Below are 57,671 nucleotides of genomic sequence, written 5' to 3'. Positions count from 1 at the left end.
AAGCCTGCAAAAGTCTTGCGCTTTTCATGGTATCAATCTTGAATTTAGACCAGTAGCTAGACCTGAGTACGGTGGTCATATTGAGCGATTGATTGGCACTATGATGAAGCGTGTGCATGAATTGCCCGGCACCACCTTCTCTAATATTAAAGAAAAGGACGAATACAACTCTGAAAAGCATGCCAGTTTGACCTTGCATGAGTTTGAAAGATGGTTCCTTACCTATGTCACGATGGATTATCACGAAAGCATACACTCAAGTATTGAGCGCAGCCCTAAAGAGCAATGGCGCATAGGTATATTTGGTGATGGCTTTGAGAGTGGTGTTGGGTTGCCGTCAATTCCATCAGACCCTCATACACTGGTGCTGGATTTTATGCCTAGTGTTGAGCGTACTATTCAAAGAAATGGCGCAACAATAGATGGCTTGCAGTATTACGATGCTTGTTTAAACAACTTCATTAATCATACTGATGATAATGGCAATAAGACCAAATTTATCTTTAGACAAGATCCAAGGGATATTACTAGAGTATGGTTTTATGACCCTGAGTTACTACAATACTTTCCTGTGCCACTAGCAAATCAAGTTCTGCCACCAATTAGCCTTTGGGAGTACAGGAGTATTTATAGGCAAGTTAAACAGGAGTCAGGAACCGTTAACGAGGCGCTGATATATCAAGCATTACAAGACATGCAAACCCTAGTTGACGAGTCTAAAAGTGCAACTAAAAAGATGCGTAGAAGTGAGCAGCGTAAAAAAGCTCATACTAAATCGCAGGTAATGTATGACAAGTTGAAATCAGATGAAGATAAAGAGGTAGATATATTAGATACCTTGCCAGAATCGACTAGGATTTTAAACAAAAAGGCGGTAGAGGCAAGCCTTGATGAGTCTGATAAGAATGAGAATGAGAATGAGAATGAGAATGAGAATGACGATGACGATGACCTATACTTTGAGGATATTGACTAATGAGCGAACCTTTATACACCCACATCCATGAGAAATTTAGGCATATCGCTCATCTACCCGATAAAGAGAGAGTTAACTTTATTCACTCTCCGAGGTGGGTAGGTTACCACACTGCTAATCAGGTTATTGATGTGATGCAGGGGCTCATGAACCATGTAAAGCAGCATCGTATGCCAAACCTACTCCTTATTGGGGATTCCAACAACGGCAAAACCACAATCATAAATCGTTTTTATGACAAGTTCGGAGAGAATTATACGGTTGATGAAACATTAGTCATTCCTATAATCAAGATACAAGCGCCGCCAACTGCCAGTGAAAAGGATCTGTATATCTCTATTATTGAGGCGTTTCAGCTACCCTACAGGCCAACCGATGCGGCCAATAAATTAAGATACCAAGTCGTCAATGCCTTTAGACACACCAATGTCAAAATGCTCATTATCGATGAGGTTCATTCAATGCTCACGGGTACTGCTAGACAGCAACGAGCCATCATGAATGTCATCAAATTCTTATGCAATGAGTTGCTAATGCCTATCGTGCTTTGTGGCACTAAAGACGCTATTCGTATTCTACACACAGACCCGCAACACGCTAGTCGCTTTGATGTGGCTGAACTGTCTCTATGGCGCAATGACAAAGAGTTTAAACGTCTGGTTGGTAGTTTTGAGAAGATTTTACCGCTTAAAAAGCCCTCTAAACTTATTGAGACTGAAAAAGTTAATCTGATATATAGCATTAGCACGGGCAACCTTGGCGATGTTAAACGCTTAATCAATGATTGTGCTATTAGCGCCATCGAATCAGGTGAAGAAGAAATCACTGTTGAAAATATTAGGGGTAAGTCATGCCTAAAACCTACCAAAGGGCTACGCAAAATTATTGGGTAAAACCACTGACTTTTGCAACACCTTTTCTATATGGCGAGAGCTTAACGTCTTGGCTGGTACGCGCCGCACTCGAGCATGGGAGTAGTCCTTTGAGCTTTACTTACTACTACTGGCCCCAGTATCGAATATGGACGTATGACGCTGATAAAGGCTTTAATCATTTTGACGAGCAAATAACTTCTGATATAGCGGTGCTAACAGGTCATAACGTCGATACTTTTGATGATCAGATATTAATAGACTTCTCTGAGGATACGTCTATTAAGTCGGATAATAAGACACCTTTGCTATGGACAAAGCCACTATCAAAAAGAAACCGATACTCAAGACTGGGCTACCCCTACTGTCCTGACTGTATGAGCGACGATAAAGAGGCTTACCTTAAATTGCAGTGGCGCTTTACGTGGTCTGTCTGCTGCACGAAGCACAAGACATTCTTACAGGTAGATTGCGCTCACTGTAATCAGCCTTACCAGCCCCAGATGTTAAGTCCAGAGCAGCGGTATATCAATCGCTGTCATTCTTGTTTGGGCAAGATGGACAAGGCAATTTTGGATATAACACCTAGCGAGGCGCTTAACGATTTCCAACAGCTTGCTGATCAGGCTTTTTTGAGTAAGCAAGGCGTAGTTTTAGGGCAAGTTGTCAGTATGGCTCAGTGGTTTGAGTACCTGCTATTTTTAATTAATTTAGTCAGGCGAGGTCTGCAAAACCCTAACTATATGTTTGGCAAGCTATTAACCGCACTAGAGCTTGATACTAGTGATTTATCGCTACCTAAAACAGCACTCAGGTTTGATTATTTACCGATAGAGGAACGCACTGCATTACTTGAATGCGCCTATCACCTATTGCAAATTGACGGTGATGAGTGGATCAAAGCTTGTACAGTTCTTAATATCACCCAAAACAGCTTCCAGTGGTCAAAATACACAGTTATCCCTAAAGCTTTCACTCAAGTTTATGATCAACTACCTCTGATGCCATCGCGTCGCCACAAAGCACAGTCAGAGAATACGCAGCCTACCTCACCTAAAGCGGTGATGGCGGCTTGGAATAGGCTTAAGCGCAAGATGCAGATGAGGGAGAGTTATGACAAGCACATTAAAAAAGACGCTTAATCGTTGCGACTCTTGTGCTAACAAGAACGTTAAGATAAAAAGACGCTATAAAGGCGATACCTATTGTGATAATTGTTATCGGATATGGTTCATCAAAAAGCCTTGTAGTCAGTGCGGTGAGATAAACCGTCTGCATAAAAAAGAGGACTTTGCCGTCTGTAGTAGTTGTCGTATGAATCAGCCGTGTACTCGTTGTGGCGGCGCAGCGGTTAAAGATGGTGCTAATACGGAATACGGGCGTGTGTGTCAGGTATGCTATCAGAACCATTTTAAGGCTAAAAAAGAGTGTTTCGAGTGTGGTAAGTTTAAAAGAAATATCAGTCGATATTCAAAGCTATCTCACGATCATGCAGTATGCATAAGATGCTATCAAGGTCATGTCATGCAAACCTGCCCCCTGTGTTATAGATACAGAGAGCTTGTCGATAGCGATAAAGGGCCGATGTGTCAAAAGTGTCATGACTTTGGTGAGATACCTTGTGAGAGTTGTCATAAACTTATGCCCGCTGGTATGGGTAAAAAGTGCAATGACTGTTACTGGTCACAAAGACTTAAGCATGAGGCGAAACTTAATAGCTACTTATTGTCCACAGCCCTAATGAGACAAGCTTATATCGACTTTACTGAGTGGTTTATGGTCAATAAAGGTAGCATGACTGCTACCCTTAAACATAATAACTTTATCGACTTCTTTGTTCGCTGCGATGAGCTATGGGGCAAGATACCCAGCTATGAGTCGCTGGTGAATGAGTTTAAGCCAAACGGACTACGTGAGCATCTAACGGTGCTACGGTGGCTGATAAAGACCAAGCAGGTTGTGGTAGATCTTAAAGTTAAAGCTCAGATTGCCGAAGAAGAGCGGATTATTAATCTGCTGGCTAAATTTGATGGCAAAGCGCCTTGCTGCATCAGTAAGTACCATCAACATTTAGAGCAAAAACTGCTGAATGGTAAAACCTCGTTTAAATCGATCAGGTTGGCCCTGCAGCCTGCGGTAGACCTATGTACTCAATATGTCATTGAGGCCTCAAATACGCCCAATCAGGAGCAAATAGAGGGGTATTTACTCGTTAAGCATGGTCAGTACAGCGCGCTATATGGTTTTGTGATGTTTTTGAATAGAGAGTATGGTTTGGATATGGTTTGTGCTAAGCCTTCTAAAGATGCTGTTTTAAAGGCAAATCGAGGTGAGATTGAACAACAATTAATGTTGCTCTATAACCAAACTAAGCCATTGTCGGACAAGGATCAGTTGATATGGTTGCAGCTTTGCATGGCTTATTTTCATAAGGTTAATATCAAGCTAAGCATTTTAAAAACATTGTCGGTTGAACAATGTGACGATGATGAAATGATCAAGTTAATCTTTGCTCATAAAGAGTATTGGTTGCCGAAAATATAAATGATACGTTAAGCTAAATATTGCAAAATCGATTGCATCGTCCTAGCTTCTAACAAGGGTCTTTAGGCGGAATACAATCATTTAGTAACACCTACTAGCCCAGATGGACAGTCGCAGCATGGATGGGAGTTTGAGATGATTAATCGCCTACAAATAGAAAAGCCCCTCTATATGAGGGGCTTTTCTATTTGTAGGCGAACTAGTTAAGCGGCTTGTTGCTGCTTATAAGTGGTCTTTTCAAAACTAACAGCTAAAAGTTCTCGCGTATTGTAACCTTTGTCGCTCATTTCTGTTAGTGCGTTCATAACAGCGCTACGTAGAGCTCCGTCCAATGCCGCTACAACTTTAGGGTCAGCTTTTTTAACGCTATTGAAGTTTTGCATGGTTAATTCCTTAGTTTTAGATTTGATTAAATTGTTTTGAACTCAAGCCATTGACGGCCTAGTAAGTTCATCTCAAAACCAATCTCTTTTAGAAGACTCTTATTTGAATCACTGTCAATTGCTTGGATGGTTTTTTGTGAAATATCATCACGAGCATAGATTTTAGTGACGCCATACTTAGTCGTTTGGTTGATTTGCAGCATGTTAGCTAGTACGCTTAAGAATATTTCATAATATTTTTTGTTGTACATCTCATCTTCTAAATTTGATACATGTGGTGCATGGTATATATCCATGATTTTACACATCGATGAGGAACCTAATTTAGAAAAAACAATATGTACAATGGCATCTGTTTCACCAGTGTCATTATTGACTACTGCCATGTACGTATCTTTATTGTGACGTTTAGTCAGAACACCATAGTTCTTCTGACTTATAATGATTTCGAAAAGAGAGCTGCTTAACTGAATTAAACTATCACTGTTTTTTTCTAACTCTTCTATCCAAGCTGATTGAACTGCACTTATTTTATGTGCATTTAATTCCTGTAGATCGTAAGACTGCATTATAAATTCCATGGTTCACGACTATAGTATAACTGATAGAATTTATTACAATGTAATGAATTCTAATCTTAAACACTATAATTCATATAATATTAACTTGCGTAATTAATAGTTAAACATTTTTTTTATTAAATAATTCAGGGTAGCTAGAATAGCATGCTAATGTCAGGTTTTGTGAAATGCTCTATACATAGATGAATTTAGGTCATTGGAAGTATCATATTTTTGATCTTTAGGCCTTTAGGCTTTCTACCATAAGAGAATTTAAACCTATTTGATGTAATAAATGTAGCATATACTAACTTCTCGTTTAGACACATTTGACGTTTTGGTATTAATACCGCTACATCACTATTGGGTAAAAAACTTTCTACAGATACATACGCATAGGTATGACTTCCTGCTCCATTCGTTGATATATAAAGCGTCTCTTCAGGATATATCTTATCTTTAGGTACAAGGTTCTTGTCAACAAACCCGCCATAACTAGAAGATTGCCATTTAGAGGGTCTAATGTACGGAATTAAATCTGAGGTGGAGCGCGTTGGCTGTACAACTACGTTATTTGAGCTTACGCCGTTATAAACTTTAAAGAGGTTGGTTAAGGTGTTTTCAGTATCAAGCGCAATCAATCTAGCTCCTAGCTTTGAGGATTGATCAATGTTTTCCAAAATACCATCATTATCTTTAAAAGAGATTGAGTTGATGTACGGCGGCATACTATAGATATCAGGTATTAACAAGTCGGACAGCGTTCTATTCGCCTGCCTACCGTAAGAAAACTTAAACTTATTTGCGGTAAGTGCTGTACAGTAAAACAGAAGTTGTTTAATGGTCATTGGAGATTTAGGCAAAAGATAAAACAAATCCCTTCCTGAATAATACTCAGAATCATGAGCAAAACTACACATAACAGAACCACCACCTGCAACAGATATCGTCATTCTTGGGTTTGGATCAATCTCACTCACTCTCTTTACAAAAGCGGTCACTCCGTTGTTTCTGCTGCTACGGCCAACATATCTTATTGCGTCAGGGTGACTTCTATCAACCTGATCAAGCTTATTAAGATCTAAATTCACCCCATACTTAACATCGAAAAGATCACTTACTTTTACAAGGTTCATAAGTTATTTTCCAGTTTAAATGCATAGTACTGTCTAACCGTTTTTTCAAAGTCAGATTCAGATAGTAACGTGTAATCTGTTTTTAAAAATGCTTCTGCAAGCCATTCATCTTCGGCGCAAACTACCTTATTGATACTAAACTGCGGGATATCTTCTCTGTTTATAAACGCTGACAACCAGTACTCTTGGAGTCCGTTCTCGCCATACCATTCGTTGTTAATGTCGGTTCTACCAAAATTACTGGTTTTAACAAAACCATCGTTGCGCCAATAACCAAACCATGTTGTTTTTCGAGGTGGATGTGGTCTGTGCGCAGTAATAACAATGCCGACGGTAACAACTGAGGTTTTGCTATTAGAAAAAAGATCTTCTGGTAATGAGACAACTGCCTCTAATGTATGATTCTCCAAAAGCTTTTTTTTGTTTTGGTAACTAATACCTTTATCAACGGTAACGATGTTCGTTGGAACTAAAGCGATCACCGTACCTCCCTTTGTAACCGCATCTAAACAAGAGAAAATAAAGTCAAACTCTTCAACGTCATCTTTATCAGACTTAAAAGGTGGGTTTAATAAACCTACATCGATAATATTGTGATTAGGTGTGATCTTTTTAAGCTCATCTGGAACCACATCAAAGGAGCTTCCCCATCTGATATTACTTCTCCCGTCAGAGTGTACTATCATATTAGAAGCGAGTAGTGAATATATGTCCTCGTCATACTCAATGCCGTAAATCTGATCTTCTCTTATCTTGTCTATTTTCTGCTGATTATCGCCAGCGTCCTCTACCATTTCACCCATTGCAGCTATTAAAAAACCCCCTGTTCCTGCCGCGTTATCAAGGACAATAGTGTCTTGATTTACACCAGCCATTTTAACGAATAATTTTGCTATATGAATAGGTGTTAATACAATACCTAAACCTTTATCGGTATTAGCGTATCTTAAGAATTCGATATAAAACTGACTCAAAGTATCTACATACTTATATTTTTCTAAGAAATAATATACATTGTCTCTAATTGAGGTAATAGTTTCTATTAAAGCCCAAAGGCCCTGTCTAATCTTAACTGTTTCTTTTTTTGTCTTACCAGCACCAGCGTCAACTAATTTCTCAATAGTAATCTCTTTTTCTTCAGTAAAGGACTTACTGGTTTTCAAAAAACTAAATGAGCTAAGCACTGTATCGCTATTTCTGTCCTTTTTCTTATCTATTCTCAACTGGCTTGATATAGAGATGATAAGAGTGCTTATTAAAGCGCTCGACGATGCGTGAGTATGAAATGATATTCTGAATGATTCGTCTTGTAAGGCAATCAGAACACCGCTAATAAGCAGTGCCCGTTTAGACTCCTTGATTTTTAACTTATGTAGATCTGAATTTAATCTTTTTGCATAGGAGAGCAGGGTTTCGTAATCTCTATTAAAAGAGATGTCCGATTTCAATACTACATCCACATAATTCTCATAAGTTAGAAGCTCCGATGATTTTATTTCGCTATACTGATCTGTTCCTCTCAACTGCATGTAAGAACTTATTTTATAGTTATCAGTGTTTCCACTTAAAGCGATAGCAATAACATCAAATTCTTTAGAGACAAAAGAGGAGTACCACAAAACACCGTCCACAGCGTAATTAACAGGCATATCTCCATTTCTGCTCTCATGAAATTCTGGATCTGCCTTGCATTCAATTAAAAAAACGAGATTAGCGTGTTTTTGTGAGCGAATTATAAAATCTGGAATGCCGTTTTTATTACCTTTTTTGCTAGCATGTTCGAGTTGTTTCTTTAGAAGCTTATTTTTAGTTTTGTCTCTAAACTCAACAATCACTTCATCGTTATTGGTGTAGCCCTTAGACTCAATCAAATCTTTAAATAACCAGTCAGCTTGTACCTCTGAATCATTAAAACCCATATTCAACCCTATTTATTCAAGATAACAAAATAAGTTATTTTATAAGCCGTATGGTGTTATATGTATGCAGACGCACCAAAGACACTAAACCTAAAATAAGATCCAGTATAGTCAATCTGGTGTAGATTTACTACAATCTAACAGAAAAGCAGTCTATTTTTTAACTTACAATTGAGCGTGATTTAACTTCTTATTATCTGCAACTAACTGTCAGGTTGCTAGTAGTGAAAAACCCTCTACCGTAACGCTTCACATGCGATACCGTCCTTGTCGCGGTCTAAACGCTTATATCCTGCTTTCTTTGCGTTGAAATAAGCCTGAGCTTCTGCTTGGCTTCCAAAATCAGCACATACCACACCTCCCGCACTTGCGGGGATAGCAGTAAGTAACATGATAGATGAGACAGCAAAAACAATAATATTTTTCATAACTCAGTCCTTTAAGATTAACGGGTTTTTAAATTTCACCCTTACTGTCAAACCAGATCAAAGGCGTATACTCCAAACAACTACCTAATAATGGCTTTTACTTTAGACGCCATTATCAAGCCTCTCTTGATACTCATCACATACTCTCAAACCTGCTTTAATAGCCTCACCAAGGTCAGCACCCTCCTTGACACTGTAGGGCACGTTTGGGCTCATATTGGCTTGATTTAGAGCATCTACGGCTGATTTATTGAGCGGTGTTCCAATATACGATTCATCAGTAAAACCTTTGGGAGCAAAATATACTTCACGCCCAAATTCTGGGTGAGAGGTACATGAAATCTCACCATAGGGCACAGTGAATGGATAAGGTGTTGCGTACTCAGTAGGCCACAATGCTTCGTTTACACCGATGTAACCTGCACCGTAGTATTCATCGTATTCTGGTGTTGTAGGGGCACAAGCTGTTATCAACAATAAAGTCAAACTTGCTGTTAATTTAATCATCCGAAGCATCCTTTTTCAGATTATCTATAGCTGTCCTAACCCAATTAACATCCTCACCGTTGGTGTGTTTAAAGTATTTAATGATGCCATATTTAGATATTGCGCTTACATCAGGCAGACGACCATTACCCCTAAATAACTGACCTAAAAATTGTCTTATAACTTTTTCTGTAAAAGCATCTTGATCTATTACTTTTATAACAACACCGCTAGTTTGGATGCCCTCTTTCTTACAATCAAATAGATAAAAAAGTCCAAGGTTGGTGATCAGGCGCATGGCAAATATCATCTCCACTTTAGATTTATGCTGTTTATTGTGCATGGCGCGCACTGTCTCACCAATAAATACCTTATCTTCATAAAGATTCACGCAGTCTATGACTACAGGAACATAACCTAAAGTGGACTTAAGATTTTGAGCGTAGCGTAATAGGCGCTCAAAGTTATTCTCTAGTGAGTGAATTGCACCACTATCCACTAAAGCTTTAAACCTACCAATGTCGCCATTAGCATTGCCGTCCTCCCCATCAGCGTAAGCGTCAGGCTCGTTTTGGGGCAACCATGTAACCTTTAAGTTACAGCTAGCTATAGCCTCGTCCAAAGTTAAATTTGCGCTTTCTACAAGCTTCCTTATCTTACCTATTAGCTCTATTCTATGGCTGACTACAGCAGTGGTTATATTGTTAGCATCTCTTTCGGCTTCTAGTATTATCTCATCAGACTCAATGGTGTTATAGATCGGTCTAATTCTTGATGTTTGAGGTGTGGTGCCATCGCCGTATGTAGCAGAATTAGGCTTGTCTATCCTATACTCTATGGCATCTCCCATTGGCATAGACATGCCTAAAATTTCGGTACAAAGCACGGTCTGATCATCAATCTTCAAACCTACTATTTTGAGTTGAATGCCTTGCTTGTGATAAGGTTCGGCCTTTAGGGAATGGTACTGCTTGTCATTATTAAGCATTCTCCTATTAAGCCCCCAAACCACTCCTTTAGTATGAGCGTCTGTTTTTAAGTAGTATAAAAATACAGCGTCGGCAATTACGCATCGATCAGGTATGGTGATCAGATCACCGCAATTATCATTTATGTTCAACCTCTCTTCGACTTCCTGCTTATGCCAACTAATCAGAACTTTATTAATCTCTTTTGATACCCCATAGTGCGCAACAAAGAACAACACTGATGGGATGATTATTTTAACGGTATCTGTCTGTACGACGAGGTTGGAATTAGAGTCTGTTTTGATGTCATCAACTGGATAGCTATCAGGCTTAAGGATATATTCATCCTTGTCCTTTGAGATACCAAAATGGTTGGTATATATGACGTTTGGGCGTTCTCTTTGCTTATCATCATAAGCATCTAACGTGGTATATAATGTTTCAAATTCATACTTTTCTTCGCACTTCCCTTCTACCCAAATAGATCCTATGGGCAACTTCAAAATTGATTTAATTGATACTCCGACTACAACTTGTTTATTGGTAGTAGAGTTTAAAAAGTACACTTGAACCGTTTTGCGTCTGCGATGATAGTATATTTTTCCATACCACAGTACGATGTACTCAGTCTTTGGGTTATAGTAACTTCCTAGACATATCTCAAAGTATCTTTCAATATCTACCATACCCATGTATTTAACTTTTTTGCCATTAGCCTTAAATAATGTATTAAACATAATCCACCCCCAGCCTGCTTGATCTAGGCAGCGTGCTAGCTATTTTTTTGTGGGATATGTTAACAGAGAATCTAAGGCTGAAGATAGATTTTTGACATCTATTCTTGGAATTTGACATTAATTGTTGGAATTGACAAAAGCACTGGCATAAGTGAGCGCTTTACTGATATCAAAAGCCGCTGTCTGCCATTGATCAGGTAAGTGATTAACAAGCGGATAACGCTGCAAGTTCGCCACAACAGCAATCACTGCCAATAGCCCCATGCTCAGCTCAGGCAGCTGATAGAAATTGAGCAGATACACTATACCGCCCAGCGCCGCCATGCTACTTAGTAATCGATAGACAAAATTAGGCATGATTAAAGTCATGGTTATTTGTAGCAAAATAAATAACCAAATTTTAGACAGGTCTGACAGTGCGCTACTAAATAAGGCAAATAATAAATACAACTGACCTGCGCCACTAATCGCAAAAGCCAAGCTACTCCAAAAGGTATTGTGTCGCGTTTTACTATGCGTGAAGACGACAAAAGCGACCGCACTTAACGCAATACCAATAATTAACTGCAATCCTACGTGCTCAAAAATGCCGATTTGAGTCAGCAGTAGCGTTAAAAATCCTACTAAAAATACACTAGATACCACGCCACTAAAACCAAAAAACAAATGAATAAACCACGGTGTATTATCAGGCTGATTGTCAGTGTTAGTAGTATCAATTTTGGCAGTACCAGTTTTACCAGTGGTGCTATCATTTGCTGTTGGTGCTAGAAGCCCAAGCTGTTGCAACTTCGCACGCGCTTGATGTGGGTCATGGTTATTCATAATCACCTCGCGCTATCAACTGAGCCTCATTATCCTTGTTGGCAAGACCGCGCAACCAAAGCACCGCAATTGAACTGGTTGCAATCAGTAGCACGGCTAACATTAAGTAAGAAAATGCATTATCGCCTTGCAATAGCCATTCTCCTGCCCAAAACATCATCACCGCAATCACAGAGCCACATAAATAAGTGAGCATGAGCACATCTAACTGGTGTTTATAAAAGCGCCACAACATAAACCCGCACCAGCTTGCCCATAATAATAAGCTGCCGATAGTGATTGGCGCAGTGATAGTGTTTACATCGGCATTGATAAAGATATAAGTAATGGCAAGGTAGGTAATCAAATACGTGCTGAGCAGCCCAACGACATACGTGCTCCAATGCAACTTTGTTTTAGAGGTATATGGCGCAGTTTTTGGCGTGCTATTAGAGGGGCTGTCAATAGTTGCTAGCCATAGATTTAACGCGATAAAGTTAATAAGGGCAAGAACGGCAATTTGGATACTGTCTTGATAGAAATAGTTGTCAGCGATAAAAGTCGGTGCATTCAGATACAGAAAAATATCTAGGTAAGAAACAATAAAAGCATTCACCAGTCCCAGCCATAATAGCCAAAGCGCGGGCAAGCGCGCAATAATGACCCATGGAGTAATCAGCAACGCCCAAGCAAAAAATAGCTGCCACGTATCTGCGCCAGTCTGATATACCTGCCCAAATAGCGCCAATAAGCTGCCGGTAATAATACTGGCAACCAGAAGTAATAATTGCTGGATAAGTTTGAACTTTTGGACAAATACAAGATAAGCATAGGCAATGATGGTGATGACCAATGCGCCTTCAACTAAGGCGAACTTGCCCATCTTTCCCATATGCAGCCAGTTATAGGCGATAAAGAATACCAGTGACAGTACCAGCGCGACCACGCCAACAATAAGTGCGGCAGTATCAAAGAATACTCGCCATGAACGATTTGAGGGATAAACTTCTAGCGCGAGTGCAGCGCTTTCAGCGTACTCTATAGGGAGTTGCCCTTGCTGAATTAGACTTTCAATGGTACGCCGAGATTTGCTCATCGCGCCCTCTCATTAACCATTATTTATTAAGTGTCGATGATGACTTATCTTAGCTGTTTTTATTGGGCATGGCTGTATCAAGGGTGTATTAAAGTAATTAATGCTGGTCAATATCAATAAAACTCAATGCGACTTAATACATGCTCTTGCACAAAGTAGGCACACACGTATGCGCTTGGCCAAGCAAATACAAACGCTAGTCCCCATGAGTGAATGAGCGTCATCAAGAATCCCTCATGAATCCCCGTTTTTACGATGATTAAAGCCGCAGAGATAATGAGTGACATCATCATTGCCATCAGTCCAGTGAATATCAGGCGATAATAGCGTTGGCGGGTGCGAATTTTAAAAGTTCGGGTGTCAGTCATGGTTTACTCAGTGCAACATTATGATAATTAGTATTATAGTAACTAGCATTATAGTAATTAGGATTATGGTTAATCATCATATCGCGTGTTCAGCCATTGGTAAAATGGTTATTATCACGGCTAAGGTCACAAGATAACGATAAATATAAAAGCTAAAAGGAAATCACATGCCAGCACAGCAACCAGCATCACATAAGACGTTAGGCATCATCGGCGGTATGAGCTGGGAGAGTACCCAAAGCTATTATCGGCTGATTAACCAAGGTATCAAAGAGAGATTGGGTGGACTACATTCAGCGGAGTTATTGATTCATAGTATTGATTTGGAACCTATTGCTACCTTGCAAGCCCAAGGCGAATGGGAAGAGTTGGGCGATATTATGGCAAGTAGCGGCAAACGCTTGCAAGCGGGCGGGGCAGATGGAATTTTAATCGCTACTAACACCATGCATAAAGTCGCAGAACAGGTACAAGCTGCCACGAATTTACCGCTGATTCATATTGCTGATGTGGCTGCACAAGCCATTAATAAGCAAGGTCTAAAAAAAGTTGCCTTACTGGGTACGCAATTCACCATGACTGAGGACTTTTATAAACAGCGTTTGATTGATGCGGGCTTGCAAGTGCTAATACCGGATACTGAAGCACGAAAAGAAGTGCATCGTATTATTTATGAGGAGTTGTGCCAAGGACAATTGCTGGATAGTTCTCGCCAATATTATCAGCAAGTGATTAAGGAGTTAGCGGCACAAGGAAGCGAGGGCGTGATATTAGGCTGTACCGAAATTGGACTATTAATTAGCCAAGCAGACAGCCCAATTCCGGTCTTTGATACCACGGCTATTCACGCGGCAGCAGCGGTAGAATTTTTATTAGGTAGTACAGAATTTAGCTCAAAGTAAAACTAAGCAAATAAAGCTAGGCAAATAAAACTAGGTTCGTTACTTGTGATAGTAGGCGAGTATTCTGAACTATTTACTCGCCACACTGATGAGCGAAAGCTGCCTTATTAACTCTGTACTAAGCGTACATATAAAACTTACGCCGTTACCGTTTATTCTTTCTTATCAGACGGCGTTTACGAAATCGTCTTTGAAGTCTTCGATGCAACCTTGTAAGACGGCGCAATGGTAATCGCTTCCATACAGTCGTTGGCACAATATCACGAAACGACGCACTGGTGCTTGTCTGCGCACGAAACTCTTCAGATCGTTGCGCCGCCTCTTCTGCGGGCATGTTCTTACCCTTACGCCAGCCGCCGTACCAATATAGCCCTATTCCCATCAAAGCAGTTGCTACCATGCCTGCTGGGAACGACAGCCAAATCGCATCGTCTCCAAGCATGGGATAAAGCCCAAAAGCAAAGCCAAGACGCACTGGATACATTGAAATTATCATGACGATCAGCGGCCAAATCACATAGCCATTTGCCCGCATGGTGCCAAACAGCACTTGTGCTACTCCAAAAAAGATAAAGCCCCAGGTCGCCACTAACTGAATATGACGCCCAATCGGCACTGCTTCACTGTCACTGCCGAGGAAAAAGCCCAGAACGGTTTCATCAAAAATAGTCAGCACCACGATAATAAATCCAGTTAATACCAGATTAAAAATAAGCCCCCAGCGTGTGATACCGGCAATTCTATGCCATTGGTTGGCACCAATATTCTGTGCCACCATTGCACTCGCTGCAGCACTTAGCGCCATCGCCGGCATCTGAACGTACGTCCAAAGCTGCTGGGTTGCGCTATAAGCGGCTGTCGTCTGAACCCCCTCGCGGTTAATCAGCGATAGCATCGCCAAAGCCGCTGAAGAGATGACAATCATCTGTAGACCCATCGGCAAGCCTTTTGAGAACATCGACTTCATGATTTCTGGGTTTACACGCAAAAAGCGTAGTTCTGGTAACTTAAGTGCCAGCACCGAGCCACGTAAATACATGGTGACGAGCATACCAATAAGCGCTAACGTATTTGCGATAGCTGTTGCGAAAGCCGCGCCAAATATACCCCATTCGGGAAACGGTCCTAGACCCAAAATCAGCGTTGGGGTCAAAATCAGGTCAATAACAACCGATATAATGATAAACCAAAGCGGCGTTGTCGAATCACCCGTACCGCGCAGCGCCATCATGATCAACGTAAAGGTCAGCGTGGTGGGCATCGCAATAAAAATCATGCGCAGATAAGTTAGCGCAAGGTCTGTAGCGCTTGCTGGCGTACCAAGCAAATCAAGTAGTGTCGGGGCAAACAGCCACCCGAAAGCCGCCACTATGATACTTATCGGAATAATACTACCCAGCGCCGTTCCCATGGTTTTCTTGACCATGATGTCGTTGCGGCTACCCATCGCCTGACCAATCAAAATAGTAGACGCCATACCGAAACCAAACACAAATGAGATCAGTATAAACATCAAAATGTTGCCATTGGCGGTCGCTGCTAACGCTTCCTCACCTAAAAATCGACCGACCCAGACGGCATTAATTGAACCATTTAATGATTGTAATGCCGATGACCCAAGAGTTGGCAAGGCAAATAACAGCATTGTTTTAGGGATCGACCCTGTGGTGAGGTCACGCCGTTTACCAGTGGAAATACCTGTATCACTCAATATCTTTCCTTTTGCGCCATTTAAACGGTTGACCTCAGTGATTGTAGAAAAGCGCCCTACAAAAGAGATAAAACCGTTCACTTTGGATTGATTAGATGAAAGCATTTATTATAAATGACCGAGTTCCTGTCCTTTGAATTAGAAATGTAATCAGACAATGCTAAATCTATGCGCCACTAAATCTATACACCTAAGCCAGACAATTTATAACGCCTGTACCAAACGCTCTAACAGCTCAAGCGTACTTTCCTGTTTGACCAATGCCACACCTTGACCTGCCCAAAGCGACTGATATTCAGCATCTTTACGCTGCACAGCTTCAGCACGCATGGTTTTGGTCATCGCATTAAGCTGTGGATAAGGCGGTAAAGTAGCGCCATTATCAAAAGCTGTAAAATCGCGCAGATAGTCATTAACCAAGGCACGGGCAGGCTTTCCTGAAAACAGTCGTGTCAATCGCGTTTCAGCGCTTCGTTTACCGTGACTGGCATCAAGCAATGCCTGTTTATAACGGTCATTAATAGCACATTTATCTGTGGTCAAAAATGCCGTGCCAACCTGCGCCAATTGCGCGCCAGCAGTTTGTACTACCTTAATATCTTGTCCGGTCATAATACCGCCCGCTGCTATCAATGGAATATCGGTGTAAGCACGCGTTTGACCAATCAACGTCAATAAACCTAATGGGTCAGCAATCCCTTGCGCTAGCCAGCCACCACGATGACCGCCAGCTTCCATTCCTTGCAAACAGACTGCATCTGCGCCAACTTCCGCCCACGCTTGCGCCTCTAAAGGATGATTTGCCGTGCCAATTACGCACGTGCCGAGCTGCTGTAAGCGTTGCACCTGTTCAGCGCTAATAATGCCAAAGGTAAAGCTGGCAACCGGCACTGGATTGTCATACAGCACTTGCAACTGCTCAGCAAAATTTTGTGCGGGTTGTTTCGGCAAGTCTATATCGAGATTTTTCTGTTGATAATACTGGCTTAGCCATTTAGGAACGGCACTGTCGAAAGTAGTACAGTCGTGCTCAGACAACACCATTAGATTAATCATAAAAGGTTGATGAGTAAGGGTTCTCATCGTATTAATTTGCTGATGTAAAGCGTCGGGCGTTGTCATGCCAGCACCCAATGAGCCAAGCCCGCCAAAGTTACTGACCGTTGCTGCCAGCTCAGGTGTGGTAGCACCAGCCATTGGTGCTTGAATAATGGGATAGGTCAGTTTAAGGGTTTGTAATAAGGTCATCGTTTACGTCCTTTTTTTATTATTCATATGGGTGGTGTGCACTTTACTCTAGCAGCGCCTACGAAGCTCGGCAATGGCTATTATTGCTGAAGCATAAAATGCGTGTGTGCTAAAATTGCACTTTTAAATCAGTTCTCACCAGCGATTACTAGGAAAGGTTTTATGAGATTAGCGCGTACTGGCATTGCAGCCTTGCTTACCCTGTCTATCGTCGGCTGTACCACGCCTAATACGCTCACGGTCGCTACCACCCAACATCTGGTGCAGCATGAGCGCTTTAAATCCAGCCTGCAAACCAAAGCCTTTACCCTAGCATCGGGTGAACAACTCACGTATTTAGAAGGCGGTAATCTAGCTGGCGAGCCGTTATTATTGATACATGGTTTTGGTGGTAATAAAGACAACTTTACCCGCATTGCCGCGCGTCTCGGCGATTATCATCTCATTATTCCTGACTTGCTTGGCTTTGGTCAGTCGAGTAAACCGCTAGATGCTGACTATCGTGCTGATGCTCAAGCGCAGCGTTTGCATGAGCTGATGCAAGCCAAAGGCATGACAGATGCGCTGCATATCGGCGGCAACTCAATGGGCGGCAGTATTAGTGTTGCCTATGCCGCGCTGTATCCCAAGCAAGTCAAAAGCTTATGGTTACTGGACAGTGCAGGCTTTTGGTCAGCGGGTCTACATGAAGAATTTGTCAATGCGACGGCTGACAACAATCCGCTGGTGATCGCCGATACCAAATCCTTCTTCACACTCTATAAATTGGTGATGTATAAGCCGCCTTATATTCCCAAAACGGTAAAAGCGGTCTTTGCTCAAGAAAATATCGCTAATCGCAATTTGCATACCAAAATCATTGAGCAAATCGTAGAAGACAATGTGGAAGCGCGCGCCCAAATCGTCGCCCAGCATCGTATTCCAACCTTAGTAGTATGGGGCGAAAAGGACAAGATACTCAAACCTGAAACTGCAACATTAATGGCGGAATTAATGCCACACGCGCAGGTGATTATGATGCCCAATGTTGGTCATGTCCCGATGTTAGAAGCGGTGAAAGGAACAGCGAACGATTATAAAAAATTTCGGGCGGGGATTGGGAGTGAGTAGTATTTAAGTAAAAATTTTTATTCTAAAATAAAAAAGAAACATCAGAATATCTGACGTTTCTTTTTTTAATCTTAATGTTATAAGCCAATATCACCGCCAGCTATTTTAATTAATATTAAGAGGTTAGTTTAACTGCAATGAGCCTTTAGCAGTCATCAGTAGCTCAACCACATCATCGCCACTGATAACGGCAAAACGCTTATCAATGGCGGATTCTTCAATACCGTTATGTTTCATACAAGCCCCGCACACCAGCACATTTCCGCCTTTTTCGATAAAAGCTTCTAGCAATTCACCTGCAGGCTCAAACGGCGCGCCGATATCGATATGATCTATAGCACTGGGCAGCGCTAAATGCACTGCGTCCACCATTAATATAACCGATGCGGAATGCCCTTTTTTGAGCGCGACACCTGCCATGGTAAACGCTAGCGTGATCTTATTGGGGTTACTCTCGTTATCAAATAATGTACCGACATAATCAGTTGTGTTAGCCATGTTATTCTCCTTATCAGACTAGGTTTAAACAATAGATATAGTTGAGCATGATACTCATTAATATCCTAGCATTTATTATACCTATTCATATAATGTCTTGTTATGGAATAGTAGCGATAAGGTTACTGACAGGTTTTGACTATGTTGCTAAGTACAATTTGGCTGTATAAAATCTCTTTAGCCAGCTTCAACCCATCGGTGGCCACGGTCTATCTTTATCGCTCTCAATCCATTCAGCGACATAGCCAGTCGGTGGCAATTCCCAATCCGATTGACCTAGTGCTGCCATGACCCGCGCCGTCTCAATCACTTTGCCGCCTTCTGTCACGCCAGTTCGCAGTAATGCTGATGAGCACGGTTTACCTTTTACCCACATCGACTGTTCCACGTATATCCAGCGCGTATCAAATCCGACGATATGCGTTTTCATGGTAACTTTGTCAAAAGCACGAATCCGCTTGCGATATTGAATGGTACTGCCAGCGACCACCAAGCCCCAACGCTGCTTTAACAGCTGTGTCCCAAGTCCGCTTCGAACCGCAAAGTCCGTGCGCCCCAAGTCATAAAGGGTCAGCACCCGTCCATTATTCATCTCTAAAAAGTTATCAATATCTGATAAATGGCAGCGTAAGGTAATTTCACTGACCGCATTAACAGCAAGCGTATTGCCTTTTTTAGCTTGAATGGCAGCGTGGGCAATGGTTGTGGCATAACGAAGAAAAGGATACATAAGCGCACTCTTATTAGGCGTAAAATTGGCAATGATGAATAATAATGAACGGTTTGCATGGACAATCTGAAACTGAATTAATCAAATCGGGTTAACCTTATTAAGCAAGCGCTTTAAAAAAGCTGATTGCCGTTTTCGGTAACCATTCCAAATTAAATTTACGGTTTTGATAATCTAAAAAGCCAATATGTCCGCCATGGCGCGTATTCAATAAGGTGACGCTACTCGACACATCACCGGGCGTTGCCACTGCACCTAAAAATGGGTCATCTTTGGCACTGATTACTAAGGTCGGCTTGGCGATATGAATCAGATGCGGTAGGGCAGACGCTTTGTAATAATAGTCGTTTTTGGAGCGATAGCCGTGGCGCGGAGCGGTAAAGATATTATCAAATTCACTAATTAAACTTGTCGCTTTGATGGCTTTAATTTCATCTTCTGAGAGGTTATTATCAATGGCTTTTTGGATAATCGGGTGCAGCAGATACGGGGTATAAATACGCCGACCCACGAAACGCTCCATTGCTAGTGATGAGGACAATAAATCAACTGGCGCTGAGACCACAACCGCCGCCGCGCAAACGGCTTTTTCATTATACTCGCTCATGTATTTCGCCAGCGCATTGCCACCAAGCGACACGCCAACGCCATAAATCGTACTGTATTTGCGCGCCAAATATTGCAGCGCATGCTCAAGCTCAACCGTATCGCCCGCATCATAAAACACCGAGCCTTTCACTGGAATACCGCCACAACTGCGAAAATGAGCAACCACAAAATGCCAACCTTGTGCATGCGCGGCATAGGCAAGCGTGCGCGCATAATGGCTATTACTACTGCCTTCCATCCCATGAAACAAGACCACCAGCGGCTTATGATACTTATCATCGGACAAGACAATATCATTGGTATCATAAAAATCATAAGCGACTTCGCTTTCATTTAGCGAGTCTTTTACCAGTTCGCGTCGATAAAGAGGGACATCAGGAGCGATAAACTTGGGCAAAATCGTTTGTAAATGCGCGTTCGCAAGCCAAAAAGGTGGCTTAAATTCAGTATAAGTAAAGGTAGTCATAACAGGGTATCAAATTGTATTAAGGTGTTAGAAATGGGAGTAAGTTAGCCAATTAACAAGCATTGGATACATTTAAACGTTATTAGTCATTGCTGCTATTATCTATGGATGATAAGTTTCACGTGAAACGTAATTTTAATGTTTAAAGACCTAAACAGAATTAGTTACTCCTCAGCTGACAAGACTTTACCCGCCATTGCCAATTCAGTTTTCAATAGCTCAATATCGCGTTCAGCGATAGTAACGGTCAATAATACTTGCTTATCATAAGCCACGTTATCAATTGTCCCTTTTAAACGCTCAACTATATAGCGGCACTGCGCTTCAGTCGCGAACTCTGCTTGAATATTTACTTGGGTCATTGGTACATAAGGGCATAAAATCATCTGATCAACTGCCGCTTGTGCAGAACCGGCATACGCCCGTGTCAGTCCACCTGCACCCAATTTAATGCCACCAAAGTAGCGAACCACAATGATAATAATATTACCAATCGATTTGTGTTGCAGCACATTTAATATCGGGCGACCTGCCGTGCCGTTTGGCTCACCATCATCATCAAAGCCCGCGCTGGTGGTATTATTTGGGTCGCCAACGATATATGCCCAGCACCAATGGCGTGCATCAGCATATTGCGCGTGCAGTTGTTCCACGTGAAACATGGCTTGCTCTCTTGAGGTAACAGAATAGGCATAAGCAATGAATGCTGACTTTTTAATCTCAAGACGGGCGCTAACGGGCTGTTGTAAGGTTTGATAACTCATAGGTCATTTAGGGTCTAGTAATTTATTTAGAATCTAGTAATTCGTTTAGGGTCTAGGTGGAATATGCTAAACTTATAGCCATATCACTGCTTGCCATATTGGACGCAGTGCCCACCGTATTCTCCACTATAGCAATTGATGGTAGCAAATAGCATGCGTTTAGATAAATTTATTAGTAAAGCCACTGAACTGTCACGTAAAGAAGCCAAAAAAATCCTGCACGCGGGCGAAGTCACCGTTAATGATAGCGTGACCAAAGACGTCGGCTTGCACGTTGATATTGAAAATGATGACATTGTTTGGGCAGGCGAGCCGCTATCGGTCGCCACCGGCAATCGTTATATTTTATTGCATAAGCCAGAAGGCTTTGAATGTACCTTAAAAGTAAAAGAGCATCCAATCGTTACCGAACTGATTGCCGTGCCTGAGCTTGGTAACTTACGTATCGCCGGTCGTTTGGACGTCGATACCACAGGCGCACTGTTAATCAGTGATGATGGCAAATGGTTACATCGCGTCACCAGCCCTAAGCATGAACACGCCAAAATCTATGAGCTGACGTTAGCAGATGCGATGGATGAAGCGGCACAAGCCAACGCGGTTGCCGAAGTTGCTCAAGGTATCTTACTAGAAGGCGACCATGAAGAAACCAAGCCTGCCGTATTAGAATTTATTGATGAGACCCATGCTCGTTTAACGTTAGAGCAAGGCAAATACCATCAAGTCAAACGGATGATGGGTTATTTTGGCAACCGTGTTACTGAGCTGCATCGAGCTAGTGTTGGTCATATTACTTTAGACGGTTTGGAAAAGGGCGACAGTCGCTTTTTAACCCCAGAAGAAGTGGCGAAGTTTTAGTCATTTAGATATTAAGAACACGCCAAGCTAATGCAGTGCGTTTAATATCAAAAATTAGTATAAAGTTGTTATAAAAATAGCGGTAGCCATTTTCTAATTTGAATAATGGCTACCGTTATTTTTTTGTCTATTGATTTTGCTTATTGATAACGTTGGTCTTAATTTATTAACGTTTTAGAAATTGGCTCTGTTGCCTGTCTCTTAAACTTAAGTAGCAGTTTTGCAAAATTAACGCCTTATCCCGACCGACCATTTCATGATGTGATACAGTCCTTCTCACTATATTAATCTACTTTTTTACATATTATTCTGAAAATAAAGCTCAAATTTTTTAGAAGAGTATAAAAATGATAGGACTGTTGTTGTGAAATTATCTTTATCGAATTCTTCTGTATTAAATCTGCCTATATTAAAAGCTGCCAGTATCATTAGCGCCATCTTGTTTGCGACCACTGCCTGTGCGCAGTCGCCGCAAGCAATGAATATGAGTAAAACTCAAAGCGTTCAAAATAATGCGGTAGCAGCTAAAGTCAGTGCCAGCGTTGATAGTAAGTTGCGCCAAGTATTGACCCAAGCTGGTATCAAAGCGCAAATTACCTCTATTGCAGCATCCAATTTACCAAATATGTATCAAGTCAATTTGGTTGGGCAGCCACCGCTACACATCAGCGCCGATGGCAAATATGTGATTCAAGGTAACTTGCAAAAGAACCCAAGTAAGCACCAAGTGACTAAAATACCCGCACGTAGTACCAGCGCGCAAATCGGTATGCCAGTGAGCACCGTAGTTAAATCTGACATGCTTGCCAATATGAGTGCGCTCAAAAATATGAGCGAAAAAACGCCGTTTTTCTATACCGCTATTCCGGGGGTGATTTGGGGGGCAACGCTTGAGGGTGTACCATTTTTAATATCGGATGACGCGCAATATGTGACTGATGGCGAAATATCAGTCATTGAAAACGGTCAATTTACCGGACTCGATACCAATTTTGAAAAACGCAAAAATCAATCGGTATTTAAAAGTTTAGATGAGTCGCAGCTGATTACTTATCCCGCAACCAGCCCAGAAAAAGCAGTTATTTATGTGGCAACGGATGTCAATTGTCCTTATTGCCGTATGCTGCACAAGCAAATGAGCGCGCTGAATAAAAAGGGCGTGACCGTCAAGACGATTGGCTATCCCATCTATGAGCAGTCACCTGAGCAAATGCGCGGTATCTGGTGTCAAACCAGTGATGCCAGCCGTCGTAACGCTTTAGATAAGGCGATGCTCAGCGGACAAATGACCCCAGCACCGGCAAGCTGTAAAGCCAATCCTGTCACCCCGAACCGCGAAAAAGCAGCTGGTCTTGCCGTGGTTGCGACTCCAGCCATATTCCGTGATGATGGTGTGTTATTTCAAGCCAGTTTTGAGAGTCCAGAATTTTTAGAGTTTCTAGGTATTCAGTAGTTTTTAGGGCTGCAATAGGTATTTGATAGACCAGTCTTAATCCTAGGCTAAACGTAAACCGCCGCATCAATTCTTATTGATGCGGCGGTTTTTTAATGGCTGCTAACTAATAATTCATAGCAGGGTTTAAGACAAAGGCTTTTAGCAAAAAATTTAAGGCAAAATCACATCGACGATTTTCCAATCGATTAATCCTTGGCGCTGCATCTCAATGGTAAGCGGGTAACCTTTAACTTGTCCACTAATGGTAAAACAATTGATACCACAATAGCTAAGCGTTGGCTTGGCACTGTCCGTACCTTTAGCAACGTGTTGTTCTAGTTCATCCGCTTGCTTGGTCATCATATTTTGAATCTGATTTTTCACCACTGCCTTGACATCACCGCGCTGGACAATCATATCGCGAATCAGGATTTTTAAATCAATTTGATTACTGGCGATTGCCCACGCGGCGGCAAGCTCTTTGGTCGCGGTATTGGCTTGCCCTTGGGTATCGATTAATTGTTCTATATTTTCTGGCGTGATGGCACCGACAACCGCTTGGTTAATAAACTCATTAGCGGCTTCGGTTAGCGCGTCCCCGCCCAATTCCGCGACAAGTGGATACTGCCCCATGGTGGTGGCAAAGTTATCCGTCAGCTGTTTATTAATACTCGGACGCAGCTGTTCATAGTCAATTGCCGCTGCAATGGTTGCGCCATCTTTGGCATCATAAGCGTTTTTTAGCTGATAGGCACGGTAGTAGGGCGAGCCTCCAATGATAATAACTGCGATAACGAACAATAATAAGAGTAGTGTGAACAGCTTTTTCATAAATATGGATACTCTAAAAGGTACTCTGACCAAAAGTTGCAAGCGGCTATCTGCCGATGATAAAGCGATAAATAGTAGCACGACTATCAGCATTATAGTTATGAAAAACAGGTAGGAAAATGTGACGACAGCTTGCTATTTATATCCGTCAATATAAGTCATGCTCCGAAAGTATTAGAGACTACAAATCAAGTGACAGTTAATAAAAAGGGCGCAAACTCGTTTTACCGTTCAATATTGATAATCGCCTATGCAATTTACACAACAACAAGCTTGATAAATCAGTCTGCCATCTCCATTAATAGCGCAAACTTTTATTAATTGATGTGGTTAAACAGCATTGTGCCATATTGGCTTGCAACCGCTTGTTATGTGTCCCCTTTTTAGTGCCTCATTTATGCCGTTTCACGTGAAACATTAGGGTACTAGTTAAAGGCAATAACTGACAAGTTTCCAAGCAGGCAGGGCTGTGAAAACGATAGGAGAGCCCATGAGTAAGCGCGATTTTTATGAGATATTAGGCGTCAGTAAAACTGCCGATAGCAAAGAGATTAAACGATCTTATCGCAAGCTGGCGATGAAATATCATCCCGATCGTAACTCAGATGACCCAAAAGCGGACGAGAAGTTTAAAGAAGCGTCGATGGCATATGAAGTGCTTAGCGATGCCAATAAGCGTTCGGCATACGATCGCATGGGTCACGCCGCCTTTGAAAACGGCATGGGCGGTGGCGGTGGTGGTGGCAATTTCCAAGATATCTTTGGTGATGTGTTCGGAAGTTTTGGCGATATCTTTGGACAATCGCGCGGTGGCGGTAGTTCGCGCTCACGCCGCGGCTCTGACTTGCGCTACGTGATCGAGCTTACTTTAGAAGAAGCCGTGCGCGGCTGCAAAAAAGAAATCAGCTTTACTGCGCCAGCCCCTTGCGGCACGTGTGATGGTAAAGGCGCTAAAAATGCCTCAGATGTGGTTACTTGTCAGATGTGTCATGGACATGGGCAAGTGCGCATGCAGCAAGGCTTTTTTCAAGTACAACAAGCCTGCCCGCAATGTGGCGGCAGCGGTCAACAAATCAAAAATCCATGTTCTGATTGTCATGGTAAAGGTGTTAAAGACCGGTCACGTAATTTGGAAGTCTCTATCCCAGCGGGTGTCGATGACGGCGACCGCGTTCGCTTAGCAGGTGAAGGCGAAGCAGGTGGCGCAGGCGTGCAAAATGGCGATTTATACGTTGAAGTACGGGTCAAAAAGCACAACGTCTTTAACCGCCAAGGTGCCGACCTCTATATGGATGTACCCGTTAGCATTACGGATGCGGCACTTGGTAAAGAAGTAGAAATTCCAACCCTTGATGGCAAAGTTAAAATCAAAATTGCCGAAGGCACGCAAAGCGGCAAATTGCTACGTGTGCGTGGACGCGGTGTCACGCCTGTCCGTGCTTCAATGAAAGGCGATTTAATATGTCGGGTGGTTATTGAAACGCCAGTTGATTTGACCCGTGAACAAAAAGACTTGCTACGTCAGTTCCAAGATACGCTCGATGGCGACAGCAACCATCAGCAATCGCCACACAAAAAATCTTTCTTTAAGAAAATTGGCGATTTATTCGATTAATCATCACTAATGAATAATAGCGATTTTTTAGCGCCACTATAATCATAATATCAAGCCCAATGGTTTCACGTGAAACGATTGGGCTTTTTTATACCCTTCACTAAGATGAAAATAAGCGCACGCTTTGCTAAAGGTCAAAAAATAAATTCATGCTATGATATTACAACCTTTTAACAACCATTATCAGCACAAAAAATAAAAATATAGGGCAAAAATATGAACCAACAAGTAGAGAATCTATTAGAACTGCAAACTATTAAAGTCGGTGTTATCGGCGCTGGTGGGCGTATGGGGCGCATGCTGATTGAAGCCGTACAAGACAATCCACAAACCAGATTAAGCGCCGCAATTGAGCGTCAAGGCTCGAGCCTTGTTGGCGCGGATGCTGGCGAGGTGGCAGCGATAGGACGTATTGATGTGTCAATCGTTGATGACTTAGTTAGTGTTATTGATGATATTGATGTATTAATCGACTTTAGCTTGCCAGAAGCCACGCAACAAAATATGCAAATCTGTGCTGAGCACAACGTTGCCATGGTTATTGGTACAACTGGTTTTAACGAACAGCAAGTAGCGGCATTGGCAGCCGCTAGTCAAAAAACTGCTATTGTCTATGCTGGCAATTATTCAACAGGCGTTAATTTATCATTAAAATTACTTGAAATGGCAGCCAAAGCCTTCGGTACTGAAGCTGATGTTGAAGTGATTGAAGCACATCATAAGCATAAAATTGATGCCCCATCCGGCACCGCTTATATGATGGCAGAAGCCGTTGCCAAAGGACGCGGGCAAGACCTTAAAGACGTAGCAGTATACGGGCGTGAAGGGCAAACCGGAGCGCGTGAAACTGGCACCATCGGTATTCATGCCATTCGCGGCGGTGAAATCGTCGGCGACCATACGGTGATGTTTATCGCTGATGGGGAAGTCGTTGAAATTACCCACCGCGCGCGCGTGCGCATGACCTTTGCCGCTGGTGCTGTACGTGCCGCTACTTGGATCGTGCAGCAACCTGTTGGGCAATATGACATGCAAGATGTGCTTGGATTAAATGATTAGGTTGCTCTAAAGCATATTTGGTTATTTACGATAAGGAGCTGATCATGGGCACTAGAAAATCCCCTGCTTTCCTAGCGGATACGGTATCTCATGCACGTTGGCTAATAATAAGCCTGACTCTATTTTCCATTATTGCTCAAGCAGCGCCTTATAACATCTATGTGATTGCCACTTATGGTGGTGGTGCCCTGTTACCGACTATTCGCCAGCAGCTGAACGCCAGCCCTGATGGTGGGACGGTCACCACTTACCAAGATAAACTGGTACTAAATACCACAGCGACCAATTATCAAGCTGTTCAACAGTTGCTCACGCGCATTGACACCCAACCACAAGCGTTAGTAATCGCTGTACGCGTAGGTAATAATAGCAATAGCCAAGCCAATATTCGCCAAGGTCAGGTGATTATTACCAACCGAGGTATTCAAGGCAATGGCATCATCAATCAAAGTCGTAATGAGCAGCAAAGCAATAGTCTATATCAAGTACAAACGCTGTCAGGTAGCGCCGCGAGTATCAGTACTAGCACGCTTTGGTCATTGACCCACAATTTCACTGCTCACTATTACCCGTCAACCAATCGACCATCAGGACAAATTATTATTCAGCAGCAGCTATTATTGCCAACGACCCAAGGTATTGCCGTCACACCAAGACTGTTAACAAATGGACAGGTCGAAGTAAGATTATCTCAAGTTGACGAAAAATTTGTATCGTCAACATCACCTTATTATCAAAAAAATAACGGTAAGAATATCGTTCAAGGGCAGCGCTTACAGGCGCAGCGTTTAGACACGACTGTCATTGTACCGCGTGGACAATGGGTTACGGTCGGACATATAACGCAAAATCAGCGTTCAAGCTATAATAATGATAGTGTCATGGCTGGTAGCACAATGAACCGCAATAACAGCACACCGATACAGTTATTGGTTCAATAATTTGATAGTAATAGAAAATTTTTAATATAAAAAAGCGCGGCACTGCAAATAACAGTACCGCGCTTTTTGATGAGCATAAATTTATTTGAAATTAATCCACATAAACCACGTCTAATGGTGGAAAGCCATTAAACTCAACAGAAGAGTAAGAGTTGGTATACGCGCCAGTGGTGAGCCAATAAATTTTATCGCCAATCTCAAGGTCTAATGGCAACTGATAACCCGTTTCTTCATACATAATATCTGCTGAATCACAGGTTGGACCTGCCAATACTACCGTGCCTTGGCTGGTCGACGTTTCCATTTTAGGCGTATAAATGGGGTATTTAATCGCCTCACCCAAGGTTTCAATCAAGCCTTGGAATAGTCCAACATCGGTATACACCCAGCGCTTTAAATCAGTCTGCGACTTACGCGATATGAGTACCACGTCACTAACCAGCACCCCTGAACCGCCCACTAATGAGCGACCGGGTTCTAGAATAATCTCTGGCATGTCATCGGCATCATAATCATCAGTCAGATAACGTTTTACTTCTTCGGCATATACTTGAATTGGATTAACTTCGCTCAGATAATTAGCGGGAAAGCCGCCACCCAAATTAATCATTTGTAGCTTAATCTGCTCTTCATTTAGCATCCAATCAAACATATATTTTACTTTAGCAAGCGCATCATCCCATGCTGCCACGTCGCGTTGCTGACTGCCCACATGGAAAGAAATGCCATACGGTACCAGCCCTAAATCACGCGCCTGAATCAATAAATCAATTGCCATATTTGGATGACAGCCAAACTTACGTGACAATGGCCACTCAGCCGTATCCGAGCCTTCTACTAAAATGCGTACGAAAATGTTAGAACCGGGTGCAAACTCCGCAATATTCTTCAAATCCGCTTCAGAATCAGTGGCGTACAAGCGAACGCCTTTATCATACGCGTACTTAACATCTTTGGCTTTTTTGATGGTATTCCCATAAGAGATACGCTCAGCCGTCACCCCGCAATCAAGCACGCGATCAAGCTCATACACTGAGGCGCAATCAAAGTTGGAGCCCAACTCAGCAAGTAGGTTTATCACCTCTACCGCAGGGCTGGCTTTCATGGCATAGTGAATTTTGGCAGTCGGAAACAAACTGACCATCTCATTGAATTTGATTTTAATACGGTTAAGATCAACCACTAAAAAAGGAGTTTCACGACCTTCGGCAGCTTTAGTGAATTTCTGCCAACCGGCAGGGTCAAAATATTGGTCAATTTTGATCATGGTCATGATAGGAAACCTTTTATATCAATAATAAATGAGCGGTACACAAGATAAGAAATAGCATCAGCTTTCAATTAAACTGGAGTGGCTTGCGCTTCTTTAACTTTTCTATCGTGATCTAGCTGCTGTTTGTCGCGCACTTTTAATACTTTACGAACTTTATCACGCGCACGAGTTTGTTTAAGATGGGATAAATAATCTACAAAAATAACCCCATTTAAGTGATCCATCTCATGCTGAATACAGACGGCAAGTAAGCCTTCCGCTTCCATATCAATGGCGTCACCATTCTCATCTAAAGCCTCAATGCGAACTTTATTAGGGCGCTCGACTTTGTCATAGACGTCAGGAACTGATAGACAGCCTTCTTCATACGGTTGTTTTTCTGTTACTAAGGGTGTGATTTTAGGATTGATAAACACCATCGGTGCGTCTTTGTTTTCAGACAAATCCATAACAATCAGCTGCACATGCTTGTCCACTTGCGTGGCAGCAAGACCAATCCCTTGCGCGTCATACATGGTCTCAATCATATCAGCAGCTAACGTCTTAATATCAGCAGTGATGGTTTTGATAGGCGCAGCAATGGTGCGTAGACGCGAATCGGGATAGCTTAATATCGGGAGTAGTGCCATGCAGCTCACCTCAGGAATACGGATAGAATAGGCGGATTATTATAAGTTATATGGGGATAAAAGTAACGGTTATCAATGACTTTCCCTGTTTGTCTCTGTAACTGATACTACTATTAGCAGTTGATAATTATCTTCTGTAATTATGATCATTAAGTAATTTTCAAGAATATGCTTACTTATTCCCAAAAATTATAGCGCATAAAAAGAGACCTTATATATATAAGGTCTCTTTTTTATCTATCGTCAATTGTCTTTATAAAAATAAGCTGGCGTCTATTATAAACGACGTTTACTCATAATCATCTCATAGATAAACAATACGATAATAGCACCAATAACTGAGAAGATAAGTCCTGTAAAGCCGCCGTCAGCATCAATACCGACCAATCCTGCCATAAAGCCACCTAGCAACGCGCCTACGATACCTAATACAATGGTCAAAACCCAACCCATTGGATCGCTACCAGGCTTAATCGCACGAGCCAATAAACCAGCAACCAGACCTACAATAATCATCCAAATAAAGCCCATGAGTGTTCTCCTAAATTTATCAAAAGTTATTTATATTTTTATAAAAAATGAGCAACTGCTTATTTAATGAAGCTATTGTAAGCAATAATGTTGCGAAAAAATAAGCGCAAAATGTTATCTGTGTAGGCGCTATGTGAGGAAAATAGAGAAATTGCTATTATGGAGAGTGTTTAGGTAAATGGCAGGTTAATAAAGTAGGTTCAACGATAACAAAAGCAAATTGTCATATAGGGTTTAACAATAAAAAGGTATAAAAAAGCGCTACTCTCAAATAGAGAATAGCGCTAGTTTTAGTTTTGACGATTGAATTGATAACAATATAAAAAGTAGTGGCATTCAATAATATCCTGACTTTAGATAAATCCTTAAACGGCAGCAGGTACTAATGCCATAAGCAAGCGCTGGTGGATATTTTCAAAACCACCATTAGACATGATGATAATCGCGTCACCTGCTTGTGCGTGCACTTTAAGATACTCAATAATAGCATCGACACTTGGCATGACTTGTTGTGGATTTATAATTGAGCTTGCTGTTGCGCTGGCATCTCGATTGTCGGTATCCAAAGTAGTGGCGCGTTCAATGACGTCTTGCAAGCCCCACTCAAGCCCTGCTGGTTCATACCACAATGTATGGTCTGCCAGTGCTGCTGACGCCGCCAAACTGTCTTGATGAATGCCCATTTTCATGGTATTGCTGCGTGGCTCAATCACTGCCCATAGGCGTCTGCCTGCCAGCTTCTTTTTTGCGCCATCTAAAGTCGTGGTAATGGCAGTCGGATGATGGGCAAAATCATCAAAAACAAGGATATCATTGACGTCACCAATCAGCTCCATACGTCGTTTAATACCGGCAAATGCGGATAGCGCTGTACAAGCCGTCTCAATACTGACGCCAATATTATAAGCCGCTGCCACTGCTACGAGGGCATTATTGACGTTATGTGTGCCACTCATCGACCAATCGACCGTCGCACTTGTCCCTTTATTATCAGAAAAATGGATATTAAATTGACTGCCATCTTCGTTAATCAACTCTGCCTGCCAGTTACTGCCTATTGATTCAGGTGCCTTATTGTTTATGCTATCAATGCCATTAGACAATGTATTATCTGTAATTGCGGTACGCCAAACTGGTGTCCACACACCTTTTGCCAGTGTCTCTTCTAAGCTTGCGGTTGCTGCTGGCATGATAATTTTACCCGTACTTGGAATCATGCGCACCATATGGTGAAACTGAGTTTGAATGGCATTTAAATCGGCAAAAATATCGGCATGGTCAAATTCAAGATTATTTAAAATAGCGGTGCGCGGACGATAATGGACAAACTTTGAACGCTTATCAAAAAATGCTGAATCGTATTCGTCGGCTTCTATGACAAAGTAGCCTAACTTTTCCTTGCCTGAGTCTTTATCGTTGCCTATTTCTTTCTTATTAATCGTAGCCGCACCCAAATAACTGCTATGGGCGAAAACTTGCTGCAAACGCGTATCAGTCGTATCGACTAACGGCACACCACCAATCAGAAACCCAGCATCGATACCCGCATACTGTAGTATCCACGCCAGCATTGTTGTGGTCGTTGTTTTGCCGTGGGTGCCCGCGACGGCGAGAACGTGGCGCGACTGGAGCACCTCTTCTGATAAAAACTGTGGTCCTGAGGTATAGCGCATGCCTTCATCTAGCATGTATTCAATAACCTCCATGCCGCGCTTCATAGCATTACCAACGACAACCAAATCTGGTGCTGGCTGGAGATGTTGCGGCAAATAGCCTTCGTTAATCGTCACGCCTGCCGTCTCAAGTTGGGTTGACATCGGCGGATATACGTTGGCATCAGAGCCCGTCACCGTATGCCCAAGCTCACGTGCCAGCAGCGCCAGCGAACCCATAAATGTGCCACAAATACCAAGAATATGAATATGCATAGACGTTCCGCGCTAGATAAGAGAAGGGAAAAAGTTAAAAATAAGTGCCAGTTATTGTAAAGTAAAGGCAGATAGATAACCAATAAAAAACGCCTGAGAATTAGGCGTTAATAAGGTAGCATGAGCTGAACCATCGTTTTATTTACGCGATAGCGTGTAGTCAGCATTCGGTTTTTTATGCTCATCCAACATGATTAAATGGTTGTTTTCAATACGGTACATTTCGATATTTTTATCGTTATAAGCCACAATGATGGTGTTGTCGTCTTGACGATATACGCCTGACTCTATCAGCGGTGCGGTGGGTGTCACAGGATTCTCGTAAATACTGGTCTTTACCACCGAACCATCAGACAGTAAATTTAGGGTCATATTAATCCCATCACAAAAATCGCAAGGCAACATGCCTTTATAATCGCCGATTAAGGTGGCTTGTAAGGTACTCTCTATACGGGGCTCTGATATCATAGGTGTCCGCTGTACGCCAACACCGGCATCCGTTTTAGCAGCGCTCATTAAAGATTGCCCATTAGCTGATGTTGCTGTATTGGCATCATTGTCAGCAGTATCATTTGCCGAGGGCTGCGGTAGATTGGCGTACTGCTCACTTGCTGCATCATTCTTTATGGAAAGATTGATGCTTTGGGTAGCAGATTGCGTATCCATAGGCACAGAGGAGGCAGCAGAGCCACTGTCACAGCCGGTCAGGAATACGCTTAACACAGTAAGCAAACATAATGAGCGTTTACTAAAAGTGAGTGTATATAAGAAGGATTTACATAAAGGAAAGGCTAAATCGCGCCCATATCCCTCACGTTGCGACGATAAAGGAGAGCCTAAGCGTGACTGTAATAGCGCAGAATATCTCATCATACTAACCACAAATAACCTTATTGTTACAATAACGGCACTTAAGCTGTCTATATCATTATGATAAGGCACATTATTGAAGCGTATCCATCGCTAAAGGACGTCTAACAATGTTATCGCCTCTACTCAAGTGATCGTTATTTTTTACCAATTCCCTATTGTTAGCCTTACTCAGCATGTGGTTATACCATATATATCAGAGCAAACACTGTTCAATGTCATAAAATAAGGGCAATAAAAGCCTATAAGATAACAAAGGTTAATCGGTAGACTGTAAGCTTTTTGTTATTATTATGGCATTAGCATGACACAGGTATGCAAAGAACTCACTACGAGGATAAGTCAATTAGTGCTTAAAGAAGAAATACTGGAGGAAAGGAAAAACAAGTCACTAAAAGCGCTCTTAAAATAGTTTAAGCTAAGATAGTCTAAGACAAAACGGCTAAAAATATTTTAATAGACCTGGTTGTGAAAGCAAGTATTTTTAATAGCGCGCTGATATTTGCGGACGTAAGATACGCCAAAGTAGCAATCCATGCACCAGTAATAGCACGCTAAAAAATATTAACGACTGCTCAGGAATACTCATTCCTAAAAAACGCCATTCAACTGACGCACATTCGCCAGAGCCTGCCAGCACTTCATTAAGCACCTGCTGCATTGGTAAGGTATCTAACCAGTAATCCAAACCCGGACCACATGACGGCACTTGATCAGCAGGTAAATGCTGCAGCCATACGTGCCGCGCTGCCACCCCAGTTGCCCAGACAATCCCTAACAAACTACCAAGCCATAAGCCTAATTTTATCAAAGTAGATTTAGGATGCCACAATGCCGCTATCAAGGCAAAACCGCCCATAACCATCAGCCCAATACGCTGGAAAATACAGAGCGGACAAGGGGTAAAGCCCATATAGCGCTGTAAAAATAACAGTGCAAAACTCATCCCAAGTACAGACATGAATACCAAAAACAGTTGTAAATAACGATAAGTGGTCAAGCGTTGCATCGGGCAATTACTCTTATAAATGGGTTTGGCAGAATATTGGGAGATTAAAAATCGAGTTTTACTGTTAAAGGCATCATAAGCAATCTGGTTTACAGATAACAGACTGATTGAATTATGACGCCTAAATATGTATGACTATGAGCTAACCATTAACGATACTGCTGTAAAAAATCCATAAAATTTTCGGTTTCAGCCGCTTCAAGCTCTGCTTGCTGCAAGATGGATTTTTCTACCAAGACTTCATACTTTGCCTGAGTATTTGGGCTCAGCGTTTGCTGCAATAATGTATCACGGTGCTGCTGAGCTAAGGTGAAGCCAAGCTGCCACAAGCTGCCTAAGCGTTCACTGTCTGCATTCACTTGCGCTGAAATGGTCGATTCTGAGTGACCAGCTTTGCCTTGCATCAATGCCACCGCCGCCCGATAATCATTACCACCATAATGGGCATCAAGCATGGCTGCTAATGGTTGCATGTTGCTTAAATGGTCTAACATCCAACCCTCTAGTGGTTGCTCAACCCCATTATTTAAAATATGTAAACCATCAACGCGCCCTTCATTAACCACACGCTCAAGATTGATTGCCAGCTCTTCTTCCTCTACAGGCAACAAATCCGGAGAGTCATTAAGCAGACAATAAAGCGCCATCACCTCTAAAAAACACGAGCTTGATAGACGAATACCTACATCACTATAGGGGTCTAAATCAATGGCGCGAAATTCGACATAGGCAATACCGCGGCGCTCTAATGCCTCAGTTGGCGTTTCACCACTGGCAGCGATTTGTTTAGGTCGAATCGGGCTGTAATATTCATTTTCTATTTGTAAAATGTGGTCATTAATTTGAATCGGGTTACCAGACTCGTCATTTAAGCCCAGCTTTTGAAAGCTCTCATGCGGTGTCTGAATGGCGCGGCGCAGACCGGCAACATATTCTGGCAGGTTGTTATAACGGATATCCAGTTGCTCTTGCACGCTATTGGTATAGCCCAGTTTACCCATACGTAGGCTAGTAGCCGCAGGCTTATAATAAGTGGCATCGTTGAGCAATTCTAAATCATGCTCGCGACCTGCAAGGAAGCACGGACAAACGCTTGGGCTTGCTCCCAATAGATACAGCACCAAACTGGTTAGGCGTTTAAAATTACGAATCAGCCCTAAATATTTGGCGTTTTTAAAGTCGGATAGGGTTTGCTCAGTTTGCGCTTGTTGCTTGGCTGTTAGATGGGTCTGCCATGCGGCAAACAAAGTATCGCCAAACGATAAATTGTAGTGTAAGCCTGCAATAGTTTGCATCCGGCGACCATAACGAATACCTAAACCACTGCGGTATAAGGTTTTAAGCTTGCCCGTATTTGAGCTGCCATAATCAGCGAGTGGAATGTCTGCATCATCAGATGACAGCATACAGGGCATAGATAAAGGCCACATCAGCTCGTCTTCAGGCAAGCCCTTATACACCAGTACATGCAGCTGACGCAACATATTAAGCGTTTCTTTCGGCGACGCTTTAGGCTCAGTAATCAGCTCAAGCAGACTTTCTGAATAGTCGGTGGTAATAAAGGGGTGGGTTAATTTTGAACCTAATTTTTCTGGATGCGGTGTTTGTGCCAAATAACCATCAGGTCGCACACGCAGCCCTTCTTTTTCGATACCGCGCAGCATCCCTACTAAAAGTTGACTGTCAAACCATTTTGGAATGGTAAAATTGGCAAAGGTTGGGGCGAAATTACTCATAATAGTCATCTATTGTTATTCATTATGGCAGAGCAAAAAATGGATAAATTTGCTCAGAAGTGACTGAAACCTAGAGTCAGTAATGCTGTCAGTTTAGCCCAAAGCCCATTTAAAAACTATGTGCAATTACAAAACCAGTAACCTTCTAAGTCTAAGCTTAGCAAGCCTCGCCCAGATACATTCGGGTACGGACTTTGTAAAGAGCAAAACAGTGTTGAACATAAAAAAAGCATTTATCGGTTGGATAAATGCTTTTTCATCGAAGGTTGCGCTAGCATAAGAGCAAAGGCACCATTATTACTACAGTATGTTATGAAAAATCAAGCTCAGTCTCAAAGCTTTTTAGATTATGGCGCGCCATCGCTAAGTTAGACTTTTGACGATCCAGCACCAAATATAAAAATAAATTATGGTTACGTACTAAGGGACGCAATAAGTGATATTGATTACTAAGTGTGATTAGAATATCTTCAATATTGTCATCGAGTCCCAATGCGTGCGCAACTTTACGTTTGGCACGAATGACTTCAGTATTCCCAGCCGCTGCAAGCTCTAAATCAATTCCTGTACCATCTGTTGCCATTGCTAAGCCTGATTCACTATCCACCAGTGCTGCGGCAATAAAACCATCAATATCCCCAAGCGCTTCAAGATTCAACTTCGCCATATTATTATCCTTTGAGTAGGTTTGTATAAAGTACGTACACAGTAAAGAGTTTGAAAGCGGTGAGATAAGTATAATGGTGAGATGGACAAAAGCGATGATGCTATTGCCCTTATAAATATTGTGTCAACAGACAATCAATAAAAATACTGTTAAGTAGCCTATATTGTAAAATACACTTTGTCTTTAATAAACATTAGTTTGTAATAAAGTATGTTTATCACACAAAATATATAAACTTAAACAATAATACAATCTATAAGCGATTAAAGGAGAGGTTGTAGGGTTAAACGGTACAAATGAAAAATAAAGCTTACATAGGTTCAATTAATGTAGTGCTGCCTCAATAGCTAGCACTAGCACAATAAGGGTCTACTATCAGTCGTTATTTAAATCGAAAACGATGAACCACAACCGCACGTGGTCGTAGCATTAGGATTGGTGACGATAAAGCGCGCCCCTTCTAAGCCTTCTGTGTAATCAACGGTTGAACCTTGCAAGTATTGATAGCTGAGAGAGTCAACAACCAAGGTCACATCTTCATTATCAAAATTAGCATCATCTTCATTGAGCTCATTGGCAAAATTAAAGCCATAAGAGAAGCCTGAACAGCCGCCACCCGTGACATAGACACGCAGCATAAGATTGCTATCGCCTTCTTCTTCACGCAAACGACGTACCTTTTGCGCGGCGCTATCGGTCAGGTTTAATACGGTCGGATCTACAGGCTGGCTGGCACTGGGGTTGTACTGGTTGGTTGCGGTGCTCATAGTTACCTCAATGGCTAAAATCGGATATTTTGGTTGTTATTGTTGGGAAAATAGGATCACTACTGCTCAACAATATTCATCATAAGGCTAAATTCACTGTTAAATAATGCCCTTTAATAAAGCAGAAACACCTTACTACTATAAAGGGTAATGGTGCTTATGTGATTGATGTCAATAGTGTTTTACTAGTATACCATAATTGGGGTTATGATTGATTTGTCAAGTGCTTCGAGACCCTCTAAAGATAATGATGTGCGTATCTTAAATAAATAAAGACCACTTTCAGATTCCTACTACTGATAGATGGAATTGTGTCTTCTTAAGCATCATTAATCGCTTAATTATGAAATACTTATTTAATTGTTTGCCTATCTGTTGGGCGTTTGAAATAATAGCGCGCAGTTGGCATGCGTAGTGCGTGCTTTGCTTAGCTTTTTATTAGTGTTAATTATTAGTGTTAATTATTAGTGTTAATGATACTTTTTACAAAACTCTTGAGATGAAACAACCCTATGATCGAATTTAAAGACGTTGGTGTTCGCCGTGATGGTCGTGAATTATTTTCTGGAGCCAGCTTTCAGCTGCATCCGGGTCACAAAGTGGGCTTGACGGGCAACAACGGTACCGGAAAATCAACCTTATTTGCCCTGTTGTTAACGCGCATGGGCAAAGGCGATACGGAAGTAAGCGTCGATCGTGGGGAGGTGAATATTCCCGACAGCTGGCATGTGGCGCATATGGCGCAGGAAGTGGGCGCAAGCACGCAAACGGCGATTGATTATGTGTTAAGCGGCGATGAGCAGTGGTATAAAATTAATGCCGCGCTGAACGATTTAAGCAGTGTTAGCGATGACCAAATCGGTGTTTTGCATCAGCAATTCGATGAAATTGACGGCTATCGTACGCCAACCAAAGCGGCACAGATTATGGCAGGCTTGGGCTTTAATACTGGGCAACATGAATTGCCGGTTGAAGGTTTCTCTGGTGGCTGGCGTATGCGCTTAAACTTGGCTAAGACCTTGATGAGCCGCGCCGATTTGATGTTACTTGATGAGCCAACCAACCATTTGGATTTGGATGCGATTTTATGGCTTGAGACGTGGATTAACGCCTTTATGGGTCTCGTCATTGTTATTTCGCATGACCAAGCATTTTTGGACAATACCGTTGGGCATATTTTGCACGTTGAACAGCAAAAAATCACCCTTTATACCGGTAATTATCAGCAATTTATTCGCACCCGTCATGAGCGTATGGCGCAGCAGCAACAAGCGTTTGAAAAACAAGAAGCGACCAAGGCGCATTTGGACGACTTTATTCGCCGTTTCCGTGCCAAAGCCAGTAAAGCTAAGCAAGCGCAAAGCCGTATCCGCCAGCTTGAGCGCATGAGTGAGCTGTCACCGATGATGGCGGACAACCCGTTCTCGTTCCAGTTTTATGAGCCGGCAAATATGAGCAGCCCACTCATTGAGTTGACCAAAGCTGATATTGGATATACCGATACGCCAATGTTGTATAACGCTGACATTCAAGTGACACCCGATACCCGTATTGGTCTGCTTGGAATGAATGGCGCGGGTAAATCAACCTTAATTAAAGCCCTAGTTGGCGAGCTCAAAGTATTGTCAGGCAGCTACCGCGCCTCTGATACCTTGAAATTAGGCTACTTTAACCAGCATCAAATGGACAGTCTTGATGCTTCTGCGACGCCACTTGAGATGATGCGCCGCTTAGCCGGTAATACCTCAGATGCAGCGTTACGCTCATTTTTGGGCAGTTTTGACTTTCGCGGCGAGCGTATCGACACTCCAAGTGAGTTGTTCTCTGGTGGCGAGCGCGCCCGTTTAACTTTAGCGTTAATCGTCTGGCAGCGTCCCAATGTACTGGTGCTTGATGAGCCAACCAACCATTTAGACCTACAAATGCGCCAAGCCTTAACCATGGCATTGCAAGGCTTTGAAGGCGCAGTAGTATTGGTATCGCATGACCGTGAGCTGATTGCTAACGTCTGTGATGAGCTGTTTTTAGTGCATGATGGACAGGTCGACGAGTTCGATGGTGACATCAGCGACTACGGCAAATGGCTGTCGGACAAGCGTAAAGAAGCCAATAGCACCGACAAAGGCAGCAACAAAAAAGGCAAAAATAAAAAGGATAAGAAAAAGTTTGTAGATAAAAGCACTGTTTCAAATAACACAAAAGTTGAAGCCAATAACAATCAAAAATCCAGTAAGTCGCAAACGACAAATGACAATGTTGCTAGTACCAAAACCGCTGTACCCTCATTGCTAAGCAAAGAAGAACAGCGCAAACTTGCTGCTGAACAACGCAATCTTACCGCACCCATTCGCCGTGATATTGAAAATACCGAAAAGGCGTTGGCTAAAATTGATACGCAGCTGACAACGTTAGAGGACAAGCTTGCGGATACCACGCTTTATGAAGACAGCCGAAAAGCGGATTTATTAAAGCTGTTAAATGAGCAAACCGCACAGCAGCAACAGCATAGTGAACATGAGGAAAAGCTACTGCTCGCCATGACGACGCTTGAAGAGATGGAAGCCCAGTTCAATTAACCGATATGGTGAGTTTATAAACACATTCACTTATATATCACACTCATAAAGTATGAGCGGTTAATGTTTTACTCATATCGTACTAATCGTTAGACCATAAAAAAGGGGGAAGGCTTTAGCCTTCCCCCTTTTCGCTACCGCATTACTGACGGCGATATTTGCCATCACCATAAGATAAAACCTTTAGGCTGGTCGTACACAATTGACAGTTTATTTTACTTGCCGCCGCTTTCGACAAATCAAGAATACGACCTCTGATAAAAGGTCCTCTATCCGTAATTTTTACAATCACGCTCTGCTTCGTCTTGTTGTTGGTCACACGTACCTTGGTGCCAAATGGTAATGTTTTATGTGCTGCCGTTAAGGAGTGCATATTAAAAATACTGCCACTCGCGGTACGCTTACCATGGAACTTACTGCCGTAATAACTGGTGTTAGCCGCAAAAACGCTGGTCGTTATTAACAGGGACAATGTGACAACTAAAGACTTAATCAAGTAAGACATTTAATACCTTTTCGCAATTGATAAAATAGACAAATACCCTTGCCTATGTTATTCATAATCCCTATGACTATGAATAATATACATATTTTACAAGAGCAAGCTTACCATGTCCTTACAGCCATGTAAAAAATTCTCCATTGCCCGTTATCTTGATACCTGACTTGTCGTCCTATTTAAGCTCACATTCTGGCAACAATGCTAGAAAAGTAATGGTGCTAGAATTCATCTATTACCATGTGCTTTTATGCTGCACTGCTATCAGTATTGACTTATTAGCTAGAGAGCTAGTATTAAAAATAAGTATTAACTAATAGCCCAATGCTATAGTGGAAATCATACCTAATAAAACCATATCTAAAACAGTATTAAGTATAAAAAGGGAAACCAACAATGGCAGAAAAAAGCTACTACGATATTCTTGGCGTGAAAAAAGATGCCTCAGATGCTGATATTAAGAAAAAATACCGCAAACTGGTACGACAATATCATCCTGATGTCAGCAGCGCGCCTGATTCTGATGCCAAAATTGCCGAAATTAATAACGCTTATGAGACGATACGCGACAAAGATAAGCGTGCAGAATATGATGCCATGCTTGCCAACCCATTTGCTGGTCGCGGCGGAGCAGGCGCTCAGGGCGGCTTTGGTGGACAAGCAGGCGGACAGCAAAGCGGCTTCCGCTGGGAAGATATCAAAGATCAGTTCGGTGAAGGGGAAGCCTTTGGTGGTGGCGGCTTTCGCTTTGACGATATTTTCTCAGCTTTTGGTGGCGGCGCGCGCGGACAAACGGGCGGTCGCTCGCAACAGGGCGGCTTTGATCAGTTCGGTGGCGGCTTTAGCAGTCACGATAGCAGGGGTCAAGACCAACATGCTGAGATTAATGTCGACTTGGCATCGGTATATAGCGGTGATGACTACAGTATTAAACTCAATGTCCCGGTTCGCCAAATTAATGGCGAGGTCAGCTACGACAATAAAACCCTAAAAATTAAAATTCCAAAGGGCATCACTGATGGCAAGCAAATTCGGTTAGCTGGACAAGGCGCAGCAGGTACGGGCAGCGGTAAAAATGGCGATTTATTCTTAAAGGTAAAAATCACCCATGCCAGTAATATCCGTTTGGAAGGAGCAAACGTTTACCAAACCGTCAATATCACCCCATGGGAAGCAGTACTTGGCGACAAAATAAATGTCACGACTCCAGCTGGGACTTTAGGCGTGACTATCCCTAAAAATACCAAATCGGGCAGCAATTTGCGCCTTAAAGGTAAAGGAATTCCTGCCAAAGAAGTGGGCGATTTATACTTAACCTTAACCATTGTTAACCCTAAAGTGACCACGGATGCTGAGATTGCCGCTTATGAGCAGCTTAAACAAGCCTTTGCTAATAGCACAATTCAGCGCTAAGCATTAAATGTGATATTTTGAGCTGCGTTATGAGCACTACCTTTTAACAAATGAAATAGAGATAACCACCATACGATAGATGACCTATAGACAGAAGAGGATAATAATGATGAAACAGTCACCTGAATTAACCGACATTGTCATGAGCTTAGATGAGCTGGTTGCGGCATGCGGGCAAGAACCGCAATGGGTTATGGCATTGATTGAAGAAAGTATTATCGATTACGATGTGCCTGAAAGTAGACAGTTTAGCGGCTATCAGCTGACCACCGTACGCCGTGCCGCGCGCTTGAGCCGCGATTTTGATGCCAGTGTACCTGCGCTTGGGCTGATATTGGACTTGTTAGAGGAGATTGAGCAGCTGCGTCAATTTAAACATCAATGGGATGCCCAAACTCTGATGATTGAGATTGAAGAGTAAATAGGTTTATTTTTAATAGCCAATGCTATAAAAAATGGTAAGCCATGTAATAAAAGCTAGACAACAAAAAAGGGCATCCATTGCCCTTTTTTATGGTTCAAAATAATGCTGCGTTACCTTTTAAATATAATTAGCGCGCATAATTATCAACGTGCGTACTTATTAACGCGCATATTTTGGATCAGCTGCCGCTGTAAATAAGACGTCAGTTGATCAGTTTAATGCCGTTTCAGCAGAGTCTTGAACCACACCAATGATAAAGCCAATGGCAACCACTTGCATAGCAAGGTCATTGGGAATGCTAAATAAGCTACAAGCCAGTGGAATCAGTAGCAATGAGCCGCCTGCCACGCCAGATGCGCCGCACGCGCTAATCGTCGCGACAATACTGAGTAATAAAGCTGAAGCAAATGATACTTCAATACCCAAAGTATGGGCTGCAGCAAGGGTAAGCACGTTAATAGTAATTGCCGCACCTGCCATATTAATAGTCGCGCCCAGTGGGATGGTTACTGAATAGGTTTCTTCATGCAGACCAAGTTTGCCTGCAAGGTTCATATTGACCGGAATATTTGCTGCTGAGCTGCGGGTAAAAAACGCAGTGATTCCGGATTCACGCAAACAAGTGAATACCAATGGATAGGGATTTTTTCCCGTCTTAATAAAGACGATTAAGGGGTTGGCAACCAGAGCAATAAAGAGCATACAGCCGATTAATACCTTTAACAGTCGCCAATAGGTTTCCAATGCCTCAAAGCCAGTTTCTGCCACAGTATTAGCAACCAAGCCCAAAATACCAAATGGCGCTAATGCAATCACCCATTTAACCACTTGCGAGATAGCATCGGCAAAATCACTGACCACCGTACGCGTGCCAGCGTTGGCATGTTTAAGTGCAAAGCCGATGATAATTGCCCACGCCAAGATGCCAATATAGTTGGCTTCAGCAATCGCATTGACAGGATTGGCAACCAAATTAAGTAGTAAGTTGGTCAACACTTCTTGTAGGTTAGCAGGTGGCACTTGCTCAATCGTGGCATTGACCAATACCAAATCAGTTGGAAATAACGTACTTGCGACTACCGCTGTCAGTGCTGCCAAAAAAGTGCCAAACATATACATAATAATGACCGGTTTGACGAAAACCTCATTATCGCTGCGATGTTGACTAATTGCTGCCATCACTAAAACAAACACCAATACTGGTGCGACTGCTTTTAACGCACCCACAAATAAAGTACCGAGCAAGCCCAAGGCAATGCCAATATTAGGCGCTAACCATCCGATTAACACCCCTAATATTAAGCCAATAATAATCAGCGGTACTAGCCCTATTCGCTGGTACATCGCAATCAATGAACGCATTACCCCACCTTTACTTAAGTTAATCACAGGTTTTATTCAACAAACATCCATCATGAAAGTCGAATCATATCAATACTATACGTATCAATATTATAATAAGCGGGGGATGGTAGCATTTTTTGGGATATTCGCCTACTGCAATAGGATGGGCGCAGCATTTTAAAGACGATAAAAAACCGTCTCCAACAGAGAAACTATGATGAAAAATTTAAGTGAGTAACAGCAGACAAAGGGAATTGGGGGAAGTTAAAGGTAAGAAGAATTGGGTAAAGTAAGGCAACCTATTCATTTAATAAAATAGTGAATGACGCAAAAATAAAGCATTTAAAAAATAAAGCATTTAAAAAATAAAGTAACTAAACTTTAAAATGAGTGAGTTCATAGCCCAATTGTTGATAATGCTTATAGTTATCGCGACCTGCTTGCATACTTGCAGGGTCAGGTTTGATAAGCTCAAGCACTCGTGTTGGTGCGGCATTATTGGTAGTAGTGATAAAGTCGGTAATGGGACGGGGCGTGAGATTAATAATAATGCCATTAAAATTCGCTGGTAAATAAATACCCAGCAAAACAGGCGCTATAGTGGATGCTGTTGTATCCGTCATAGTCTCATCGGCAACCAAACGCTGGTGCGGAATAAAGCTGGTCGCTTCATCCGCCCACAGCGCCTCATCAAGCGTGCCAAGCAGCTGCTCATCCTCAGTAAGAAGGAGCAGCGATTGGCTGCCTTTATTGAGCGCCGTTTGCGTCAGCTGACAGATAAAGCCCAAGCTATCTTGGGCTTTACTCTCGCTTAATACATAAAAGCTAATCTTCATAAACTGGTTGTCATTAATTAGTGTTCATTCATTAGTTTTTATTAATCAGTTTCTATTAATAGATTAAGCCATATTTGCACAGTTTTTGAGATACTGCATAAATAGTGGTACAGGACGACCGGTTGCCGCTTTATCCGCGCCAGAGATCCATGCCGTACCCGCAATATCTAAATGCGCCCATGCTTGACCATCTTCAATAAAACGCGCTAAGAAGCAGGCAGCAGTAACCGCACCAGCAGCTTTACCACCGATGTTTTGAATATCAGCAATCGGCGAGTCTATCTGCGGTTGATAGGCATCATCTAACGGCATGTGCCAAATTAAATCGCCTGACTGAGCACTGGCATTCTCTAACTCGAATAACACGTCTTCATCATTACTAAATACTGCTGAGCGCACATGACCTAATGCCACTACACAAGCACCCGTTAATGTCGCCACATCAATAATGGCTTTTGGCTGATAGCGCTGCACGTAGCATAGCGTATCGGCTAATACCAAGCGACCTTCGGCATCGGTATTTAGGATTTCAACCGATTTGCCATTCATCGCTTTCACAATATCACCGGGGCGCGTGGCATCACCTGATGGCATATTTTCAGCACAAGCAAGCGCGCCAACCACGTTAATCGCTAGACGTGCTTCGCACAAGGCTTTAATCGTGCCAATGACTGAAGCCGCGCCGCCCATATCAAACTTCATCTCATCCATTGCCGCACCAGGTTTGATTGAGATACCGCCTGAATCAAAGGTCACGCCTTTACCAACCAATACGATAGGTGCGTTGTCAGGAGCGACTTGCTCATTAGCTATTTGCGCAGCGTTATTGCTGCCCGCTTTTTTGCCTGTGCTTTTAAGTGGTAATTTATCGGTAATGGCTTTTATACCGCTGGTTACTTTTGCGGCATTGCTAACTTTTTGAGTACCGGTGTTTGTATCATCGGTGGCGCTAAATTTAGATTTGCCTTGATACTCTAAAATAACCAACTGACCTTCTTTGGTTGAGCCTTGTGATACGGATAAGAAGCAGCCCATGCCTAATGCTGCCATTTCTTTTTCGCCCAATACCGTCACCTTTAATAAGTCAGGATAGGTTTTTGCTAATTCTTGCGCTTGCTCTGCCATGTAAGCTGGGAAGCAAATATTGCCCGGCTCATTAGCGACATCACGGGTTAGGCTTTGACCGGCAAATACTGCCTCAGCAAAGTCTAAATTAGGCTGTAATGCGCTATCGGCAAGCAGATAGATATCGGTTAGCACAGGCGTCGATTGCTCAGATTTGTATTTTTCAAAACGGTAGCTTGCCGCCAATAAATTTAAGGCAAATTGACCAAATTCGTCTGCTTCTAACGCATCACCTAAGGCGACGGTAATAGACGCAATTCGTTTTTGCGTGCTTTGATAAATGGTCGTGGCGATTTTTTGTAGGATAGTGTTGCTCAGTTTATCCAGATTACCAACGCCTACCAATAACAATTGCATAGGGTTTTGCTTGGTGGTTTTTTTATCGCCCGCTAAAGCGTAATCAGCAACCGTTTCGCAGGCTTTACCTTTAAAGTGGGCGACGTCAATCAATTGCTCAATACGAGTTTGATACTCGGTTAACGCGGATGCGGCTAGTATGTTTTTTTTATCATCAACTAAAACGACAAGGCAAGATGCGTCTTTATCATTGGCTTCTTTTTTGAGGATTTTTTTAGTGTGCGTTTCTGGTAAATTTTGGGTTAAATTAATATTCATATATATTTATCCTTATTGACGAGATGGGTAATAAGATTAAGGGTATAAAACTGAACAAACATTGTTTTGACCTGTAGACAACGGGTATCCGTAGACAACGGGTATATAATTTTAAGCGCTAAGTTGCCATTTTAACGATAGGGCTTTCATAAGAAAGCGAAAAGTGGTGGCTGTAGTAAAGGCTATCGTTATATAGCTTTATAATAGATTGTCTATGCTCATGGAGCGCGTGAGCTAGTGTAGCATATCAGGTGACAACTGCGCAGTGTGTAAGGCTTAGGTAATGTTTGCAAACACATTTCACCGCTATTGATTACAAAAACATGGTAGCATTAGCAGTCCTGCTATTGGCTGAAATAAGGGCTAATAGCACTATATTTTGTGCACCAGTGCTGCATGAAAAACCTGTACAGAAATCCTATCCAAAGTTTTTGTATATCTATACGACTTATCGTGTGATGACCAACTTTTAAGAGTGCCTATTTTGATATTACGCCGCTATATGACCCGTCAAGTTGCCTCAACCACTGCTTTGGTATTGGGGTTTTTGGTGGTGCTGATGTTGGGTGGGCGTTTAATTCGTTACTTTGGTATTGCGGCTGAAGGCAATTTAGACATCAGTTTATTGTTTACCATTATCGGCTATAACTTACCTTACTTTTTAGAGCTTATTTTGCCATTGGCATTTTTTATAGCGTTGATGCTGGTTTTTGGGCGGCTCTATGTCGATCAAGAGATGGCAGTGATTAATGGTAGCGGTATGTCACGCGGTAAACTTGCTCGGCTAATGACCCCGTTAATTCTGATATTGTTTATCGGTGAGGCGGCATTGTCCATGGTTGGCAAACCGTGGGGCGTGCGCTCAGCGGAGAATATTTGGCAGCAGCAAGCACTGAGCAGCGCGTTTGATTTAATTCGCCCCAATGAATTTATCAGTAATGGCAATTATCATCTATATGTAGGTAGCTTAAGTGACGATAAAACTCAGCTGCAAGATGTGGTGTTGATTCAAACTCAGCCTGCGTCAAAGGGTTCAGGCAAGAGCAAAGACATCAATGCAAATGGCGCGGACAATGCCAATGATAAAGACGCGCAAGCTGCCATTAATGAGACACTTCCGGTCGATGGTGTACCAGCCGAGTTAAACGAGCGTATTGCTGGTATCAATGCGACTACCGGTAAAGATTCCATTACTAAGGACATCATTACCTTAGCCAAGCGCGCTCAGCAAGTAGAAAATAGCGCCAGCGGTGTGACTCAATTGGATTTATTCCAAGGTCGGCGTTATGAGGTGGGTGCAGGCAGCTTAAAATATAATCAAGTGGGCTTTGATCGTTATCGCATTACCTTGTCAGAGTCGCCAAAAGAAGTGGTGACTGAGAGTAATATTGAAACTCAAGCCATCATCCCATTATGGCGGGCGGCAACCGGCGGCTCAGAGGTAGGCAGTGTCAATGCCATGCGTGCTGCGCAAGGGGAGCTTGGTTATCGCTTCGCACTGCCGTGGCTAATGATTATCGCGCCCATGCTCGCCGTGCCGCTCTCACAAGTGCGTCCCCGTCAAGGGCGTTGGCTGCGACTGTTCCCATCGATTTTGTTATTTGTCAGTTGTGCGCTAGGGATTATTTCACTTAAAAATGCAGTGAGTAAAGGTAGCGTTAGCGTGTGGTCATATGCGTGGCTGGTTATTGGTTTTATGATACTGGCACTATATATGAACTGGGGTAGCCGTATCCAACATCGCTTGCGTGTGCGTTTAAAAGATGATGCGTCATTAGCAAAAGAGTATCCAAATCAGCAATCGCAAGGAGGGCATTAATCATGCGCTCTTTGTTCTCTAAAACCCAAACGGTCAATCATAATAGCAATGCCAATTTACAAGTATTGGGGCGTTATGTAAAACGTAATGCTTTTCTTGCCATTATCGCTGCTGTGATTGGGCTGTGGGCGTTGCAAGTATTGTTCTCTTACTTATCTGAGCTGGACGCGCTAAGCGACAGCTACACCATGTCCGATGCGCTAACTTTTATTTTTTATCGCTCGCCCTATTTTTTAGAAGAATTTATGCCAACAGGGGCGCTACTCGGTGCCGTGGTTGGCTTGGGTCTGCTGGCAAATAAAAGTGAGCTGGTGGTTATGCGCGCTGCTGGTGTGAGTATTTATCGTATTGTTGGTTGGGTATTGCAGCCTGCGTTGCTGTTTGTACTGCTGGCATTGGCTATCAATCAGTTTGTACTGCCCTATAGCAACCAGCGCGCCAATGAAATTAATAATGAAGACAACACTTCGCTCGTCACCTCAGTTCGCGGTTATTGGACGGTACAACCGCGCTTTAAGACGACTGACAATAAGAATAATACCAATGACAATACTAATAGCAATAGCGACGAAGCAAGTGTGCAGCCGGATGGCAGCGATATTCTGTATATTGACTACGCTGATGTGAAGGGTAGTCTTGGTGAGATAAAACGCTGGCATTTGGATAATAGTGGTAACTTACAAACTGCGATTCATGCTACAGGTGGTAAATATACCGGTCGCCAAGCGGTCACAGGCGACAATGCCAGCCCCAGTGAGCAATATCGCTACGAGTGGCAGTTGGGTAATATGACCACATTAAGTATCAATCAAGGCTTTGGTAGCAGCCAATCTACGACCGCATCGGATATTATAAGTCTGCCTTTTGCGCCGAAGTCTGTATACCTACTCACCCGTCAAGCTGAAGATTTATCTCTGACCCAGCTGTATGAGCATCGCCAGTTTATGCGGCAACAAGGCAAGCGTTCTCTGACGCATGAGCTGGCATTTTGGCAAAAGTTGCTGTCGCCTTTATCTATTTTGTCATTAGTAATTGTGGCGTGCTCATTCGTCTTTGGTTCATTGCGCACCCATAGTCTAGGCTTACGTATTGTGGTGGCGTTATTATTTGGTTTATTGTTCAGCTATGTGCAGGATTTGGTCGGCTTTGTATCGCTCGCCACTGGAGTTTCGCCCTTATTGATGGTGCTATTACCCATTATCGCCAGTACTGCAGCAGGTGGTTATCTGATAAAACGGCAGATGTAATATTAGATATTTTGACAACAAAAAGCACGCTAAATCTCGAAGATATAGCGTGCTTTTTATTACTCTTAAGTCTTCATTAATAGCTTAAGTTTTAATCTTTTGTTGCCATAGTAATGGTATAAGTTTTGCCTTGTTTGACCTTTTCGCTATTGCCAAATACTTCGGTAAACGAGCGCTTCATAAATTGACGTAAGCCATTAATTGTCACCACATAAAAGCGTCCGCCTTTACGCATGCGCGCATGAGCATCTAGGAAATACAGATAATGTTGCTCTTTGCCCACTTTGGCGGGCAAGTTTGACATCACCAAGCTAAAATCTTTTGCTTTATCGACATGATTAAAACCGTTTGATAAGTGCACATCGACATTATGCAGACCATTTTTCTCGCAATTTTGGCGCGCATATTCTACTGCCATAAAATCTTTATCAATCAAGGTATGCTGACCGTTCGGACATTCGCGCGCTGCCGTCATACCGAGCACGCCATAACCACAGCCCAAATCTATCGAATCATCGTCCTGCTGAAAGTCCACATAATCAAGTAGCATCAGGCTACCATCATCAAGCTTTTGCGGTGAAAAAATACCCCACGTGGTGGCAAAATCAAACGGCTTGCCCAGCACGTCTTCGCGAAAATTAATATCTTCGCGCCAGTATTTGGCTTTTTCTAATAGGTCAGTAGGTGGTCTATGGCTCATGGTTTTCTCGAATAATGGATAAGTAAAAGGCGGTACGCGATGGAATAAAACAGCGTACATATTATGACGGGTATTGTAACGAGAAAAGGGGCGGTTTGCAGCTGGGGATTTATAGAATATTTTATGAACACTTTACAACTCAATTAAAAATATTAACTATCTATAGAATCAATAAAGTCAGAAGCTCGCCGAGTTATTTTATAAATAATATTACCTTTAGTGCTAAATGTTTTAGTAATCAGACCTCTATCAACAAGACTTTTAATATCATCTTCAATATAAATGGGTTCATCGTATTCAATATTTTTTGCTCCTTCTAAGATTAAATCTATTTGATGATCTCCGAGAGAATAATTATTCATGCAATGCATGTTAGTACTTTTTGACTCTACGAAGTGCCTCAAGATATTTATAGCTTGATTCGATAACTGATTACTGCTTTTAAATGAAGTTGTAAGTTGGCTTAAGCCATCAATTTTACTAGCTAAAATAATAATTTCATCTGTTAACTGAGATAATTTTGCCATATTTTCTTTATGGTTAGCGCTCATGAAAGTGACTAATGCGCTTTGTAGTTGTTCATTATTATTAATAATTTCGATAGCATACTGATTGTTAGATTCATCTAGCTACGATTTAAACTCTTCTAAATCGTTTTTTTCATTATTAAGGGAGTAAAAAGTTGCAAGTAAACTGACAATTTGAGGAAAACCAGCAGAAAGAGCAAAGTATAAATTAGTGTCCATAATAGTAGCTTTTAAATAGTTATTTTTATAATAAAGTTCTTAACAAAAGTAATTTGAGTAACATCATCCCCGCGGATGATGCTCCGCATGCAATTTCTGCAATCTCGCCGTCGCCACATGGGTATATATTTGCGTGGTTGATAAATCACTATGCCCAAGTAATAACTGCACACTACGTAAGTCCGCACCATGATTTAATAAATGGGTAGCAAAGGCATGGCGTAAGGTATGCGGCGATAATTCTTTATCAATACTGGCAACTTTGGCGTATTTTTTTAGCAGATACCAAAAGTTTTGCCGCGTCATATAGCCACCTTGCGCGGTCAAAAATACCGCTTGGCAGTTGCCTGCTTTTAAGTGGGCAATTAAATCGCCACGACCATGGGCGAGATAATCCTCTAACGCATCCGCCGCGTATTCGCCTAAGGGCACCAAGCGCGTTTTATTACCTTTGCCTGTGATTTGTAGCCAGCCTGAATTGAGATTGACTTGTTCTAATGACAAATTAATCAGCTCACTGACGCGTAGACCGCAAGCATAAAGCACCTCAAGCATGGCTTTATCACGTAGTCCGAGCGTGGTGCTGGTATCAGGAGCAGTTAGGAGATTATCAATATCGGCTTCGGATAAGTCTTTCGGTAATGGTCGCCCAAGCTTTGGGCTTTTAATACGCTCGCAAGGATTGTCTTCGCGCAGATTACTGGCAATCATCCACAGATAAAACTGACGTAGGCTTGAGAGCATACGCGCTTGCGTGCGTGGGGTTTTGCCATCAATAGTGAGCGTTGATAAGCAATGCAGGACATCTTCGGGCTGCCAAATTGTTAGTGCTTTACGGTTGGTCAGCTCACAAGAGCGCAAGTCGCGCACATAAGCATTACGGGTACGCGTCGCTAAACCGCGTGCGAGCATGGCTTGACGAAACTCGGTAATATAAACCGGTTCGTCATCGACGGCTAGCGCTTTTGGTTGACGCTGCTGTACGGCACGGTCGCGGCTCATAAGACAATACTCAGTGTTAAAATGTTAAACACGTTTCAAATACCATAACGACGTAATTTCTGCACTACGCGCGGCAAATAGAGTGTCGGTATTGTCTTGGCTACGGCTGTGTTTGGGCGTGGTATCAAGACGGTATTTCACCGCTAATCCAGCATCTGCAAACCAGCCTAATAATTCATCGCGGCTGCGCAACTGCAAATGTTCCGCTAAATCTGACAGAATCAACCAGACCTCTCCCTGCTCGGCTAAGTGCTGTTTTGCACCCTGTAAAAACCCACGTAACATCGCGCTATTGGCATCGTAGACGGCATATTCTAATGGCGAGGTTGGCTTAGCGGGCAGCCAAGGTGGATTACAGACCATCAAATTAGCTAATGGCGCATCAGTCGGGAACAAATCTGCTTGCTGCAACTGCACGTTAGGCAAATCTAAACGTTCAAAATTCTCGCGAGCACAAGCCAACGCGCGCGGATTTAAATCGGTTGCGACTATTTGCTTTACACCACGCTGCGCTAAGATAATCGCCAGCAAACCAGTTCCCGTACCAATATCAAAGGCGACATCATGTTTATTAGGCAAAGGTGCATCAAGCAACAGCTGTACATATTCATGACGAGTTGGCGCAAATACGCCATAATGCGGGAAAATCGATAGTCCTAAGTTTGTAATCGGTACGCCTTTTGCGCGCCATCCTGCCGCGCCTAACGCCCCTTGCAAGTCACGAAATGAAATCAAGCACGGCTCATCTAACTCACCAAACGCTGCCGTACAAGCTGCGCTTACATCGGGGGCGCGACGTAACTGGCTGATGTAACCAGCATCAAGCGCTAGCAATAAACGGCTTAATAAGCGCGAACGCTGAGCTTGTGCTTGGCGTTGCTGATGGAATAAATTGGGTATTTCTTTAGAGCTTTCTAAATTAGAAGCTAATAAGTTAGATGCTGATAAGGATGTAGTCTCGAATTCAGGCTCAGCAGATTTACTCAATTTATTAGCCGCTTTGCTCATTTTGCGCTGTTCACTGCGCTCAATACGGCGCGTGAGAGCTTGTAATAATTGTCGCGCATTTTGAAAGTCACCCTGCCACAGCATCGAAGTGCCCGCGCAAGCCAAGCGATAGGCTTCATCTGCACTCGTTTTATCGTCGACCAAAACGATACGTACAGGCGGCACTTGATTACTCTCAGACAACCAGCGCGCATGATATAACGTTTCGTTCTCAAACCACTGCACATACTGCTTTTCTGTTGCTAACACGCGATCTACCTTTAACTTATGAATGAGATGTTGCCACTAGCCGCTATTAAGCGCTTTTTTTCTTGACCAAATAACGATACGTTGGCGCGTCATTAAGCGTTTCCTGATGCACAAGCGTATGCCCTAAATGGCGACAAAAATTAGGAATGTCGCGTGTCGTCGCTGGATCGGTAGCAAGGATTTCAATAATCTCGCCGCCATCCGCTTGACGTATAGTTTTATGCAGCATCATCACTGGTTCAGGACAAATCAGCCCTTGCGTGTCTAGATGATGATTAACAGTCGTATCTTGAGTCAAAGTAGTCATAGTCATCGTTTTTTATGGATTGAAAATGGGTTAATAGTTTATTTATTACTGCCAGCCAGTCTTTATGAGTTATTCTTCATGAGGAGCTGATTCAGGTAAACTTGCCACGTCTAAAAAGTTAAAAAAGCGCTTAAAACTGACTTTAAATAAAAACGCTACGCCAAGCCAGCAAGCCAAGCCAAGCCATGCAGTATCGGCAAATAACAAGCCGCCAATCAATACGATGGTGGAGACGCCAATGGTCATCCTCACCATTGATGCTTGATTGAGGCGATAGCGATAAATAATAAACGCATCATAAAGAGTAATAGGAATGGTCAGCGCAATTAGCGCGTACGGCAAATTAAAAAACAGGCGATACAGTAGCGTGTTGTCATGAAACATCTTAATACTGGCAATGGTACCAAAGACCATAAAGGCAATAATGGCGGCATAAATCAGGTAAATAGCGATTGTATTCGCTCGCTGTGCACCTTTAATACGCGCAATCGCCAACGGTGCAAAGCCATGTTGCGACGATGCTTGCGCAGAATTTTGCTTAGATTGTAAAGATTGGTCTGGAGCAGTGGTCATAACAGGCAGTCATCTATAAAGGGTGTAAAGCAGTATTCAAAGAGCATGATTCAAAAAACAGTATTTAATAAATAATCAAAACGGCAAGCAAACTCGTGCGTCTATCAATGCTTATTTATTCTGCTTTAATCGCATCAATAGGTAGCGCGCAACTTGGGTCAGCGAAATAAGCAGACAATAGAATACAGGCGGAGATATCATCAATCGGGTCGCGCTCGTTTTTGATCCAACCGTTCTCCCACGCCAGCTCACGCGCACCGACTGAGGTCAAGCGCTCATCAGATAGCAGGACACTAGTAGGCACGCCTTGCTCCATCAACCGATGCGCCAATCGGCGGGCGAATTTATGGGCGCGTTTTGATAGCATCGAGCTGCTGCCATCCATATTAAGCGGCAGTCCCACTACTACTATCGTGACGCCCCACGTTTGAATAATGCCCAGTAAATTATCCCAATCAGGCTGCCCATTATTCATCGCTAAAATATCAAATGCGCGCGCGGTTTGGGTTAGTGTATTGCCAAGCGCCATACCCATCTTTTTAACGCCATAATCTAGCCCTAAGATAAGATGCGCTTTTGGCGCTAGCTGCGTGTTATCAATAAGCGCGTTATCAATAACTGAACTTTCGCTATCAATATCCGTTGTAGTATTAGGCTCTGCTATCGTCATAGTAGCGACTTTTTCCTATGTTTAATTAGTCTATTTAATGGTTTTTACTATAAAAAAGAGTATTTAGATAACCTGCATTTTTTATTATGCATGACCAATGTCACTACTTAAATAATCAAAATTTACCCCAATCTTTTCAGCCGCGACTTGCCAGCGTTCTTCAAAGGGCGTATCGAATAAAAGGGTCAAATCCGCCGGACACACCAGCCAATCACCATTTTTCAGCTCATTATCCAGCTGTTTTTTACCCCAGCTGGCGTGCCCCAAGCATAGATGGTAATGCCCAATACCTTGACCTGCGCCAATGCGTTCAAGGATATCTTGACTGGTAGTGATACAGACATTTTCTGAAATGGCAAACGAGGACGCCCACTGCGGCTGACCTGTGTGCAGCACAAAACCTATTTCAGGATACATAGGACCGCCATCCAAGGCTTTATCTTCCATCACTTGCGCGTCGCGTACCTCTATATCTAAATCCTCTAGCAGCTTACCAACGCGAGAGTGCTCGATTGGTCGATTGACCGCCAAGCCCAATGCGCCCTGCTTATCATGGCGGCAGATATAAATCAGCGCGCGCTCAAAGCGTGGGTCGGACAGCTCAGGGGCAGCGATTAAAAAATGATGGGTTAAATTGGCTTTAGACATAAGGACAGGCACAGCATCAGAGAAAAGGTGGACATTACTATATGGTGATAGGCGTTAAGAAAGCAACAGATGTCTGTTGCTAAGCCGTTAAGCGCATTACCGCATCATTAAGATTTTACATCGGTCAGCAAGCTTTTGGCATGTTCGCGCGTGACGTCAGTAATAATAACACCGCCTGACATACGCGCCAACTCATCAACTTGGGCACTATCGGTTAAAATGATGAGCTCACTTTGGGTTTGCTCATGATGATGCTTTTGTACCAAAATATGCTGATGAGCTTGGGCGGCAACTTGAGCTTGATGAGTAATTGCCAATAACTGCTGAGATTGTCCCAGCGTGCGCAATAATTCACCCACCACTTGCGCCGTGCCGCCACTGATACCGACATCGACTTCATCAAAGACCAGCATTGGTTTTGCCGCATTGTTATCGGCGCTGGTGACTTGAAGCACTTGCATGACCAATGCCATCCGTGACAGCTCGCCACCGGAGGCAATTTTATATAATGGTTGCATCGGCATACCGACATTGGCGCTGAATAATAAGTCGATATCGTAGCAGCCTTGCGCATTATAGTTGGCGGTATCGCTCTTTTGGGTAAATACAAACTCGCAGCGAGCATTAGGCAGTGCCAGAGGTTGTAATTGAGCAATCAGCTGCGCGCAAATCGGCGGCGCAGCTTGCATACGTTGCTCATTTAATGAGGTAGCAAGCGCTAGATACTGCTGCCATGCTTGCTCAATTTGTACAGTTAACGCCTCGCTGCTTGGCTCGTTTTCTAACTGTTCTAATTGCTCTTGCCATTCTTTTGCTTCATTAATTAATTCGCTGGCTGGCAAATTATGTTTGCGTGATAAGCGATGACCCAAACTGATTAAACTATCTAATTCTTGCAAACGTTCAGGATCAGGGAGCTGCTGTTCGGCATAATCGGACAATAGCGCCGTCACCTCAGTAATCTGCTGCTGGGCAACATGCAGCTGCTCTGACGCTTGCCCAAAGGTACTGCTGACGCCCATTTGCTGATCACATAGCTTAATGGCTTGCCCCAATAAGGTCATGACGTCCGGCTCATCGGTATCATTATCAAGCAAATGCAAACCGTGGCTGGCCTCCATCATTAATGCTTCAATATTGGACAGCTCTTCATGCTCGGCTTCAATGTCTTGATAATCAACGCTCAGTAATGGCGCAATATCAGCGAGCCGACTTTGCAGCAGCTGGATTCTATCTTGGCGTTGTGCTTCACGATTAGCAAGATTATCCGCATGGCGCTTCAGCTGGTGGTAATCTTGATAAGCGCTTGCCGTTTGCGCTGCAAGCGCCGTCAATTGCGCCATCGCATCAAGCCACTGCACCACAAATTGTGGTTTTAATAAAGCTTGCTGCGCATGTTGGCTATGAATATTAATGAGTAACGTGCCAAGGCTTTTTAGTTCCGCCATACTAACTGGTGTACCATTCAACCATGCTTTTGAGCGTCCATTATTGCTCAGCTGCCGGCGAATAAGTAATTCCGTCTCTTCTAATACCCGCTCATGGGTTAAAAACCACTCTGCCACCACCTTATTATCAGTGACATCAAAATGGGCATAAATATCAGCATTGTCCGCGCCATGGCGTACCATCGCACTGTCCGCGCGCGCCCCAGCACACAATGACAAGGCATCTAGCAACAAGGATTTCCCTGCGCCCGTCTCCCCGGTAATAACATTAAAACCATCTGCCACATTGAGCTCGTGCTCAGCAATTAGCGCAAACTGACGTAGGGTAAGTGATAACAGCATCAAAGCCTCTCATGGCAAAAATTAACCGCAAATATCTTGAAAGCAAGTGGCTTAAAAGTATCTCTAAGATAAAGCCAATTCAGTGGAAGTTACAGGTCAATATAGGATGTTTTAAATATATAGGTATAAAAGTAATACTGACAATTTGTGCTCATAAATCTAAGTGAGCCTTATTCAGCGCTTTATTATTAATGTGCCTCATTATATAGAAAATAAGACGCACTAAGAGTGATAATACAAGCTGTCAGTAAGCTTAGATAAAAATTGCGCTTTGGCTGTGCTTATGGGCAAAGGTAATAGCATTTAGTGGTTCATTTTAAACTATTTTTTTGTCGATGCTACCTTCATTACATTTAACCTTAAGGATAACTATTTATCTCTTTATATCTGTCCATTTATAAGGCGTTAATATATGAAATGTAGTAATATTTTTAGCACTTATTACTGCTTCTAGATGCGCTGTAACAAACTTTATAGATATAATGTGGTAGCATAATCTTACCGAATCATAACTTATACTCCCATCTTTCATGATAGACGGTGTCAATTCCAACAATAAGTGTCATAATAAGGTCTTATTTTTTTGCCTACAGCATATTATTACCTAAATTAGATG

The 57,671-nt window shown here is 42.6% G+C and carries 55 protein-coding genes (1 of these 55 running past the window's edge); 16 read left to right on the top strand and 39 right to left on the bottom strand.

Translation table 11 applies throughout. The features are described from left to right. The 4 genes from AAEY78_RS11050 to AAEY78_RS11035 form a co-directional block, all read left to right on the top strand. Positions 1–976, top strand: partial view of a TnsB C-terminal domain-containing protein gene (locus AAEY78_RS11050; RefSeq protein ID WP_352339396.1) — the 3' portion only. 1,085 nt of this gene lie to the left of the window's left edge; the window shows 976 of its 2,061 coding nt (coding positions 1,086–2,061); the start codon falls outside the window, past its left edge; the stop codon is at positions 974–976. Further along, positions 976–1,869, top strand: coding sequence for a TniB family NTP-binding protein (locus tag AAEY78_RS11045; RefSeq protein ID WP_352339395.1), 894 nt, complete (start codon positions 976–978; stop codon positions 1,867–1,869). Before AAEY78_RS11050 ends, AAEY78_RS11045 begins: the two co-directional genes overlap by 1 nt. Further along, positions 1,827–2,990: a TniQ family protein gene (locus AAEY78_RS11040; protein WP_352339394.1), complete on the top strand. Its 1,164-nt coding sequence runs from the start codon at positions 1,827–1,829 to the stop codon at positions 2,988–2,990. Before AAEY78_RS11045 ends, AAEY78_RS11040 begins: the two co-directional genes overlap by 43 nt. Positions 2,991–3,372: 382 nt before the next feature. Beyond that, positions 3,373–4,392: a hypothetical protein gene (locus tag AAEY78_RS11035; protein WP_352339393.1), complete on the top strand. Its 1,020-nt coding sequence runs from the start codon at positions 3,373–3,375 to the stop codon at positions 4,390–4,392. A 203-nt stretch (positions 4,393–4,595) separates the two neighbouring features. Here AAEY78_RS11035 and AAEY78_RS11030 read toward each other — a convergent pair whose 3' ends face one another. The 10 genes from AAEY78_RS11030 to AAEY78_RS10985 all read right to left on the bottom strand — a co-directional run bounded on the left by AAEY78_RS11030 (position 4,596) and on the right by AAEY78_RS10985 (position 13,277). Continuing rightward, entirely contained in the window at positions 4,596–4,775 is a 180-nt protein-coding gene (locus AAEY78_RS11030; protein ID WP_352339392.1) for a hypothetical protein, read from the bottom strand. A gap of 26 nt (positions 4,776–4,801) precedes the next feature. Further along, a complete protein-coding gene (locus tag AAEY78_RS11025) occupies positions 4,802–5,344 on the bottom strand; it encodes a hypothetical protein (RefSeq protein ID WP_352339391.1) in 543 nt (180 codons plus the stop codon). A gap of 200 nt (positions 5,345–5,544) precedes the next feature. Further along, positions 5,545–6,471, bottom strand: a complete 927-nt coding sequence (locus tag AAEY78_RS11020) for a hypothetical protein (protein WP_352339390.1) — start codon at positions 6,469–6,471, stop codon at positions 5,545–5,547. Further along, positions 6,468–8,390: an HsdM family class I SAM-dependent methyltransferase gene (locus AAEY78_RS11015; RefSeq protein ID WP_352339389.1), complete on the bottom strand. Its 1,923-nt coding sequence runs from the start codon at positions 8,388–8,390 to the stop codon at positions 6,468–6,470. The genes AAEY78_RS11020 and AAEY78_RS11015 overlap by 4 nt, the downstream gene beginning before the upstream one ends. A gap of 236 nt (positions 8,391–8,626) precedes the next feature. Next, entirely contained in the window at positions 8,627–8,818 is a 192-nt protein-coding gene (locus tag AAEY78_RS11010) for an excalibur calcium-binding domain-containing protein (protein ID WP_352339388.1), read from the bottom strand. Between the two features lie 102 nt (positions 8,819–8,920). Continuing rightward, positions 8,921–9,325 (bottom strand): hypothetical protein, encoded by a 405-nt coding sequence (locus AAEY78_RS11005; RefSeq protein ID WP_352339387.1) that lies wholly within the window; start codon positions 9,323–9,325, stop codon positions 8,921–8,923. Continuing rightward, the gene (locus AAEY78_RS11000; protein ID WP_352339386.1) at positions 9,318–11,009 is read right to left on the bottom strand and encodes a hypothetical protein; all 1,692 of its coding nucleotides are present in this window, start codon (positions 11,007–11,009) and stop codon (positions 9,318–9,320) included. Before AAEY78_RS11000 ends, AAEY78_RS11005 begins: the two co-directional genes overlap by 8 nt. Positions 11,010–11,126: 117 nt before the next feature. Then, positions 11,127–11,834, bottom strand: coding sequence for a DUF4401 domain-containing protein (locus AAEY78_RS10995; RefSeq protein ID WP_352339385.1), 708 nt, complete (start codon positions 11,832–11,834; stop codon positions 11,127–11,129). Beyond that, positions 11,827–12,909 carry a DUF2157 domain-containing protein gene (locus AAEY78_RS10990; RefSeq protein ID WP_352339384.1) on the bottom strand — a complete coding sequence of 361 codons (1,083 nt, stop codon included), beginning with the start codon at positions 12,907–12,909 and terminating at the stop codon, positions 11,827–11,829. The genes AAEY78_RS10995 and AAEY78_RS10990 overlap by 8 nt, the downstream gene beginning before the upstream one ends. Positions 12,910–13,022: 113 nt before the next feature. Continuing rightward, the gene (locus AAEY78_RS10985) at positions 13,023–13,277 is read right to left on the bottom strand and encodes a DUF2798 domain-containing protein (RefSeq protein WP_352339383.1); all 255 of its coding nucleotides are present in this window, start codon (positions 13,275–13,277) and stop codon (positions 13,023–13,025) included. A 167-nt stretch (positions 13,278–13,444) separates the two neighbouring features. Here AAEY78_RS10985 and AAEY78_RS10980 point away from each other — a divergent pair, with 167 nt between their 5' ends. Next, positions 13,445–14,179 (top strand): aspartate/glutamate racemase family protein, encoded by a 735-nt coding sequence (locus AAEY78_RS10980; RefSeq protein ID WP_352339382.1) that lies wholly within the window; start codon positions 13,445–13,447, stop codon positions 14,177–14,179. 145 nt (positions 14,180–14,324) lie between these two features. Here AAEY78_RS10980 and AAEY78_RS10975 read toward each other — a convergent pair whose 3' ends face one another. Further along, positions 14,325–15,890: an MATE family efflux transporter gene (locus tag AAEY78_RS10975; RefSeq protein WP_352339381.1), complete on the bottom strand. Its 1,566-nt coding sequence runs from the start codon at positions 15,888–15,890 to the stop codon at positions 14,325–14,327. 204 nt (positions 15,891–16,094) lie between these two features. Continuing rightward, a complete protein-coding gene (locus AAEY78_RS10970) occupies positions 16,095–17,138 on the bottom strand; it encodes an NAD(P)H-dependent flavin oxidoreductase (protein ID WP_352339380.1) in 1,044 nt (347 codons plus the stop codon). Between the two features lie 162 nt (positions 17,139–17,300). Between AAEY78_RS10970 and AAEY78_RS10965 the strand changes: the two genes are divergently transcribed. Further along, a complete protein-coding gene (locus tag AAEY78_RS10965; RefSeq protein WP_352339379.1) occupies positions 17,301–18,248 on the top strand; it encodes an alpha/beta fold hydrolase in 948 nt (315 codons plus the stop codon). A gap of 123 nt (positions 18,249–18,371) precedes the next feature. On the opposite strand, the gene AAEY78_RS10960 is transcribed toward AAEY78_RS10965, so the two are convergent. The 4 genes from AAEY78_RS10960 to AAEY78_RS10945 all read right to left on the bottom strand — a co-directional run bounded on the left by AAEY78_RS10960 (position 18,372) and on the right by AAEY78_RS10945 (position 21,315). After that, a complete protein-coding gene (locus AAEY78_RS10960; RefSeq protein ID WP_352339378.1) occupies positions 18,372–18,746 on the bottom strand; it encodes a DsrE family protein in 375 nt (124 codons plus the stop codon). A 187-nt stretch (positions 18,747–18,933) separates the two neighbouring features. After that, positions 18,934–19,476, bottom strand: coding sequence for an acyl-CoA thioesterase (locus tag AAEY78_RS10955; protein ID WP_352339377.1), 543 nt, complete (start codon positions 19,474–19,476; stop codon positions 18,934–18,936). 100 nt (positions 19,477–19,576) lie between these two features. Continuing rightward, positions 19,577–20,551, bottom strand: a complete 975-nt coding sequence (locus AAEY78_RS10950; RefSeq protein WP_352339376.1) for a YheT family hydrolase — start codon at positions 20,549–20,551, stop codon at positions 19,577–19,579. A gap of 164 nt (positions 20,552–20,715) precedes the next feature. Then, positions 20,716–21,315, bottom strand: a complete 600-nt coding sequence (locus AAEY78_RS10945; RefSeq protein ID WP_352339375.1) for a YigZ family protein — start codon at positions 21,313–21,315, stop codon at positions 20,716–20,718. Between the two features lie 153 nt (positions 21,316–21,468). Here AAEY78_RS10945 and AAEY78_RS10940 point away from each other — a divergent pair, with 153 nt between their 5' ends. Beyond that, a complete protein-coding gene (locus AAEY78_RS10940) occupies positions 21,469–22,173 on the top strand; it encodes a pseudouridine synthase (protein WP_352339374.1) in 705 nt (234 codons plus the stop codon). A gap of 364 nt (positions 22,174–22,537) precedes the next feature. Further along, a complete protein-coding gene (locus AAEY78_RS10935; RefSeq protein WP_352339373.1) occupies positions 22,538–23,626 on the top strand; it encodes a disulfide isomerase DsbC N-terminal domain-containing protein in 1,089 nt (362 codons plus the stop codon). 153 nt (positions 23,627–23,779) lie between these two features. On the opposite strand, the gene AAEY78_RS10930 is transcribed toward AAEY78_RS10935, so the two are convergent. Beyond that, a complete protein-coding gene (locus AAEY78_RS10930) occupies positions 23,780–24,439 on the bottom strand; it encodes a DUF2939 domain-containing protein (protein ID WP_352339372.1) in 660 nt (219 codons plus the stop codon). Positions 24,440–24,929: 490 nt separating this feature from the next. Between AAEY78_RS10930 and dnaJ the strand changes: the two genes are divergently transcribed. The 3 genes from dnaJ (at position 24,930) to AAEY78_RS10915 (ending at position 28,054) form a co-directional block, all read left to right on the top strand. Next, positions 24,930–26,054 carry a molecular chaperone DnaJ gene (gene dnaJ / locus AAEY78_RS10925; RefSeq protein WP_352339371.1) on the top strand — a complete coding sequence of 375 codons (1,125 nt, stop codon included), beginning with the start codon at positions 24,930–24,932 and terminating at the stop codon, positions 26,052–26,054. 216 nt (positions 26,055–26,270) lie between these two features. After that, the gene (dapB, locus tag AAEY78_RS10920) at positions 26,271–27,113 is read left to right on the top strand and encodes a 4-hydroxy-tetrahydrodipicolinate reductase (protein WP_352339370.1); all 843 of its coding nucleotides are present in this window, start codon (positions 26,271–26,273) and stop codon (positions 27,111–27,113) included. Between the two features lie 44 nt (positions 27,114–27,157). Continuing rightward, positions 27,158–28,054 (top strand): hypothetical protein, encoded by an 897-nt coding sequence (locus AAEY78_RS10915; RefSeq protein WP_352339369.1) that lies wholly within the window; start codon positions 27,158–27,160, stop codon positions 28,052–28,054. Positions 28,055–28,145: 91 nt separating this feature from the next. Here AAEY78_RS10915 and AAEY78_RS10910 read toward each other — a convergent pair whose 3' ends face one another. The 9 genes from AAEY78_RS10910 to erpA form a co-directional block, all read right to left on the bottom strand. Next, entirely contained in the window at positions 28,146–29,321 is a 1,176-nt protein-coding gene (locus tag AAEY78_RS10910) for a type III PLP-dependent enzyme (protein ID WP_352339398.1), read from the bottom strand. 74 nt (positions 29,322–29,395) lie between these two features. Then, positions 29,396–29,956 (bottom strand): peptide deformylase, encoded by a 561-nt coding sequence (gene def, locus AAEY78_RS10905; RefSeq protein ID WP_352339368.1) that lies wholly within the window; start codon positions 29,954–29,956, stop codon positions 29,396–29,398. 276 nt (positions 29,957–30,232) lie between these two features. After that, positions 30,233–30,487 carry a GlsB/YeaQ/YmgE family stress response membrane protein gene (locus tag AAEY78_RS10900; RefSeq protein WP_352339367.1) on the bottom strand — a complete coding sequence of 85 codons (255 nt, stop codon included), beginning with the start codon at positions 30,485–30,487 and terminating at the stop codon, positions 30,233–30,235. A gap of 365 nt (positions 30,488–30,852) precedes the next feature. After that, the gene (gene mpl, locus AAEY78_RS10895) at positions 30,853–32,415 is read right to left on the bottom strand and encodes a UDP-N-acetylmuramate:L-alanyl-gamma-D-glutamyl-meso-diaminopimelate ligase (RefSeq protein WP_352339366.1); all 1,563 of its coding nucleotides are present in this window, start codon (positions 32,413–32,415) and stop codon (positions 30,853–30,855) included. A 138-nt stretch (positions 32,416–32,553) separates the two neighbouring features. Next, a complete protein-coding gene (locus AAEY78_RS10890; protein WP_352339365.1) occupies positions 32,554–33,288 on the bottom strand; it encodes a copper resistance protein NlpE in 735 nt (244 codons plus the stop codon). A 481-nt stretch (positions 33,289–33,769) separates the two neighbouring features. Then, a complete protein-coding gene (locus tag AAEY78_RS10885; RefSeq protein ID WP_352339364.1) occupies positions 33,770–34,294 on the bottom strand; it encodes a disulfide bond formation protein B in 525 nt (174 codons plus the stop codon). 149 nt (positions 34,295–34,443) lie between these two features. Beyond that, on the bottom strand, positions 34,444–36,030 hold the full coding sequence (gene gshA / locus AAEY78_RS10880; protein ID WP_352339363.1) for a glutamate--cysteine ligase: 1,587 nt from the start codon (positions 36,028–36,030) through the stop codon (positions 34,444–34,446). A gap of 310 nt (positions 36,031–36,340) precedes the next feature. Further along, complete coding sequence (locus AAEY78_RS10875) at positions 36,341–36,697, bottom strand: roadblock/LC7 domain-containing protein (RefSeq protein ID WP_352339362.1); 357 nt, start codon at positions 36,695–36,697, stop codon at positions 36,341–36,343. 386 nt (positions 36,698–37,083) lie between these two features. Further along, complete coding sequence (gene erpA / locus AAEY78_RS10870; RefSeq protein WP_352339361.1) at positions 37,084–37,464, bottom strand: iron-sulfur cluster insertion protein ErpA; 381 nt, start codon at positions 37,462–37,464, stop codon at positions 37,084–37,086. A gap of 512 nt (positions 37,465–37,976) precedes the next feature. Between erpA and AAEY78_RS10865 the strand changes: the two genes are divergently transcribed. Further along, on the top strand, positions 37,977–40,040 hold the full coding sequence (locus tag AAEY78_RS10865) for an ATP-binding cassette domain-containing protein (protein WP_352339360.1): 2,064 nt from the start codon (positions 37,977–37,979) through the stop codon (positions 40,038–40,040). A 142-nt stretch (positions 40,041–40,182) separates the two neighbouring features. On the opposite strand, the gene AAEY78_RS10860 is transcribed toward AAEY78_RS10865, so the two are convergent. Continuing rightward, positions 40,183–40,545, bottom strand: coding sequence for a septal ring lytic transglycosylase RlpA family protein (locus tag AAEY78_RS10860; RefSeq protein WP_352339359.1), 363 nt, complete (start codon positions 40,543–40,545; stop codon positions 40,183–40,185). Positions 40,546–40,935: 390 nt separating this feature from the next. On the opposite strand from AAEY78_RS10860, the gene AAEY78_RS10855 reads away from it, so the two are divergent. Continuing rightward, positions 40,936–41,952 (top strand): DnaJ C-terminal domain-containing protein, encoded by a 1,017-nt coding sequence (locus AAEY78_RS10855; RefSeq protein WP_352339358.1) that lies wholly within the window; start codon positions 40,936–40,938, stop codon positions 41,950–41,952. Positions 41,953–42,061: 109 nt separating this feature from the next. Next, positions 42,062–42,373, top strand: a complete 312-nt coding sequence (locus AAEY78_RS10850; protein ID WP_352339357.1) for a chaperone modulator CbpM — start codon at positions 42,062–42,064, stop codon at positions 42,371–42,373. 213 nt (positions 42,374–42,586) lie between these two features. Here AAEY78_RS10850 and sstT read toward each other — a convergent pair whose 3' ends face one another. The 3 genes from sstT to AAEY78_RS10835 form a co-directional block, all read right to left on the bottom strand. Beyond that, positions 42,587–43,738 carry a serine/threonine transporter SstT gene (sstT, locus tag AAEY78_RS10845; RefSeq protein ID WP_352339356.1) on the bottom strand — a complete coding sequence of 384 codons (1,152 nt, stop codon included), beginning with the start codon at positions 43,736–43,738 and terminating at the stop codon, positions 42,587–42,589. A 356-nt stretch (positions 43,739–44,094) separates the two neighbouring features. Then, positions 44,095–44,556, bottom strand: a complete 462-nt coding sequence (locus tag AAEY78_RS10840) for a DNA polymerase III subunit chi (protein ID WP_352339355.1) — start codon at positions 44,554–44,556, stop codon at positions 44,095–44,097. Between the two features lie 63 nt (positions 44,557–44,619). Beyond that, the gene (locus tag AAEY78_RS10835) at positions 44,620–46,296 is read right to left on the bottom strand and encodes a leucyl aminopeptidase (protein WP_352339354.1); all 1,677 of its coding nucleotides are present in this window, start codon (positions 46,294–46,296) and stop codon (positions 44,620–44,622) included. Between the two features lie 502 nt (positions 46,297–46,798). Between AAEY78_RS10835 and AAEY78_RS10830 the strand changes: the two genes are divergently transcribed. Together AAEY78_RS10830 and lptG are read left to right on the top strand one after the other, a co-directional pair. Beyond that, entirely contained in the window at positions 46,799–48,115 is a 1,317-nt protein-coding gene (locus AAEY78_RS10830) for an LPS export ABC transporter permease LptF (RefSeq protein ID WP_352339353.1), read from the top strand. Between the two features lie 2 nt (positions 48,116–48,117). Further along, positions 48,118–49,362: an LPS export ABC transporter permease LptG gene (gene lptG, locus AAEY78_RS10825; protein WP_352339352.1), complete on the top strand. Its 1,245-nt coding sequence runs from the start codon at positions 48,118–48,120 to the stop codon at positions 49,360–49,362. A 91-nt stretch (positions 49,363–49,453) separates the two neighbouring features. Here lptG and AAEY78_RS10820 read toward each other — a convergent pair whose 3' ends face one another. From AAEY78_RS10820 to recN, 9 genes are all read right to left on the bottom strand, one after another. Next, on the bottom strand, positions 49,454–50,062 hold the full coding sequence (locus AAEY78_RS10820; protein WP_352339351.1) for a class I SAM-dependent methyltransferase: 609 nt from the start codon (positions 50,060–50,062) through the stop codon (positions 49,454–49,456). A 152-nt stretch (positions 50,063–50,214) separates the two neighbouring features. Further along, the gene (locus tag AAEY78_RS10815; RefSeq protein WP_352339350.1) at positions 50,215–50,613 is read right to left on the bottom strand and encodes a hypothetical protein; all 399 of its coding nucleotides are present in this window, start codon (positions 50,611–50,613) and stop codon (positions 50,215–50,217) included. Between the two features lie 258 nt (positions 50,614–50,871). Next, positions 50,872–51,810, bottom strand: a complete 939-nt coding sequence (gene xerD / locus AAEY78_RS10810; RefSeq protein ID WP_352339349.1) for a site-specific tyrosine recombinase XerD — start codon at positions 51,808–51,810, stop codon at positions 50,872–50,874. Positions 51,811–51,834: 24 nt separating this feature from the next. Beyond that, complete coding sequence (locus tag AAEY78_RS10805; protein WP_352339348.1) at positions 51,835–53,067, bottom strand: methyltransferase; 1,233 nt, start codon at positions 53,065–53,067, stop codon at positions 51,835–51,837. 46 nt (positions 53,068–53,113) lie between these two features. After that, positions 53,114–53,374: a sulfurtransferase TusA gene (tusA, locus tag AAEY78_RS10800; protein WP_352339347.1), complete on the bottom strand. Its 261-nt coding sequence runs from the start codon at positions 53,372–53,374 to the stop codon at positions 53,114–53,116. Between the two features lie 69 nt (positions 53,375–53,443). Then, complete coding sequence (locus tag AAEY78_RS10795) at positions 53,444–53,947, bottom strand: hypothetical protein (protein WP_352339346.1); 504 nt, start codon at positions 53,945–53,947, stop codon at positions 53,444–53,446. A gap of 115 nt (positions 53,948–54,062) precedes the next feature. Next, entirely contained in the window at positions 54,063–54,617 is a 555-nt protein-coding gene (gene ruvX, locus AAEY78_RS10790; RefSeq protein ID WP_352339345.1) for a Holliday junction resolvase RuvX, read from the bottom strand. Positions 54,618–54,701: 84 nt separating this feature from the next. Further along, positions 54,702–55,265, bottom strand: coding sequence for a YqgE/AlgH family protein (locus AAEY78_RS10785; protein WP_352339344.1), 564 nt, complete (start codon positions 55,263–55,265; stop codon positions 54,702–54,704). A 107-nt stretch (positions 55,266–55,372) separates the two neighbouring features. Continuing rightward, a complete protein-coding gene (recN, locus tag AAEY78_RS10780) occupies positions 55,373–57,055 on the bottom strand; it encodes a DNA repair protein RecN (RefSeq protein WP_352339343.1) in 1,683 nt (560 codons plus the stop codon). Positions 57,056–57,671 lie beyond the last annotated feature (616 nt).

The sequence above is a fragment of the Psychrobacter sp. 16-MNA-CIBAN-0192 genome (assembly GCF_040309565.1).
GTDB lineage: Bacteria > Pseudomonadota > Gammaproteobacteria > Pseudomonadales > Moraxellaceae > Psychrobacter.
Note: the sequence above shows the minus strand (reverse complement) of the source record. Positions and strands in the feature narration are given on the sequence as shown.

Bases quoted from the DNA above. Each gene is read 5' to 3' on its own strand.
- AAEY78_RS11035 (WP_352339393.1), top strand. From the start codon at position 3,373: ATGCAAACCTGCCCCCTGTGTTATAGATACAGAGAGCTTGTCGATAGC.
- AAEY78_RS10945 (WP_352339375.1), bottom strand. From the start codon at position 21,315: ATGAGTTATCAAACCTTACAACAGCCCGTTAGCGCCCGTCTTGAGATT.
- dnaJ (WP_352339371.1), top strand. From the start codon at position 24,930: ATGAGTAAGCGCGATTTTTATGAGATATTAGGCGTCAGTAAAACTGCC.
- AAEY78_RS10875 (WP_352339362.1), bottom strand. From the start codon at position 36,697: ATGGCGAAGTTGAATCTTGAAGCGCTTGGGGATATTGATGGTTTTATT.
- AAEY78_RS10910 (WP_352339398.1), bottom strand. From the start codon at position 29,321: ATGATCAAAATTGACCAATATTTTGACCCTGCCGGTTGGCAGAAATTC.
- AAEY78_RS11010 (WP_352339388.1), bottom strand. From the start codon at position 8,818: ATGAAAAATATTATTGTTTTTGCTGTCTCATCTATCATGTTACTTACT.
- dapB (WP_352339370.1), top strand. From the start codon at position 26,271: ATGAACCAACAAGTAGAGAATCTATTAGAACTGCAAACTATTAAAGTC.
- def (WP_352339368.1), bottom strand. From the start codon at position 29,956: ATGGCACTACTCCCGATATTAAGCTATCCCGATTCGCGTCTACGCACC.
- tusA (WP_352339347.1), bottom strand. From the start codon at position 53,374: ATGACTACTTTGACTCAAGATACGACTGTTAATCATCATCTAGACACG.
- ruvX (WP_352339345.1), bottom strand. From the start codon at position 54,617: ATGACGATAGCAGAGCCTAATACTACAACGGATATTGATAGCGAAAGT.
- AAEY78_RS10830 (WP_352339353.1), top strand. From the start codon at position 46,799: ATGACCCGTCAAGTTGCCTCAACCACTGCTTTGGTATTGGGGTTTTTG.
- sstT (WP_352339356.1), bottom strand. From the start codon at position 43,738: ATGCGTTCATTGATTGCGATGTACCAGCGAATAGGGCTAGTACCGCTG.
- AAEY78_RS11025 (WP_352339391.1), bottom strand. From the start codon at position 5,344: ATGCAGTCTTACGATCTACAGGAATTAAATGCACATAAAATAAGTGCA.
- AAEY78_RS10785 (WP_352339344.1), bottom strand. From the start codon at position 55,265: ATGTCTAAAGCCAATTTAACCCATCATTTTTTAATCGCTGCCCCTGAG.
- AAEY78_RS11040 (WP_352339394.1), top strand. From the start codon at position 1,827: ATGCCTAAAACCTACCAAAGGGCTACGCAAAATTATTGGGTAAAACCA.
- AAEY78_RS10865 (WP_352339360.1), top strand. From the start codon at position 37,977: ATGATCGAATTTAAAGACGTTGGTGTTCGCCGTGATGGTCGTGAATTA.
- AAEY78_RS10890 (WP_352339365.1), bottom strand. From the start codon at position 33,288: ATGATGAGATATTCTGCGCTATTACAGTCACGCTTAGGCTCTCCTTTA.
- AAEY78_RS10915 (WP_352339369.1), top strand. From the start codon at position 27,158: ATGGGCACTAGAAAATCCCCTGCTTTCCTAGCGGATACGGTATCTCAT.
- AAEY78_RS11000 (WP_352339386.1), bottom strand. From the start codon at position 11,009: ATGTTTAATACATTATTTAAGGCTAATGGCAAAAAAGTTAAATACATG.
- AAEY78_RS10985 (WP_352339383.1), bottom strand. From the start codon at position 13,277: ATGACTGACACCCGAACTTTTAAAATTCGCACCCGCCAACGCTATTAT.
- AAEY78_RS10940 (WP_352339374.1), top strand. From the start codon at position 21,469: ATGCGTTTAGATAAATTTATTAGTAAAGCCACTGAACTGTCACGTAAA.
- AAEY78_RS11005 (WP_352339387.1), bottom strand. From the start codon at position 9,325: ATGATTAAATTAACAGCAAGTTTGACTTTATTGTTGATAACAGCTTGT.
- gshA (WP_352339363.1), bottom strand. From the start codon at position 36,030: ATGAGTAATTTCGCCCCAACCTTTGCCAATTTTACCATTCCAAAATGG.
- erpA (WP_352339361.1), bottom strand. From the start codon at position 37,464: ATGAGCACCGCAACCAACCAGTACAACCCCAGTGCCAGCCAGCCTGTA.
- AAEY78_RS11030 (WP_352339392.1), bottom strand. From the start codon at position 4,775: ATGCAAAACTTCAATAGCGTTAAAAAAGCTGACCCTAAAGTTGTAGCG.
- AAEY78_RS10950 (WP_352339376.1), bottom strand. From the start codon at position 20,551: ATGACTACCTTTACTTATACTGAATTTAAGCCACCTTTTTGGCTTGCG.
- AAEY78_RS10855 (WP_352339358.1), top strand. From the start codon at position 40,936: ATGGCAGAAAAAAGCTACTACGATATTCTTGGCGTGAAAAAAGATGCC.
- AAEY78_RS10995 (WP_352339385.1), bottom strand. From the start codon at position 11,834: ATGAATAACCATGACCCACATCAAGCGCGTGCGAAGTTGCAACAGCTT.
- AAEY78_RS10835 (WP_352339354.1), bottom strand. From the start codon at position 46,296: ATGAATATTAATTTAACCCAAAATTTACCAGAAACGCACACTAAAAAA.
- AAEY78_RS10900 (WP_352339367.1), bottom strand. From the start codon at position 30,487: ATGGGCTTTATTTGGATGATTATTGTAGGTCTGGTTGCTGGTTTATTG.
- AAEY78_RS10990 (WP_352339384.1), bottom strand. From the start codon at position 12,909: ATGAGCAAATCTCGGCGTACCATTGAAAGTCTAATTCAGCAAGGGCAA.
- AAEY78_RS10970 (WP_352339380.1), bottom strand. From the start codon at position 17,138: ATGACCTTATTACAAACCCTTAAACTGACCTATCCCATTATTCAAGCA.
- AAEY78_RS10860 (WP_352339359.1), bottom strand. From the start codon at position 40,545: ATGTCTTACTTGATTAAGTCTTTAGTTGTCACATTGTCCCTGTTAATA.
- AAEY78_RS10850 (WP_352339357.1), top strand. From the start codon at position 42,062: ATGAAACAGTCACCTGAATTAACCGACATTGTCATGAGCTTAGATGAG.
- AAEY78_RS10955 (WP_352339377.1), bottom strand. From the start codon at position 19,476: ATGTATCCTTTTCTTCGTTATGCCACAACCATTGCCCACGCTGCCATT.
- AAEY78_RS11045 (WP_352339395.1), top strand. From the start codon at position 976: ATGAGCGAACCTTTATACACCCACATCCATGAGAAATTTAGGCATATC.
- xerD (WP_352339349.1), bottom strand. From the start codon at position 51,810: ATGAGCCGCGACCGTGCCGTACAGCAGCGTCAACCAAAAGCGCTAGCC.
- AAEY78_RS10840 (WP_352339355.1), bottom strand. From the start codon at position 44,556: ATGAAGATTAGCTTTTATGTATTAAGCGAGAGTAAAGCCCAAGATAGC.
- AAEY78_RS10820 (WP_352339351.1), bottom strand. From the start codon at position 50,062: ATGAGCCATAGACCACCTACTGACCTATTAGAAAAAGCCAAATACTGG.
- AAEY78_RS10885 (WP_352339364.1), bottom strand. From the start codon at position 34,294: ATGCAACGCTTGACCACTTATCGTTATTTACAACTGTTTTTGGTATTC.
- AAEY78_RS11020 (WP_352339390.1), bottom strand. From the start codon at position 6,471: ATGAACCTTGTAAAAGTAAGTGATCTTTTCGATGTTAAGTATGGGGTG.
- AAEY78_RS10965 (WP_352339379.1), top strand. From the start codon at position 17,301: ATGAGATTAGCGCGTACTGGCATTGCAGCCTTGCTTACCCTGTCTATC.
- AAEY78_RS10930 (WP_352339372.1), bottom strand. From the start codon at position 24,439: ATGAAAAAGCTGTTCACACTACTCTTATTATTGTTCGTTATCGCAGTT.
- AAEY78_RS10980 (WP_352339382.1), top strand. From the start codon at position 13,445: ATGCCAGCACAGCAACCAGCATCACATAAGACGTTAGGCATCATCGGC.
- recN (WP_352339343.1), bottom strand. From the start codon at position 57,055: ATGCTGTTATCACTTACCCTACGTCAGTTTGCGCTAATTGCTGAGCAC.
- AAEY78_RS10960 (WP_352339378.1), bottom strand. From the start codon at position 18,746: ATGGCTAACACAACTGATTATGTCGGTACATTATTTGATAACGAGAGT.
- lptG (WP_352339352.1), top strand. From the start codon at position 48,118: ATGCGCTCTTTGTTCTCTAAAACCCAAACGGTCAATCATAATAGCAAT.
- AAEY78_RS10815 (WP_352339350.1), bottom strand. From the start codon at position 50,613: ATGAGCGCTAACCATAAAGAAAATATGGCAAAATTATCTCAGTTAACA.
- AAEY78_RS10795 (WP_352339346.1), bottom strand. From the start codon at position 53,947: ATGACCACTGCTCCAGACCAATCTTTACAATCTAAGCAAAATTCTGCG.
- mpl (WP_352339366.1), bottom strand. From the start codon at position 32,415: ATGCATATTCATATTCTTGGTATTTGTGGCACATTTATGGGTTCGCTG.
- AAEY78_RS11015 (WP_352339389.1), bottom strand. From the start codon at position 8,390: ATGGGTTTTAATGATTCAGAGGTACAAGCTGACTGGTTATTTAAAGAT.